General features: G+C 69.7%; 53 protein-coding genes, 1 tRNA gene and 1 pseudogene (2 of these 55 running past the window's edge). 18 read left to right on the top strand and 37 right to left on the bottom strand.

Features of this window, described 5'->3' with window-relative positions:
- The 5 genes from ACIPWY_RS10940 to ACIPWY_RS10920 form a co-directional block, all read right to left on the bottom strand.
- Positions 1 to 79 carry the beginning of an AMP-binding protein gene (locus ACIPWY_RS10940; RefSeq protein ID WP_401532819.1) on the bottom strand. Its footprint begins 1589 nt before the window's first position, so only the first 79 of its 1668 coding nucleotides appear in the window; it begins with the start codon at positions 77 to 79; its stop codon lies off the left edge, out of view.
- A 58-nt stretch (positions 80 to 137) separates the two neighbouring features.
- Complete coding sequence (locus ACIPWY_RS10935; protein ID WP_362902114.1) at positions 138 to 575, bottom strand: DUF3592 domain-containing protein; 438 nt, start codon at positions 573 to 575, stop codon at positions 138 to 140.
- 98 nt (positions 576 to 673) lie between these two features.
- A complete protein-coding gene (locus ACIPWY_RS10930) occupies positions 674 to 1270 on the bottom strand; it encodes a lytic polysaccharide monooxygenase (protein WP_362902112.1) in 597 nt (198 codons plus the stop codon).
- A gap of 166 nt (positions 1271 to 1436) precedes the next feature.
- Positions 1437 to 2723, bottom strand: a complete 1287-nt coding sequence (locus ACIPWY_RS10925) for an SPFH domain-containing protein (protein WP_393701663.1) — start codon at positions 2721 to 2723, stop codon at positions 1437 to 1439.
- A gap of 151 nt (positions 2724 to 2874) precedes the next feature.
- Positions 2875 to 4215, bottom strand: coding sequence for a peptidoglycan-binding protein (locus tag ACIPWY_RS10920; RefSeq protein WP_393701661.1), 1341 nt, complete (start codon positions 4213 to 4215; stop codon positions 2875 to 2877).
- 185 nt (positions 4216 to 4400) lie between these two features.
- Between ACIPWY_RS10920 and ACIPWY_RS10915 the strand changes: the two genes are divergently transcribed.
- The 4 genes from ACIPWY_RS10915 to ACIPWY_RS10900 all read left to right on the top strand — a co-directional run bounded on the left by ACIPWY_RS10915 (position 4401) and on the right by ACIPWY_RS10900 (position 9595).
- Positions 4401 to 4474: transfer RNA gene (locus ACIPWY_RS10915), tRNA-Lys, on the top strand.
- Between the two features lie 126 nt (positions 4475 to 4600).
- The gene (locus ACIPWY_RS10910) at positions 4601 to 5287 is read left to right on the top strand and encodes a FadR/GntR family transcriptional regulator (protein WP_362902107.1); all 687 of its coding nucleotides are present in this window, start codon (positions 4601 to 4603) and stop codon (positions 5285 to 5287) included.
- Positions 5288 to 5735: 448 nt separating this feature from the next.
- Complete coding sequence (locus tag ACIPWY_RS10905; protein ID WP_393701658.1) at positions 5736 to 7661, top strand: glycosyltransferase family 2 protein; 1926 nt, start codon at positions 5736 to 5738, stop codon at positions 7659 to 7661.
- Positions 7658 to 9595, top strand: a complete 1938-nt coding sequence (locus ACIPWY_RS10900; protein ID WP_362902103.1) for a kelch motif-containing protein — start codon at positions 7658 to 7660, stop codon at positions 9593 to 9595. The genes ACIPWY_RS10905 and ACIPWY_RS10900 overlap by 4 nt, the downstream gene beginning before the upstream one ends.
- A gap of 68 nt (positions 9596 to 9663) precedes the next feature.
- On the opposite strand, the gene ACIPWY_RS10895 is transcribed toward ACIPWY_RS10900, so the two are convergent.
- The 11 genes from ACIPWY_RS10895 to ACIPWY_RS10845 all read right to left on the bottom strand — a co-directional run bounded on the left by ACIPWY_RS10895 (position 9664) and on the right by ACIPWY_RS10845 (position 20943).
- Positions 9664 to 10701: a glycoside hydrolase family 6 protein gene (locus ACIPWY_RS10895; protein ID WP_362906113.1), complete on the bottom strand. Its 1038-nt coding sequence runs from the start codon at positions 10699 to 10701 to the stop codon at positions 9664 to 9666.
- A 383-nt stretch (positions 10702 to 11084) separates the two neighbouring features.
- Complete coding sequence (locus ACIPWY_RS10890; protein WP_362906115.1) at positions 11085 to 11765, bottom strand: class F sortase; 681 nt, start codon at positions 11763 to 11765, stop codon at positions 11085 to 11087.
- Between the two features lie 13 nt (positions 11766 to 11778).
- Entirely contained in the window at positions 11779 to 12351 is a 573-nt protein-coding gene (locus tag ACIPWY_RS10885; protein ID WP_393704506.1) for a hypothetical protein, read from the bottom strand.
- A gap of 99 nt (positions 12352 to 12450) precedes the next feature.
- Entirely contained in the window at positions 12451 to 13230 is a 780-nt protein-coding gene (locus ACIPWY_RS10880; RefSeq protein WP_362906119.1) for an HAD-IIA family hydrolase, read from the bottom strand.
- 141 nt (positions 13231 to 13371) lie between these two features.
- Entirely contained in the window at positions 13372 to 14433 is a 1062-nt protein-coding gene (locus ACIPWY_RS10875) for a 2-aminoethylphosphonate ABC transporter substrate-binding protein (RefSeq protein WP_362906120.1), read from the bottom strand.
- Between the two features lie 53 nt (positions 14434 to 14486).
- Positions 14487 to 15284, bottom strand: a complete 798-nt coding sequence (locus ACIPWY_RS10870) for an ABC transporter permease (protein WP_393704509.1) — start codon at positions 15282 to 15284, stop codon at positions 14487 to 14489.
- Positions 15271 to 16143: a 2-aminoethylphosphonate ABC transporter permease subunit gene (locus tag ACIPWY_RS10865; protein ID WP_393704511.1), complete on the bottom strand. Its 873-nt coding sequence runs from the start codon at positions 16141 to 16143 to the stop codon at positions 15271 to 15273. Before ACIPWY_RS10865 ends, ACIPWY_RS10870 begins: the two co-directional genes overlap by 14 nt.
- A complete protein-coding gene (locus ACIPWY_RS10860) occupies positions 16136 to 17191 on the bottom strand; it encodes an ABC transporter ATP-binding protein (protein ID WP_401532812.1) in 1056 nt (351 codons plus the stop codon). Before ACIPWY_RS10860 ends, ACIPWY_RS10865 begins: the two co-directional genes overlap by 8 nt.
- Positions 17192 to 17377: 186 nt before the next feature.
- On the bottom strand, positions 17378 to 18136 hold the full coding sequence (locus ACIPWY_RS10855) for a GntR family transcriptional regulator (protein WP_362906128.1): 759 nt from the start codon (positions 18134 to 18136) through the stop codon (positions 17378 to 17380).
- A gap of 160 nt (positions 18137 to 18296) precedes the next feature.
- The gene (locus tag ACIPWY_RS10850) at positions 18297 to 19400 is read right to left on the bottom strand and encodes a hypothetical protein (RefSeq protein ID WP_401532810.1); all 1104 of its coding nucleotides are present in this window, start codon (positions 19398 to 19400) and stop codon (positions 18297 to 18299) included.
- Between the two features lie 175 nt (positions 19401 to 19575).
- The gene (locus ACIPWY_RS10845; RefSeq protein ID WP_401532807.1) at positions 19576 to 20943 is read right to left on the bottom strand and encodes an ROK family transcriptional regulator; all 1368 of its coding nucleotides are present in this window, start codon (positions 20941 to 20943) and stop codon (positions 19576 to 19578) included.
- A gap of 67 nt (positions 20944 to 21010) precedes the next feature.
- Here ACIPWY_RS10845 and ACIPWY_RS10840 point away from each other — a divergent pair, with 67 nt between their 5' ends.
- Positions 21011 to 22126, top strand: coding sequence for a Gfo/Idh/MocA family oxidoreductase (locus ACIPWY_RS10840; protein WP_393704687.1), 1116 nt, complete (start codon positions 21011 to 21013; stop codon positions 22124 to 22126).
- Entirely contained in the window at positions 22123 to 22587 is a 465-nt protein-coding gene (locus ACIPWY_RS10835) for a heme-degrading domain-containing protein (RefSeq protein WP_362906134.1), read from the top strand. The genes ACIPWY_RS10840 and ACIPWY_RS10835 overlap by 4 nt, the downstream gene beginning before the upstream one ends.
- Positions 22588 to 22707: 120 nt before the next feature.
- On the opposite strand, the gene ACIPWY_RS10830 is transcribed toward ACIPWY_RS10835, so the two are convergent.
- From ACIPWY_RS10830 to ACIPWY_RS10815, 4 genes are all read right to left on the bottom strand, one after another.
- On the bottom strand, positions 22708 to 23565 hold the full coding sequence (locus ACIPWY_RS10830) for a fumarylacetoacetate hydrolase family protein (RefSeq protein ID WP_401532804.1): 858 nt from the start codon (positions 23563 to 23565) through the stop codon (positions 22708 to 22710).
- 115 nt (positions 23566 to 23680) lie between these two features.
- Positions 23681 to 24454 carry a YidC/Oxa1 family membrane protein insertase gene (locus ACIPWY_RS10825; RefSeq protein ID WP_393704520.1) on the bottom strand — a complete coding sequence of 258 codons (774 nt, stop codon included), beginning with the start codon at positions 24452 to 24454 and terminating at the stop codon, positions 23681 to 23683.
- Positions 24455 to 24588: 134 nt separating this feature from the next.
- Positions 24589 to 24900 (bottom strand): DUF6412 domain-containing protein, encoded by a 312-nt coding sequence (locus ACIPWY_RS10820; RefSeq protein WP_362906140.1) that lies wholly within the window; start codon positions 24898 to 24900, stop codon positions 24589 to 24591.
- Positions 24901 to 25005: 105 nt separating this feature from the next.
- Positions 25006 to 25830 carry a class E sortase gene (locus ACIPWY_RS10815; protein WP_401533072.1) on the bottom strand — a complete coding sequence of 275 codons (825 nt, stop codon included), beginning with the start codon at positions 25828 to 25830 and terminating at the stop codon, positions 25006 to 25008.
- Positions 25831 to 26038: 208 nt separating this feature from the next.
- Between ACIPWY_RS10815 and ACIPWY_RS10810 the strand changes: the two genes are divergently transcribed.
- The 5 genes from ACIPWY_RS10810 to ACIPWY_RS10790 all read left to right on the top strand — a co-directional run bounded on the left by ACIPWY_RS10810 (position 26039) and on the right by ACIPWY_RS10790 (position 32898).
- Complete coding sequence (locus ACIPWY_RS10810; RefSeq protein WP_390012415.1) at positions 26039 to 26488, top strand: DUF3592 domain-containing protein; 450 nt, start codon at positions 26039 to 26041, stop codon at positions 26486 to 26488.
- A 40-nt stretch (positions 26489 to 26528) separates the two neighbouring features.
- A complete protein-coding gene (locus tag ACIPWY_RS10805) occupies positions 26529 to 27575 on the top strand; it encodes an SEC-C domain-containing protein (protein WP_362906144.1) in 1047 nt (348 codons plus the stop codon).
- 231 nt (positions 27576 to 27806) lie between these two features.
- Positions 27807 to 29360, top strand: coding sequence for an ATP-binding protein (locus ACIPWY_RS10800; RefSeq protein ID WP_362906146.1), 1554 nt, complete (start codon positions 27807 to 27809; stop codon positions 29358 to 29360).
- A 61-nt stretch (positions 29361 to 29421) separates the two neighbouring features.
- Entirely contained in the window at positions 29422 to 32397 is a 2976-nt protein-coding gene (locus ACIPWY_RS10795) for a Z1 domain-containing protein (protein WP_362906148.1), read from the top strand.
- A gap of 30 nt (positions 32398 to 32427) precedes the next feature.
- Positions 32428 to 32898 carry a very short patch repair endonuclease gene (locus ACIPWY_RS10790; RefSeq protein WP_362906150.1) on the top strand — a complete coding sequence of 157 codons (471 nt, stop codon included), beginning with the start codon at positions 32428 to 32430 and terminating at the stop codon, positions 32896 to 32898.
- Here the strand turns inward: ACIPWY_RS10790 and ACIPWY_RS10785 are convergent.
- From ACIPWY_RS10785 to ACIPWY_RS10765, 5 genes are all read right to left on the bottom strand, one after another.
- Entirely contained in the window at positions 32860 to 34053 is a 1194-nt protein-coding gene (locus ACIPWY_RS10785; RefSeq protein WP_362906152.1) for a DNA (cytosine-5-)-methyltransferase, read from the bottom strand. The two genes, ACIPWY_RS10790 and ACIPWY_RS10785, sit on opposite strands and share 39 nt — an antisense overlap.
- Positions 34054 to 34208: 155 nt before the next feature.
- Complete coding sequence (locus ACIPWY_RS10780; protein WP_362906154.1) at positions 34209 to 34973, bottom strand: DUF3883 domain-containing protein; 765 nt, start codon at positions 34971 to 34973, stop codon at positions 34209 to 34211.
- Positions 34957 to 36786: a DEAD/DEAH box helicase gene (locus ACIPWY_RS10775; protein ID WP_401532798.1), complete on the bottom strand. Its 1830-nt coding sequence runs from the start codon at positions 36784 to 36786 to the stop codon at positions 34957 to 34959. The genes ACIPWY_RS10780 and ACIPWY_RS10775 overlap by 17 nt, the downstream gene beginning before the upstream one ends.
- A complete protein-coding gene (locus tag ACIPWY_RS10770; RefSeq protein ID WP_362906158.1) occupies positions 36783 to 38189 on the bottom strand; it encodes a transcriptional regulator in 1407 nt (468 codons plus the stop codon). The genes ACIPWY_RS10775 and ACIPWY_RS10770 overlap by 4 nt, the downstream gene beginning before the upstream one ends.
- Positions 38190 to 38259: 70 nt before the next feature.
- Positions 38260 to 38946 carry a hypothetical protein gene (locus ACIPWY_RS10765; protein ID WP_362906160.1) on the bottom strand — a complete coding sequence of 229 codons (687 nt, stop codon included), beginning with the start codon at positions 38944 to 38946 and terminating at the stop codon, positions 38260 to 38262.
- A gap of 233 nt (positions 38947 to 39179) precedes the next feature.
- On the opposite strand from ACIPWY_RS10765, the gene ACIPWY_RS10760 reads away from it, so the two are divergent.
- A complete protein-coding gene (locus ACIPWY_RS10760; RefSeq protein ID WP_351986551.1) occupies positions 39180 to 39926 on the top strand; it encodes a helix-turn-helix transcriptional regulator in 747 nt (248 codons plus the stop codon).
- Positions 39927 to 40051: 125 nt separating this feature from the next.
- Here the strand turns inward: ACIPWY_RS10760 and ACIPWY_RS10755 are convergent.
- From ACIPWY_RS10755 to ACIPWY_RS10745, 3 genes and pseudogenes are all read right to left on the bottom strand, one after another.
- Positions 40052 to 40487 (bottom strand): annotated as a pseudogene (locus ACIPWY_RS10755) (Scr1 family TA system antitoxin-like transcriptional regulator); the annotation flags it as partial.
- A gap of 32 nt (positions 40488 to 40519) precedes the next feature.
- Positions 40520 to 40741, bottom strand: a complete 222-nt coding sequence (locus ACIPWY_RS10750; protein ID WP_362906162.1) for a DUF397 domain-containing protein — start codon at positions 40739 to 40741, stop codon at positions 40520 to 40522.
- Positions 40734 to 41528 (bottom strand): helix-turn-helix domain-containing protein, encoded by a 795-nt coding sequence (locus ACIPWY_RS10745; protein WP_401532795.1) that lies wholly within the window; start codon positions 41526 to 41528, stop codon positions 40734 to 40736. Before ACIPWY_RS10745 ends, ACIPWY_RS10750 begins: the two co-directional genes overlap by 8 nt.
- A 195-nt stretch (positions 41529 to 41723) precedes the next feature.
- On the opposite strand from ACIPWY_RS10745, the gene ACIPWY_RS10740 reads away from it, so the two are divergent.
- Both ACIPWY_RS10740 and ACIPWY_RS10735 read left to right on the top strand, forming a co-directional pair.
- Entirely contained in the window at positions 41724 to 42035 is a 312-nt protein-coding gene (locus ACIPWY_RS10740; RefSeq protein ID WP_401532793.1) for a hypothetical protein, read from the top strand.
- 26 nt (positions 42036 to 42061) lie between these two features.
- Positions 42062 to 42400: a hypothetical protein gene (locus ACIPWY_RS10735; protein WP_401532791.1), complete on the top strand. Its 339-nt coding sequence runs from the start codon at positions 42062 to 42064 to the stop codon at positions 42398 to 42400.
- Between the two features lie 119 nt (positions 42401 to 42519).
- Here the strand turns inward: ACIPWY_RS10735 and ACIPWY_RS10730 are convergent, their stop codons facing one another.
- Positions 42520 to 42927, bottom strand: coding sequence for a DUF4440 domain-containing protein (locus ACIPWY_RS10730; protein WP_393704537.1), 408 nt, complete (start codon positions 42925 to 42927; stop codon positions 42520 to 42522).
- 153 nt (positions 42928 to 43080) lie between these two features.
- On the opposite strand from ACIPWY_RS10730, the gene ACIPWY_RS10725 reads away from it, so the two are divergent.
- Positions 43081 to 43386, top strand: coding sequence for a hypothetical protein (locus ACIPWY_RS10725; RefSeq protein ID WP_401532789.1), 306 nt, complete (start codon positions 43081 to 43083; stop codon positions 43384 to 43386).
- 26 nt (positions 43387 to 43412) lie between these two features.
- On the opposite strand, the gene ACIPWY_RS10720 is transcribed toward ACIPWY_RS10725, so the two are convergent.
- The 3 genes from ACIPWY_RS10720 to ACIPWY_RS10710 form a co-directional block, all read right to left on the bottom strand.
- The gene (locus ACIPWY_RS10720; protein WP_393704539.1) at positions 43413 to 43775 is read right to left on the bottom strand and encodes a VOC family protein; all 363 of its coding nucleotides are present in this window, start codon (positions 43773 to 43775) and stop codon (positions 43413 to 43415) included.
- Positions 43776 to 43830: 55 nt separating this feature from the next.
- Positions 43831 to 44277 carry a hypothetical protein gene (locus tag ACIPWY_RS10715; protein ID WP_401532786.1) on the bottom strand — a complete coding sequence of 149 codons (447 nt, stop codon included), beginning with the start codon at positions 44275 to 44277 and terminating at the stop codon, positions 43831 to 43833.
- 155 nt (positions 44278 to 44432) lie between these two features.
- Positions 44433 to 45482, bottom strand: coding sequence for a GlxA family transcriptional regulator (locus ACIPWY_RS10710; RefSeq protein WP_401532784.1), 1050 nt, complete (start codon positions 45480 to 45482; stop codon positions 44433 to 44435).
- 71 nt (positions 45483 to 45553) lie between these two features.
- Between ACIPWY_RS10710 and ACIPWY_RS10705 the strand changes: the two genes are divergently transcribed.
- Positions 45554 to 46927 carry an MFS transporter gene (locus ACIPWY_RS10705; protein WP_401532782.1) on the top strand — a complete coding sequence of 458 codons (1374 nt, stop codon included), beginning with the start codon at positions 45554 to 45556 and terminating at the stop codon, positions 46925 to 46927.
- On the opposite strand, the gene ACIPWY_RS10700 is transcribed toward ACIPWY_RS10705, so the two are convergent.
- The gene (locus ACIPWY_RS10700) at positions 46897 to 48225 is read right to left on the bottom strand and encodes a DUF445 domain-containing protein (RefSeq protein ID WP_362906427.1); all 1329 of its coding nucleotides are present in this window, start codon (positions 48223 to 48225) and stop codon (positions 46897 to 46899) included. The genes ACIPWY_RS10705 and ACIPWY_RS10700 overlap by 31 nt on opposite strands.
- 299 nt (positions 48226 to 48524) lie before the next feature.
- Between ACIPWY_RS10700 and ACIPWY_RS10695 the strand changes: the two genes are divergently transcribed.
- Complete coding sequence (locus ACIPWY_RS10695) at positions 48525 to 49847, top strand: SGNH/GDSL hydrolase family protein (RefSeq protein ID WP_362906178.1); 1323 nt, start codon at positions 48525 to 48527, stop codon at positions 49845 to 49847.
- 56 nt (positions 49848 to 49903) lie between these two features.
- On the opposite strand, the gene ACIPWY_RS10690 is transcribed toward ACIPWY_RS10695, so the two are convergent.
- Genes ACIPWY_RS10690 through ACIPWY_RS10675 form a run of 4 tightly spaced genes read right to left on the bottom strand, consistent with a single transcriptional unit; the run spans position 49904 to position 53360 of the window.
- A complete protein-coding gene (locus ACIPWY_RS10690; protein WP_362906180.1) occupies positions 49904 to 50737 on the bottom strand; it encodes a DUF1707 domain-containing protein in 834 nt (277 codons plus the stop codon).
- Between the two features lie 9 nt (positions 50738 to 50746).
- Positions 50747 to 51736 (bottom strand): ABC transporter ATP-binding protein, encoded by a 990-nt coding sequence (locus ACIPWY_RS10685; protein WP_362906182.1) that lies wholly within the window; start codon positions 51734 to 51736, stop codon positions 50747 to 50749.
- Between the two features lie 6 nt (positions 51737 to 51742).
- Positions 51743 to 52507: an ABC transporter permease gene (locus ACIPWY_RS10680; RefSeq protein ID WP_401533069.1), complete on the bottom strand. Its 765-nt coding sequence runs from the start codon at positions 52505 to 52507 to the stop codon at positions 51743 to 51745.
- Positions 52508 to 52547: 40 nt separating this feature from the next.
- Entirely contained in the window at positions 52548 to 53360 is an 813-nt protein-coding gene (locus tag ACIPWY_RS10675; RefSeq protein WP_401533067.1) for an ABC transporter permease, read from the bottom strand.
- A 207-nt stretch (positions 53361 to 53567) separates the two neighbouring features.
- Between ACIPWY_RS10675 and ACIPWY_RS10670 the strand changes: the two genes are divergently transcribed.
- On the top strand, positions 53568 to 54555 hold the beginning of the coding sequence (locus tag ACIPWY_RS10670) for a transglycosylase domain-containing protein (protein ID WP_362906184.1). The gene runs 1298 nt beyond the window's last position; 988 of the gene's 2286 nt are visible here — the first part of the coding sequence; it begins with the start codon at positions 53568 to 53570; its stop codon lies off the right edge, out of view.

Here is a 54555-nt window from a genome sequence, read left to right as displayed (position 1 = left end):
CCTCGCACCACAGTCCGGGGCGGTGGTCACCCCAGCGCTCCTGTACGAGTTCCGCGACCGAACGCCTCATGGGACCCATGACCGCGCACCATAATTGACGCACCGTCAGAAGTGGAGACCCCGGGAGGTGTGAGACCTCAGAACGTCAGGGCGATGACGGCCACGAAGGCGACGCACACGGCGACGACGAAGCCGAGGAAGGCGAGGAGGAAGATCAGGCACGTCGCGTTGCGCCCCGGGGCCGGGGGGTGCGCCGTGGCCCGGTCGGGGCGGTCGGCGGTGTAGTACACCAGCACGAGGTCGCCCTGCACGGTGGTCGCGGGCCCGTTGGCCTCCTCGAACCTGACGGGGCGTCCGTCGCCGGTCAGGAACTCGTAGACGTGGTGCTGCGTGGTGCTCCTGTGGCCGTCGCTGTCACGGCTGGTCGAGGCGAACGCGCGCAGGCAGCGGGCCTGTGCGGTCAGGCCGCTGGCCCAGGCCCTTCTGACCTGCATCGAGCGACGGGTCATCGCCACCGCCATGAAGATCGCCACGCTCGCGATGAACACGGGCGCGATCAAGAACAACACCTGCATGGCCATCCCCCGATACCACGTTCCGTGCACGCCGCCCCGGTCGGAACGGCGTGCACGGAACGTACCCGCGTGAAGGCCCCGGGAGCCTCAAGCCAGGCTCAGAACTGAACGTCCGAGCAGGCGTAGAACGCGTTCGCCGTGTCCGCGATCGTCCACACCGCGAGGATCACGTGGTGGCCGCTCTTACCGGACGGCAGGGTGCCGGTGTGCGAGAGGGTGGCCGGGGGCTGCCCGCTGAACGGCACCGTCAGGAACGGCGCGGTGTCCAGGTCGGCCCTGGTCAGCGGCTTGCTGTCGTCCCAGCCGTTCTTGGTGATGTAGTAGCGGAAGTCCGTGGTGGAGTGCCGCGCGGTGAACTGCCAGCGGAAGGTCTGGCTCGCACCCGCGGTGACCTTGGTCGTCGGCCAGGCGGTGCCGTTCGGGGCCTTCGCGCCGTTGAGCGCGCCGAACTCTCCGTGGTTGGCGGAACAGATCGTCCCGTCGGCGGGACCGGCGGCCGGGAAGCCCTTGGGGCCCTCGACGCTCTGCGGTTCCCACTGGATGTTGCCGCATCCGGTGACGGTGCCGTCGGCGCAGAGCTTCTGCCGGCTGATGGGGAGGTCGGTGTAGCCGTGGCTGCTCGCGCCGCCCGACGAGAGCACGAAGGCCCCGGCGGTGGTGAGGCCGAGCAGTGCCGCGTACATCTTCTTTCGCATGCTGCCGCTCCTGAACGTGGGGGAGTTCCGGTGAGCCGTGCGCACAGCGCTACATCAGGTCTAGACCAAGGCCCAGATTATTGCCGTTCGTTGAACATGTCCATACCAATAGTGGAGAGGATCCGGCGGGTCTCCACGATCGACGGGGAGGATCCGACGGGGGGCTCTACGACGCGTCGCTGCCGCGTCCGGTGCAGAAGGCCACCGTCAGATCCTTGACCAGCGCCTTGCGTTCGTAGTCGTCCAGCTCGACCAGGCCCCGCGTCGTCAGCCGCGTCACCGTGTCCTCGACCGAGTCGACCACCGACGTCAGCACGCTGTCACGGTGCTGCGCGTCGAGCGCCGCGATCCGGCGGCGCTGCATCGCGGCGGCGACCTCGGGCGCGTACTCGATCCTCGTCGGCTGCGCCGAGAACACCTCGATACCGACGGGTGCCACGTCGGCGGCGAGCTGCCGGGTGAGGGCGTCGCCGACGGCCTCGGCGTTGCGCAGGGTCGGGGCGTCCTGGTGGACGGGGCTCCCCCCGGCGGTGGCCAGGGGAGCGTCGGCCGGGAACTGCGAGAGCACCCGCGCCATCGCCGCCTCCACGCACTCGCGCAGATACTGCTGATGGTCCTCCACGGCGAGCATGGCGCGCGCGGTGTCCTTGATGCGCCACACGACGAGGACGACGACGCGCAGGGCGACCCCGTTCGCGTCGACGGCCGGCATCGGCTCACTGCGCCAGTGCCGCAGACGTACGTCGCAGCGGCGGCGCAGGACCAGCGGGTTCACCCACGTCAGGCCGGTGCGGCGGACGGTTCCGCGGTAGCGGCCGAAGAGGGTGAGCACCCGGGCCGCGCCGGTCCGGCCACGCGCGAGACCGCCGAACCCGAACAGGGCGAGCGCGCCGGAGCCCGCGACCGCCGCCCACTGGAGCGGCCCGAGCCCCGCGCCCGAGGGGACGGGCAGCGCCGCGATCCGCGGCAGCACCCCACCCCACCACAGCGACGCGGAGACGCCCGCCGCTCCCGCGAGGCCGCCGAGCACGCCGACCGCGCCGGGCACCGTGCGCCCGGGGCTTTCCACGAGGTCCGGGTCGACGACCGGCGCCGGGCGCGCGGCCGACCGGGGCGGCATCCAATGCGGCACGCGCGGCAGCTCGCCGCTGCCCTGCCTGCGCCCGACGACGGTCGGCCGCAGCGGCACCGAGACCGGGTCTGGCCCGTCCCGGAAGAGCAGATGGACCGGGATCTCGGTGGTGGCCTCGCCGTGGATCAGCCGGGCGGCCCGGACGGCCGTCGCCTCGGATGCCGGGGCGGCGAAGGCCACGTCCCGGCCACCACCCCCGGGCTCCCCGCGGCCGGTTCGCGCATCGTCACTGTCGCCGTCGCCGTCGCCGCCACAGCCTCCGTCGGCGTCGGCGTCCGGGGGCAGTTCGGGCCCCTCCGGCCACTCCGTCGTCGTACTCATCCTTGCCTCCGTGCTGGATCCGTACATCCGCGATGGCCTCCGGTTCGGCAAGGCCGGAGGGGGCGTGCGGCGGGGCGAGTCGCCGCGCACCCCCGGGGCCGCGCGCGGCCGACGGGACCTCACGCCCCGCCGGCGGCCGGCCGGTGGGCGCTCACGAGAAGAGCCTTCGCCAGGTCTCGGGCCCGGGGTAGCCGTCGGCCGCGCCGCCGCGCCAGCCCTGGGACCGCTGGAACGCCTCGACGCCCCGCCGGTCGCTCTCGCCCCAGCGGGTCCCCGGGCCCTTCGTGTAGTGCTTGCCGAACCCCTTCTTCACCAGCTGCCTGCCGAGCCGGGTGACGTACGCGTTGTCCGCGCCCGGCCGGAACATGCCGCGCCCGGGATAGGGCGGCACCTTGGACACGGCGGAGGCGGGGGCGGGCGCGCTGCCGGGACTGGGCGCGCCGCCCGGGGCGGGCGGGATGTCCTTGCCCTTGCCGCCCACGAGATAGGCCCAGGTCGCGGCCCCGGGGAGGCCGTCGGCGTCCGTGCCGGTCCAGCCCTGTGCGCGCTGGAACGCCTGCGTGGCGAGCCGGTCGGCCTCGCCCCAGCGCGGCCCGGGCCCGGTCGTGTAGAACCTGCCGCCTCCCCGGTCGACGAGCATCTTCCCGAGCCGGGTGACGTTCGCGTTGTCCACCCCGGAACCGAACGACTTGGCGCCCGGGAACCGCGTCGACGCCGGACCGCCGGCCGCCATCTCCTCCTGCTTCAGCCCCTTGTAGCGATAGGGCACATAGCGGGTCGAATTGCTCCAGTAGGCATAGGGCGTGGACTGCTTGCGGGCGCTGGGCGGCGCCTGCTCGTACGCGATGTAGTAGGTGTGCGTGTAGTCGGTCCAGCCGCCGAAGATGACGACGTGCGATCCCTTCTGAGGGTCCGCCGGATTGTGGAAGAGCAGCATGTCGCCGGGCTGGAGCTGATCGCGCGTGATGCGCGTCCCGAACTTGTCGAGACTCCCGGTCCATTCGTTGGTGCCGAGGTGCCAGGCCATGGAGACGAAGCCGGAGCAATCCTGCCGGTATCCGTCGCTCCAGAACTTGGCCATGCTGTACGGCACCTTGGCGGTGGTCCAGAGCTTGGCCCGGTTGATGATCGCCGCGCGGGTCGTGGCGGGCAGTGCGGCCACCTGGCCCAAAGGCGCGGCCGGGCTCCCCGCCGGTCCGTGCAGCGGGCCCGACCCGCCCTGCGGGGTCGGCGGCTCGTCCGTGGACGGCAGCCCGGGTCTGGCCGACGCGTGGGCGGACGCGACGGCGGGGGCCGTGGACGCGCCGCCGATGACCGTGCCGGCCGCGGCCGCGAGGACGAGCGCGCGCCGGGCGCCGTGGGCGGCGGGGTGGCCGCCGAGACTGATCGTCAGCGACGACAGGGAGCACTGGCCGGCCTGCCGCCAGCGAAGGCATCCCGGGCAGTCGCAATCGCTCGCAGGATCGAATTCTTCGAACACCGGAGCTTCCATGCGATTCCCCTCACACTCCAGAACGAAATGTCCAACATCTCCACAAACGGAAGCCTCTCAACTCTCTGGTGATATCGCATGTTGACGGTCCGAATGATGTATTTAATGGATAAATAGGGTGATACGGACAGGCGCGGTGGTCCTGAGCACCCCAGGGATTCGGGTAGAGTTCTCCAGGTCAGCAGGCGCCGCTAGCTCAGTTGGTTAGAGCAGCTGACTCTTAATCAGCGGGTCCGGGGTTCGAGTCCCTGGCGGCGCACAGACAAGCGAAAGCCCTCCACACACGTGGGGGGCTTTCGCCATTGGCGGGCCCACCGCGTGAGCGGGCGGGTCTTTCTGCTGCTCGGGGGCGTACGGCAGCCGCTCCTGCCGATAACGTGGGCCCATGGCGCGTGACCTCCAGGAGCGGATCAAAAAGCTCATCATCGACCGGCGGCTTCCCTCCGGTGCCTCCCTGCCCACCGAGCCCGAGTTGATGGAGCTCCTCGGCGTCAGCCGGAACTCCGTGCGTGAGGCGCTCAAGGCTCTCCAGGCGATGGGCATCGTGGAGATCCGGCACGGCTTCGGCACCTACGTCGGACCGATGTCCATGGCCCCCATGATCGAAGGGCTCACCTTCCGCACCGTCGCCGGGCACTACCGCGGCGAGGACAGCCTGCTCCAGCTCCTCGAACTGCGCGAGGCCGTCGAGACCGGCCTCATCGCGCGCCTCGCCGGCCGCGTCCCCGAGGCCGACCTCGCCGAACTGGACGCCCTCGTCGACCGCATGGACACCGAGGCGGCCACCGACGGCGCCGTGAGCCCGGGTACCGACCGCGCCTTCCACGCGACGCTCTACCGCGGCCTCGGAAACCCTCTGCTCGGCGAGGTCATGGAGGCGTTCTGGGATGCCTTCCACCGGGTCCGCACCGACCTCGTCGCCATCCCGCACGACCCGAAGGTCACCAGCCTCCAGCACCGCGAGATCGTCGACGCCGTGCGCTCCGGCGACCCGCTGCGGGCGGAGCGCGCCATAACGGAGCACTTCGGCGACATCCGCACCCGCCTGAGCACCCCGGCCAGCAAAGCCTGAGCGCCCCGCCCCCAGCGGGCAGCACCTGGACGCCCCGGCGCGCCCCCCGGCGCACACCCCGTAGGCGACTGCCGCGCGCCCCATCCGTCCCAACAGGCGCACTAAATCGTGCGTATGACCGGTAAACAGCTTGTTTCGCTTCGTATCGCCCTTGCGATCATGATGAAGCGCATAGAACCCTGTCCGGGAGCCATCGGCTCCGATGAGGCAGGCGGCACAAGGCAGTTGGGGCCGACGCCCGACCGGTACCGGTTGCGCTCGACTCAGGGGCGGGGGCCCCGTTCATGAAGCGATGCCGAGGGGGGCATCATGCAACCGGAAGGCCGCCTTCTCAGTCTTAGACGGGGGATGGTGGCCTGCCACTGACACGTCCGGCAAGGTCGAGGGGGACCGAACCGGACGGATGACCGACGACCACGCGGTGACTCGCGTGCGGGGGGAATGACTCATGACGTCGACGCCGACAGGCGCCCGGCAGAACTTCGATCCGTCCCAGACCACCCAGCTACGCGTGCCGCCGCATCGGACCGGCGGCTTCCGGCGCATCAAGAAGGCCCTGCCGCGCTACGACTACGAGCACTACAGCCGCCTCGCGGGCCCGCTGACCCAGCCGGAACCCGGCAAGCCGTACAAGGTGCAGTACCGCTCACTGCTCTCGCAGGAGCCGCACCGGCTGCGGGCCGCGCTGATGCTGGGCGCCGCGCCGCTGCTCTCCCTCGTGCTCCTCTTCTGGCTGCTCCAGCCCGAGCACTGGACGGAGCGGGACTACCCGGCGTACGACTTCCTGCCCGCGCTCGACGTCGTGATGCTGGTGTCGATCGGCCTGATCGAGTTCTTCCGCTGCATGAACGTCCTGTCGAACGCGCACGCCACGCTCGTCGCCCGTGACCCGATCCCGGTGGTGCCCGAGACCGGCACGAAAGTCGCGTTCCTGACCTCGTTCGTGCCCGGCAAGGAGCCGATCGAGATGGTGACGAAGACCCTGGAGGCGGCGGTCAAGCTGCGCCACCGGGGGCTGCTGCACATCTGGCTCCTCGACGAGGGCGACGACCCCGAGGTGAAGGCGGTCTGCGAGCGCCTCGGCGTGCACCACTTCTCCCGCAAGGGCGTCGCGAGGTGGAACCAGGCCAAGGGCCCGCACCGCGCCAAGACCAAGCACGGCAACTACAACGCCTGGCTGGACGCGCACGGCGACGACTACGACTACTTCGCCTCCGTCGACACCGACCACGTGCCGCTGCCCAACTACCTGGAGCGGATGCTCGGCTTCTTCCGCGACCCGGACGTCGGCTTCGTCATCGGCCCCCAGGTGTACGGCAACTACGACAACTTCGTCACCAAGGCCGCCGAGTCGCAGCAGTTCCTCTTCCACGCTCTGATCCAGCGCGCGGGCAACGCCTACGGCGCCCCGATGTTCGTCGGCACCTCCAACGCCGTACGCATCAAGACCCTCAAGCAGATCGGCGGTCTGTACGACTCGATCACCGAGGACATGGCGACCGGTTTCGAGATCCACCGCGCCAAGAACCCGGCCACCGGCAGGAAGTGGCGGTCCGTGTACACGCCGGACGTGCTCGCCGTCGGTGAGGGCCCGAGCGCCTGGACGGACTTCTTCACGCAGCAGATGCGCTGGTCGCGTGGCACGTACGAGACCATCCTCAAGCAGTACTGGAAGGGCTTCTTCTCGCTCCCGCCGAGCAAGCTCTTCAACTACACGATGATGATCATCTTCTACCCGATGTCCGCCATGAACTGGATTCTGGCGGCGCTGAGTTGCGCCCTGTTCCTGGGCCTCGGCGCCTCGGGTGTGAACATCGACCCGACGATCTGGCTGATGCTGTACGGCAATGCGTCGGCGCTGCAGATCGGCCTCTACATCTGGAACCGCCGGCACAACGTCTCGCCGCACGAGCCCGAGGGCTCCGGCGGTGTGGCCGGCATGGTGATGTCCGCGCTGTCCGCGCCGCTGTACGCGAAGGCCCTGTTCGACGCGGTGCTGCGCCGCAAGAGCAAGTTCGTCGTCACGCCCAAGGGCGACTCGGCCAGCCCCGACCGGTGGTTCGGCACCTTCCGGTACCACTGGTACTTCATCCTCGTCTTCGCCGGGTCGATCACCGCAGGCTTCGTGTACGGGCACTCGCACCCGGCGATGATCACTTGGGCCTGCTTCGCCCTGCTGATCACGGCGCTGCCGATGTTCGCCTGGCGGTACATGCTGCGCCAGGACAGGAAGAAGCCGAAGCCGCCCGCCGCCGAGACGTCCGAGCCGCCGCATCCGCAGCCGCACGGCGTTCCGCAGCAGAAGCCCGCATGGGCCGCAGGCGGGGGCAGCGACCAGACCATGCAGATCTCCCTGGGGGGACGTAACAAGTGAAAGACGGTGCCAGCCGCCGCCGTGCCCGACGCATAGCCATCGGCACGGTGGTGGTGCTAGCGCTTGCCGGGATGAACGGGCCGTGGGTCTATCGGTTCGGGTCCGCGAAGTACCACGAGTACAAGATCGACAGACCCGAGTACAAGGCCGAGAACGGCAAGTGGGACATCGTCGAGTTCCCCAAGGAGTACCGGCAGAACACGATCCACGCCGCACTGCTGCACACGGGCAAGATCCTGCTCGTGGCCGGCTCCGGGAACAACCAGGACAACTTCGACGCGAAGAAGTTCGACACCCGCCTGTGGGACCCGGTGAAGGGGACGATCAAGAAGATCCCCACGCCCACCGATCTGTTCTGCACGGGCCACACCCAGCTGGCCAACGGCAATCTGCTCATCGCCGGCGGCACCAAGAGCTACGAGAAGCTCAAGGGCGACGTCACCAAGGCCGGCGGCCTGATGATCGTCCACAACGAGGACCCGGACGAGCCGAAGACGATCCCCAAGGGGTCCAGGTTCACCGGCAAGGAGAACGGCAAGACCTTCGTCACCAGCGAGAACATCACCATCGAGCGGGCGAAGAAGGTCTTCGACCCCGCGACGGGCAAGTTCCTGCGCAACGACCCGGGCATCCGCCGGGTGTACGTCGAGGCGCAGAAGAGCGGCACGGAGTACGAGACGGGCACGCAGGACAACTACCGCGTGCAGGGCCTCAAGGGCGCCGACGCGCGCAACGTCTACGGCATCGCGCAGAAGCTCGCCCTCGACAAGAAGGACTTCCAGGGGATCAGGGACTCTTACGAGTTCGACCCGGTCGCCGAGAAGTACATCAAGGTCGACCCGATGAACGAGGCGCGCTGGTACCCGACGCTGACCACGCTCTCGGACGGCAAGGTCCTCTCGGTCTCCGGGCTCGACGACATCGGCCAGCTCGTCCCGGGCAAGAACGAGACGTACGACCCGAAGACCAAGAAGTGGACGTACACCAAGGGGATCCGCCAGTTCCCGACGTACCCGGCCCTCTTCCAGATGGAGGACGGGAAGATCTTCTACTCGGGCGCCAACGCGGGCTACGGGCCCGACAACGTCGGCCGCACGCCCGGCATCTGGGACCTCGGGACCAACAAGTTCCAGAAGATACCCGGGCTGAGCGACCCGAAGCTGATGGAGACCGCCGGCACGGTGGAGCTGCCTCCCGCGCAGGACCAGCGCTACATGGTGGTCGGCGGCGGCGGGGTCGGCGAGTCCAAGGAGTCGAGCCGCAGGACGCGGATCGTCGATCTGAAGGCGAGGGACCCGAAGTTCGTCGACGGCCCCGAGCTGGAGAAGGGCACGCGCTACCCGCAGTCCTCCACCCTCCCCGACGACACGGTCCTGGTGTCCGGCGGCTCCGAGGACTACCGCGGCCGCGGCGACTCGAACATCCACCAGGCGCGGCTGTACGACGTGAAGACCAACACGTTCAAGCGCGTCGCCGACCCGCTCGTCGGCCGCAACTACCACTCGGGCTCGATCCTGCTGCCCGACGGCCGCGTGATGTTCTTCGGCTCCGACTCGCTCTACGCGGACAAGGCGAACACCAAGCCCGGCGTCTTCGAGCAGCGCATCGAGATCTACACGCCGCCGTACCTGTACCAGGACTCGCGGCCCACGCTCAGCGGCGGCACGAAGACCGTCGCGCGCGGCGGCACGGCGACGTACACGTCGGACCACGCGACGGCGATCAGGACGGCCCGCCTGATCAGGCCGAGCGCGTCCACGCACGTCACGGACGTCGACCAGACGTCGATCGCCCTCGACCTGAAGAAGTCGAAGGACAGTGTCACGGTGACCATCCCGAACAACCGCAGCCTCGTCGAATCGGGCTGGTACATGCTGTTCGTGACGGACGATCAGGGAACACCCAGCAAGGCGCAGTGGGTGCACGTGCCGTAGGGGAACGTACGTAAGGGGGTGCGGGGCCGAAGCCCCGCACCCCCTTTCCGCTGTCCCTGCCGCCGGCCCTACTTACTGGCCTTGGCGAGACCGATCGCGTACTCCGGCCACCAGGCCCCCGCCTTCGGACCCCCCTTGCAGTCACCGTCCGACTCGCCGGGCCGCTTGACCCACAGGTACGCCTTGACCAGCGGGTCGCCGGTCCTGGTGCCGGGCTCCTCGCCCAGCGCCCGCCCGGGAGGGTTGCACCAGCGCTGGTCGGGGTCGCCGCCCGTGTAGGGACCGTTCCCGTTGCGGCTGGTGTCGATGACGAACGGCTTGTTGCCGACCTTCGCCGAGAGCTCCTTGCCGTACTTCACGGAGTCCGCGGTGGTGTAGAAGTTCGACACGTTGACCGAGAAGCCGTCGGCCTGGTCGATGCCGGACCACTGCAGCGGCTGGAAGATCTGGTCGGGCTTGCCCCAGCCGGCGTTCCCCGCGTCGAGGTAGACGGTCGTGTTCTTCAGGGACTTGAGCTTGCCGACGGCGCCCTTGAGGAGGTCGTAGCGCTCCTCGTGGAACTCCTCCGGCGTGCAGTTGTCCACCATGTGCTGCACGGCGTCCGGCTCCAGGATCACCGTCGCGTGCCGGTCGCCGATGCCCTTGGCGACGCTGTCGATGAACGCCCGGTACTGGTTCCCGTCGGCCGCGCCGCCCTTGGAGAACTGGCCGCAGTCGCGGTGCGGGATGTTGTAGAGCACGAGCAGGGCGTCCCGGTCGGCCTGGTCGGCCGCCTCGGTGTAGCCCCGGGCCTGGTCCTCCGCGTTCTCCGGGATGATCCACTCGCCGCTGGGCTGCTCGGCTATCTTCCGGATCTGCTCGGCGTCGTCCTTCTTGCCGGCCTTCTCGTAGGCGGCGACCTGCTTGGCGGCGCTGCCGTCCGGGTTGACCCAGTACGGGTCGGAGCCCTTCGGCTGCTGTTTCACGGGTGACGGTGAGCCGTTCTTGTCCTTGCCGTCCCCGGAGGAACATCCGGACACCAGCAACGCCGCCCCCACGGCCGCCGCTCCCGCCCTCACCCCCCAGGCGCCGACACCGCGTACGCGGCCTGCGTCCTTGCGGTACATCCACTCCCCCTTGGGTGCCCTGTACGACTCTCAATCCTGGCATACGGGCCGCCGCGGCCACGAGGGCGGACAGGGTTCGTCAAATACCCGTTACAGCCCCCGCGTTCGGCGTTCACCAGGTGGGAGAGCGCATGCGGACTCGGTGTCGAACAGCCTCTGGGCCACGTCGCCCATCCGCTCTGGAGTCGTCGTGAGCGGCCCGAGCCCCCGGCCGGCACCACCTCTCCGCGAGGGCAGGTCCCGCCTGGCCTCCCGCGCCGACGCCGGGTCACTCCCGCAGCCCGAGCGCGCGCGGTCGAGGATCAGCCCGGCCGGCGGCTCCCCGGGGGGAGCGGGTCGTCGGCCGGGCCAGGTTGTCAGCGCTGCCGGCGTTGTTGTCGTTGTCAGCTCGCGGACGCGGGTGCGTCGGTCACGCCGGTGAGGTACGCGGACACGACGACGTTCGCGGTGTAGGTGTGCGACGCGCGGTCGAAGGAGCCGCCGCACGTGATCAGCCGCAGCTCGGCCCGGCCGGACTGCCGCTGGCCGTACGCCTTCTGTGCGTCGAACCGCTCGCGGCTGAAGACCTGCACGTCGTCGACGGTGAACTCGGCGACGGACCCGTCGACCCGCGCGACCCGCACCTTGTCGCCCGGCTTGGCCGAGCTGAGGCGGTAGAAGACGGCGGGCCTGGTGTCCGTGTCGACGTGCCCGACGAGCAGGGCCGTGCCGCGCTCGCCCGGTTTCGTGCCGCCGCCGTACCAGCCGACGACGCCTGCCTGCGAGAACGGCGGCGGATCGATCGCGCCGCCCCCGTCGAGGCCGCGGGCCGTCACCGGTGCCTTGATCTTCAGTGCGGAGACGTCGATGCGCTGCGGCTGCGCCGCGGCCATCGGCTTGTGCGCGGGCGGCAGTTCGATGCCGAGGGGCCGTCCCACGGCGGCCGCGTCGCCGGTCGTGGGCGCGGACAGGCCGTGGAAGTCGGTGACTTCGCGGCCCCACACCGTAAGGCCCAGCAGCAGTACGGCCCAGGCCACTCCGGTCACGAGCCGCCCGTTGCCATGAGGTCGTTCGCGATCAGCCATGATCGTCCCCCGCTCAGCCGGAACGGCGCCGGCGGGCGCCGCGCAGGGCCACGGCGACGGACGCGACCGCGGCGAGCACCAGGCCGATCACCACGTGCCGGGTGCCGGGGCCCTCCTCGCGCGGAGCGGCGGCGATCTCGGTGGTGTGGGCCGCGGTGAGCTGCGCGGTGCCGCCGCCGCCCGCGTGCACGGGTGCGGTGGGGGCCTGCGCGGGCCGGCCCGGCTGGAGGACCTGGACGCTGCCCCTGACCTTGCCGCTGACGCCGTCGCAGGTCACCTTGATCTCGTAGATCCCTGGCGTCGCTGACGAGCGGATGTGGGCCTGGGTGGTCAGAGTGGGCTGGTCGGCGGACGGGGCGAGATCGCCGGGGTTCTCGAAGGCGTCCGAGTAGGCCTTGCCCTTGGATTCCTTGCAGCCGGAGACCCTGAGGTCGACCTGGGTCCCGGGGGCGGGGGCGTACGGGGTGACCGTCACGGAACCGGTGGATCCGTCGTTTCCGCCGCTTTGCGCGCCTTCCGCGTGGGCAGCGGCGACGGGCAGTGTCACCAGTACCGCTGCCGCCCCTATCGCACGGAGAGCGAACATCTCTCTACGCATTGTGAACCTCCTGTATTGGAAGGGTCACGCGCGCAGGCCGGATCCGCATCCCGGGGGCGCCGGGAAAGGCCGCCCCCGGAGCCGGGATCAGACGAGTTCGACCAGGTCAGCGATGGAATTGACGACCTCGGAAGGCCGGAAGGGATAACGGTCGATGTCGGCCCTGCCGGTCAGCCCGGTCAGGACGAGGAAGGTCTTCATCCCGGCCTCGAGGCCCGCGAGGACGTCGGTGTCCATGCGGTCGCCGATCATGGCGCTGCTCTCCGAGTGTGCCCCGATCGCGTTCAGGCCCGTCCGCATCATCAGCGGGTTCGGCTTGCCCGCGAAGTAGGGCTGCTTGCCGGTCGCCTTGGTGATCAGCGCGGCGACGGCGCCGGTGGCGGGCAGCGGGCCCTCGGTGGAGGGGCCGGTCTCGTCCGGGTTGGTGCAGATGAAGCGGGCGCCGGCGTTGATCAGGCGGACGGCCTTCGTCATGGCCTCGAACGAATAGGTGCGGGTCTCTCCGAGAACCACGTAGTCCGGGTCGTGGTCCGTGAGGACGTACCCGATGTCGTGCAGCGCCGTCGTCAGGCCGGCCTCGCCGATGACGTACGCCGTGCCGCCGGGGCGCTGGTCGTCGAGGAACTTGGCGGTGGCCAGGGCCGACGTCCAGATGTTCTCGACCGGCACCTCCAGGCCCATGCGGGTCAGCCGGGCCTGGAGATCGCGGGCGGTGTAGATCGAGTTGTTCGTCAGCACCAGGAAGGGCTTGCCCGACTCGCGGAGCTTCTTGACGAAGGCATCGGCGCCGGGGATCGGGACGCCCTCGTGGATGAGCACACCGTCCATGTCGGTGAGCCACGATTCGATGGGCTTGCGCTCTGCCATGTGCCGGTCTCCTGCCATACAAGAAAACACTGGGGTCAAGAAATAGCTGGGGGCGCCGGGACCGCTCTGTGCCGACACCCCCCAAGCCTAATCAGGACGGGCTGATCTTGACCCCGCCGAGCCCGCGTGAGCGGCGGCAGGTCAGCTGCCCGTCGCCGCCTTCCAGTCCTCCACGTACGTCTGGAGGTTCTTGTCGATGTCGTTCCAGTCGGGCTCGAAGATCTCGACGCCGTCCATCACCTTGGCGAGGGCGATGGCGTTCTCGTCGGTCGCTTTGACGTCCTTGCGCGCGGAGAAGCCGCCGCCGATGGAACTGACCTGCTGCTGCGCCTTGGTGGACAGCATGAAGTCGAGGAGCTTCTTGCCGTTCTCGCTGTGCGGGGCGTTCTTCACCAGGCCGCCGGCGTAGGGCAGGGCGAACGAGGTCGGCTTGCCGCCGGCCTTCTTCGGGAACCAGATGCCGAGGTTCGGCATGGTCTTGGCCTGCGCGAAGCTCATCTGCACATCGCCGTTGGCGACGAGGAGTTCACCCTTGTCGACCTTGGGGGCGAGCTTGCCGGTGGAGGCGGACGGGCCGACGTTGTTGGCCTGGAGCTTCTTCAGGTATTCCATGGCGGGCTTCTTGCCGCCGAAGTCGTGCATGGCCTTGACGACCACGGCGGTGCCGTCGCCGGCGACGCCGGGCGTGGAGTACTGGAGCTTGTTCTTGTACTTGCCGTCGAGCAGCTCGTCCCACGTGGTGGGCGCCGTCTTCAGGTCCTTCTTGTTGTAGACGAAGCCGAAGTAGTTGTTCACGACGGAGGTCCAGGCGCCGTCGGCGGCCTTGTCGGCCCCGTCGACCTGGTCGGCGCCCTGGGGCGTGTACTTCTCCAGGAGGCCCTTGCCGTCGGCCTGCTGGATGAACGGCGGGAGCGTCACGATGACGTCGGCCTGGGTGTTCGACTTCTCGCGGGCGGCGCGCTGCACCATCTCGCCGGAGCCGCCCTCGACGTACTTGACCTTGATGCCGGTCTTCTTCGTGAAGTCCTTGAAGACCTGGTCGTACCAGCCGTCGCCGTTCTCGCCCTTGAGGCCGTCCGCGCTGTACACGGTGACGGACTTCTCGTCGGAGGCGGCGGAGCTGCCGCCGCAGGCGGAGAGGGTGGCGGCGAGGGCGATGCTTCCGGTGACGGCGGCGATCGGCTTGAGCAGGTTTCTGCGCATGGCGAGGTGAACTCCTTGCAGCGATACGGGAATCGAGGGTCAGGAATCGAGGGTCAGCGGTAGGAGGCTTTGGTGCGGATCCGCGAGACGAGCAGCAGGACGAGCAGCGTCGCTGCCATGAGGATCACGGAGATCGCCGATCCGGTGAACAGGGAGCCGCGGTCGGTGATCGCGTAGATCTGCACGGGCAGCGGCATCCAGTCCGGCGGGTAGAGCATCATCGTGGCGCTCAGTTCGCCCATGGACAGGGCGAAGCAGAGTCCCGCGGCCGCGTTCAGCGACGGCAGCAGGAGGGGCAGCTTGACCTTCCACAGGACGTACGAGGGGCGGGCGCCGAGTGACGCGGCGGCCTGTTCGTACGCGGGGTCAAGTCGTACGATCGCGGCCGAAACCGACTGATAGGCGAACGCCGTGACAAGAATCGTGTGCGCCAGGATGACGATCCAGCGGGTCCCGTTGAGCACCAGCGGCGGCTTGGAGAACGCGACGAGCACGGCGAGGCCGACCACGACGGACGGTACGGCGACCGGCAGCATGAACAGGGCGTCGAGGACCCTGCGCCCGCCCTTCCTGAGGGCGGCGGCCGCGAGCGCGGCCCAGGTGCCGACGAGGAGGGCGAGGAGGCTCGCGCTGACGGCGGTGACCAGGCTGGTGGTCAGTGCCTGGAGGGACGCGCCGCTGGTGGCGGCCTGGTAGTGGGCGCCGGTGAATCCGGTCGGGAAGGCGCTCGACCAGTTCGTGGCGAACGACGCGGCGACGATGACGAGCAGCGGCAGCGCGAACAGCGGCAGGAAGAAGGCGCAGAAGAGAACCCAGGTGGCCCACTTGCCCTTACGGCTATGCACCAGCACGGCGGCTCACCACCCTGTAGAGGCCGTAGAGGCCGACGGAGATCAGGACGTTGACGACGGCGACCACGCACGCGCCCGGGTAGTCGGACTCGAGGATCGCCTTGCTGTACACGAGCATCGGGAGCGTGGTGACGCCCTTGGCGCCGGTGAAGAGCACGATGCCGAACTCGTTGAGGCACATGACCAGGACGAGGCTGCCGCCGGCGGCGAGCGCGGGCAGCGCCTCGGGCAGGATGACCCGCCGCACGATGCGGGCCGGCTTCGCGCCCAGTGAGGACGCCACCTCCAGCTGCGCGGTCTCGATCTGCGAGAACGCGGCGAGCAGGGGCCGCATCACGAACGGTGTGAAGTACGTGATCTCGGCGAGGAGCACGCCCCACGGGGTGGTCAGGAACTGGAAGGGCCCGGTGGCGGCGCCCGTGACGTCCGTCCACAGTCCGTTGGCCATGCCCACGGACCCGTAGACGAAGAGCAGCGCGAGGGTGATGAGGAAGGACGGGAAGGAGAGGAACACGTCGATGAACTTGGCGACGGCCTTTCCGCCGGGGAACGGGACGAACGCGATGACGAGCGCGAGCGCGAACCCGAGCACGAGGCAGCCGACGGTCGCTCCCAGCGCCAGCCACACCGTCGTCCCGAGCGCCTCCCGGAACGCGGACGACGCGAAGACGTCGGCGTACGGCCCGAGGGAGGAGCCGCCGCTGTCGGGCTGCACGGACTGCTGCACGACGAGGGCGAGCGGGTAGAGGAACACGAGGGCCAGGACGGCGACGGGCGGCAGCGCCCACACCCACTTCGGCATCCCCTTGCGGGGCCCCGTCGCCTTGCTCACCGGCGTGCTCAGCGTGGCACTAGCCATCCTTGCTCACCCCGGCCGAGAGCAGCACCGCGTCCTCGGGTGCGAAGTGCACGGTGACCTCTTCGCCGAGCGCGGGCGGGGTGCGCAGTTCGCGCAGGTCGGCCTTGAGCCGGTGGCCGTCCACGTCGACGTACAGGCGGTGGGTGGAGCCGCGCCACTGCACCTCGGACACGGACCCGGTGAGGGCGTTGGGCCCGTCACCGAGTCCGACGAGGTGCGGGCGCACGCACAGCGTGGCGGACACCCCGGAGGCGACGTCGCCGGTGGGCACCTTCAGCTGGGCGCCCGCGAAGGACACCGTGTCCGAGCCCACCTGGACCGGAAGCAGATTGGCGTTGCCCACGAACGAGGCGGTGAATTCGGTGCGGGGCCGGCGGTACAGCTCCTGCGGGGTCCCGCAGTCCTGGAGCCGCGCCTTGTCCATGACCGCGATCCGGTCGGCGAGGGTGAGTGCCTCGACCTGGTCGTGGGTGACGTAGAGGATCGACACGTCGGGCAGCTCGCGGTGGAGTCTGGCCAGCTCGGCCAGCATGCCGGAGCGCAGCTGCGCGTCGAGCGCGGACAGCGGCTCGTCGAGCAGGAGCACCCCGGGCCGGATCGCGAGGGCCCGCGCGATGGCCACCCGCTGCTGCTGTCCGCCGGACAGCTCGCGCGGGTAGCGCTTCGCGTAGGACGCCATGCCGGTCATCTCGAGGGCCTCGGTGACCCGGGCGGGGATCTCGGCCTTGGCGACCTTCTGGGCCTTCAGGCCGAAGGCGACGTTGTCCTCCACGCGCAGGTGCGGGAACAGGGCGTACTGCTGGACGACCATGCCGATGCCGCGCCGGTGGGGCGGCAGGTCCGTGACGTCGCGGTCGCCGATCAGGACGCGGCCCGTCGCGGGCCGCACGAATCCGGCGACGGCGCGCAGGGCCGTCGTCTTGCCGGAGCCGGACGGGCCGAGCAGCGCCATGACCTCGCCGGGCTCGACGGTCAGGTCGAGGGAGTGCAGGACGGTGTTCGCGCCGTAGGCGACGGACACCTTGTCGAAGCGGATGCCGCTGGCCATCAGCTCTCAGCTCCCAGGCGCACGACGGGTATGGGGTCGGTCTTGTCTCTCACGGCGGCCACGCTCCTCGGAGCGGATGACCCGTGTAGGTCCGCACGGCAACGGGACGGTGAACGGCCACCCAAAGTTGGCCTAGACCCGTTACGTTTCCGTAACCGAAGTGCGCCAACCGCCGCCCCTCTGCGGTCAGTTACCCAAACGCGTGGTGAACGAGAACCGGTCCCCCCGGTAAAGCGTCCGCACCCGTTCCGTGGGCCGGCCGCCCGTGTCGTACGAGACACGGTGAATGAGAAGCATCGGCAGGGCGGGCGGCGTGCCGATCAGAAGGGCCTCGCGCGGGGTGGCCAGCACCGTCTCGATGCGCTCGTCGGCGGACCCGAACTCGATCCCGAGCCGCTCGTGCACATACGTGTAGAAGGACGAGTCCGGATCGAAGTCGACGTCGAGGCGCGGCATCCGCGACACGGCCACATAGGTGCTCTCCAGGCCGACGCGCTCGTCGTCGGCGAGCAGCACACGCTCCATGTGCCACACGGGCTCGCCCCGCTCGACCTCGATCTCACCGGCGAGGGCGGGCGGGCAGGGGAAGCGGTCGAGGCCGATGAGCGTACGTCCCGGTCGGCGGCCCTGACGGCGCACGCCCTCGGTGTAGCTGGCCATCGACAGCGGCTGCTCCAGCTTGGGCCCGGCCACGACCGTCGCCCGGCCCTGGCGGCGCAGGCGCCCTTCGAGCAGCAGCTCACGCAGCGCCTGGCGCACGGTCTCGCGCGCCACCTCGAAGCGCAGGGCCAGATCCCGCTCGGTGGGCAGCGGCTCGCCCTCGCCCAGCTCGTCGAGGAGCGCGGAGACATGGGCCTTGACCGCGTAGTACTTCGGGATGCGGCCGTGCTCGGGAATGCCGGCGCGCACGGGTGCGCCAGGTGCCTGGTCGTTCGGGTAATCCACCCAGGGATGTTCGCAGACATTTGTTAACGGGGTGACGGGGTGGTTGTCAGCGGGCGTCGGGGGCGGTTGCTCACGGGCGCCGGGGGGACGGTTGTCAACGGGTACCGGGGTGGTCGGGAGCGCGGGGCGCAGGGCGGGCCGGCGTGGCCGGAATCGGCCCTCAGCGGCGGTCGGTGCGCAGCCGCCGGGAGCCCGCCACGAGGGCCGCGCCGAGGAAGAGCAGGGCGCCGGACGCGAGGCCGAGTCCGCGCAGGGAGCGCGACCCGGTCAGCGCGAGCTCGTCGGGCGAGAAGGGGCTTACGTCGGTGTCGGGGGCGGGTTCTTCGCCGGCGCCTGTGCCGGGGGCGGTGTCGGTGTCGGTGTCGGAGTCAGGGGCCGTGTCGGGTTCTTTCCCGGCGCCGGTGTCGGTGCGTGTGTCGGTGTCGGGGGTGGAGCCTGTGTCGCTGTCGGGCGTGGAGCCCGTGTCGGTGGTGGGGGTGGAGCCTGTGTCGGTGGTGGGGCCGGTCCCGTCGGGGGTTCGGCCGCTCGCGGTGCCGCTGTCGTGGCCTGGCTCGCGCAGGCCCGCGTCGGGTTCGTCGCGCTGCTCACCGGGGCGCCTCCCCGACTGCTCGCCGCCCTCATCCCTGCCCTTCCCCTTCCCCTTCTCCTTGCTCTTGCTCTTGCCCTTGTCCTTGCCGTTCGTGAGCGTGAACCGGTAGTCGCCCGACTCCCCCACCCAGTCGCCGTCGTCGTCCCGGCGCTGCACGACGGCCGCGTTGGCGACGACGCTGTTCGGCCGGGCGTCGGAGGTGAACGTGAGCCGCGCCTGGACGGTGAGGGTCCTGCCCGGGCCCACCCGGAAGCCGGGGAAGCCGTCGTCGAAGACGCCGATGTTCTCGCCCCGGTCGGTCCGCTCGAAGCGGACGGGGTGGCGGCGCTTGCCGTCCGAGAACTCCAGCTGGATCTGCCGCGTGGCCAGCGTCCGCTTCTCGTCGATGAGTACGAGGACGGGGTGGATGTCGGCGCACTCGGCGTCGGTCTCGTTGGTGAGGTCGAGGGACCAGGTCCGGGAGCCGCCCCCGGGGTGGTACGTCGCGGGGCCGCCGTGGATCCGGGTGCTGATCGGGAAGACGGCGGGATGCCTGGCGGCGCAGGTGGGCTCACGCGGGGCGGACCCGGCGCGGACCGGTTCGGCCGCGAAGGGGGAGCCGCCGGTCACCGCGGAGGTCAGAGCCACGGCGGTCAGGGCCACGGCGGTGACGGCGAGCGGGATACGCAATCGCATGGGGAGCCTTCGCTGATCGCGGGGCGGGAAGGGTACGGCCGTCGCGACCGTGCCACGCGCGCCACGCCCCGTACGGGACCAGCAGGGCCCCGTACGGCCCGATGCCCGAGCGATTCCCCTCGATCAGCTCAGATTTCTTTCATTCCGGTTGGCTCCGGCCGGCCGGGGATCTCCGTCATTCCGGTTGGCCGGGGAAGCGGCCGTGCGCCCGGCCGTACAGGGGCGCGAGGACCAGTTGGGCGGCGCCCTCGACCACCACGCTCTGCGAACCTGGCGCGCGCAGGACAGGGACCTCCACCGTGCCGCCGCGCCGCGCCCGCTCGCCGAGGACCGCCCGTACCCCTTCGACGAAGCGGTCCTCGGCGGCCGCGACCGTGCGCCCGCCGAGGAGGACGAGGTCGATGTCGAGGAGGCCGACCATGTTCGCCGCGCCTTCGCCGAGCACCCGCGCGGCCTCGTCGAAGGAACCGGCCGCGACCGCCGCGAGGCACAGCGCCTCGATGCAGCCGCGATTGCCGCAGCCGCAGAGCGGACCGTCCAACTGGATCACCTGATGGCCGAATTCGCCCGCTCCGGTGTGCGGCCCGCGGTAGGGCGCTCCGCCCAGGACGAGTCCGGCACCGAGCCCCGTACCGAGGTGGAGGTACGCGAACGAGTCGCCGCACCCGGCGAGCGCGAGGCCGAGCGCGGCAGCGTTGGTGTCCTTGTCCACGACCACGGGAAGCCCGAGCCGCCCCGCGAGCGCGTCCCGCAGCGGGAACCCGTCCCACTCGGGAAACCCGGTGACGCGGTGCAGCACGCCGGAGGAGTGATCAAGGGGCCCGGGCAGCGCGACACCTACGCCGAGGACGCGGGGCGTGAGGGGTGTGCGGGGGTCAGGGTGTACGCCGGGGTCTTGGGCATGGGGGGCCTGCGCATCGAGGGCCTGCGCGGCATCGGGGGCCTGCGCGTCCGGGTGGCCCGGGGCTTCAGAATCGCCCGGGGCTGCGGAGTCGCCCGGGGCTTCGGAATCGCCCGAGGCTTCGGAATCGCCCGAGGCTTCGGAATCGCCCGAGGCTGCGGCATTCGGGACCCCCGCGCCCGGCTCCACCCCCTCTCCCCCCTCTCCCTCTCCCGCCGCCACATCCCTCAGCAGCGCCTCCACCTCGCTCGCCGCCGCCTCCACCACCGCGTCGCCGCCCGCGCCGAAGGCCAGCGGTGCGCGGCGTTCGGCGACGACCGTGCCCGCGAGGTCGACCAGGACCGCCGTCAGTTCGTCGCGGTCCAGGTGCAACCCGACCGCGTATCCCGCGTCCGGCACGAGGCGCAGGACGGTGCGCGGCTTGCCGCCCGTCGAGGCGCGGCGGCCGGCCTCCGTCACCAGGCCCTGCTCCCGGAGGCGCGCCGTGATCTTGCTGACGCCCTGGGGGGTGAGCCCCGTGCGCTCGGCCAGTTCGAGCCTGCTGATGCCCTCGTCGCCCGCCGTGCGCAGCAGATCGAGTACGAGTGCGGCGTTATGGCCTCGCAGCACCGCCAGATTGACCCCGGAGTTAGCCCTGTTCACTCCCCCATTGTCCCTTCCGCTTGCACTTTGGCAACACCGTTGCTTAAGTGGATGCATGACTGAAGGCATGACATCAGGTACGGCAGATACGGCTGAGGCCACCGGCTCCCCTCGCCCCCCTCTCCGCGTCGGTCTCGTCGGCTACGGCCTGGCGGGCTCCGTCTTCCACGCCCCGCTGATCGCCGCGACCGACGGCCTCGTGCTCGACACGGTCGTCACCTCGAACCCGGAGCGTCAGGCGCAGGCCCGCGCCTCCTTCGGTGACGGCATCCGCTTCGTGGCCACCCCGGACGAGCTGTGGCCCCTGGCCGACGAGCTCGACCTGATCGTCATCGCCTCCCCGAACAAGACGCACGTACCGATCGCGACGGCCGCCCTCAAGGCGGGCCTCCCGGTCGTCGTCGACAAGCCGATCGCCGGCACCGCTGCCGAGGCGCGTGAGCTCGCGGCCCTGGCCGAGGAGCGCGGTTTGCTCCTCTCGGTCTTCCAGAACCGCCGCTGGGACAACGACTTCCTGACTCTGCAGGGCCTGATCGCGGACGGCGAGCTCGGCGACGTCTGGCGTTTCGAGTCGCGCTTCGAGCGCTGGCGGCCGCAGCCCAAGGGCGGCTGGCGCGAGTCCGGCGACCCGGAAGAGATCGGAGGTCTCCTCTACGATCTCGGCAGTCACGTCGTCGACCAGGCCCTGGTCCTGTTCGGCCCGGCCGTCTCGGTCTACGCGGAGTCCGACGTGCGGCGCGCGGGCGCGGCGGCCGACGACGACACGTTCATCGCGATCACGCACGCGAACGGCGTCCGCTCCCACTTGTACGTCTCCGCGACCGCGGCCCAGCTCGGCCCGCGCTTCCGCGTCCTCGGCTCGCAGGCCGGCTATGTGAAGTACGGCCTCGACCCGCAGGAGGCGGTGCTGCGCGAGGGCACGATCCCGGCGGCCGGCGAGCCCTGGGGCGTGGAGCCCGAGTCGATGTGGGGCCGGATCGGCTCCGGTGAGTCCCCGCTGACCGGCGGCGGACGCCCCGTCGAGACGCTCCCCGGCGCCTACCCCGCGTACTACGCGGCCGTCGCCGCCGCGCTGCGCGGCACCGGCGAGAACCCGGTCACCGCCGAGCAGGCAGCGTCCGCGCTCGACGTCCTGGAGGCGGCCCGCCGCTCGGCCCGCGACGGTGTGACGGTGACCCTGTGAGCGCGCCGACGACCGAGGAGATCGAGGAGCAGGAACGCCGCCTGATCCTGCCGAAGTTCGGTTACGAGGACGCCTGGGAGCTGGGCTCGCTGCTCGTCGAGCTGGCCAGGGAGCGCAAGGCTCCGGTGGCGATCGACATCACGCGCGGCGGCCAGCAGCTCTTCCACGCGGCGCTCCCGGGATCGACCCCGGACAACGACGCCTGGATCGCTCGCAAGCGCCGCGTCGTCGAGCGCTATGCCTGCTCGTCGCTGCTGGTCGGAACCCGTTTCCGGGCGAAGGGCACGACGTTCGAGGACTCGTCCAGGCTCGACCCGGACACGTACGCGGCACACGGCGGGGCGTTCCCGATCGCCGTCGAGGGCGCGGGAGTCATCGGAGCGGTGGTGGTCTCCGGCCTCCCCCAGCTGGAGGACCACGCACTGGTGGTCAAGGCCCTGGACCTCTTCATCACGGGCTAGTCAAGCGCCCCACACACAAGGGGCGCGGGGAACTGCGCGCTCAGCCACGACGGACCCGCGGCCGACGAACGACCGCGGGCCGGCGAGCCCCGCAGTTCCCCACCTGACCCGGCGGAGCGCTTACGCGTCCTTGAGTTCCTGGCGCTGCCGCCCCAGACCCTCGATCTCCAGCTCCACCACGTCCCCGGCCCGCAGGTACGGCTTCGGCTCGGGCTGCCCCATCGCTACGCCCGCCGGCGTCCCCGTGTTGATCACGTCGCCCGGGTACAGGGTCATGAACTGGCTGACGTACCGGACCACTTCGGCGACCGGGAAGATCTGGTCGGCCGTCGAGCCGTCCTGCTTCAGTTCGCCGTTCACCCACAGCTTCAGGCCGAGCGCCTGCGGGTCCGCGACCTCGTCCGCCGTCACGAGCCAGGGGCCCAGCGGGTTGAACGTCTCGCAGTTCTTGCCCTTGTCCCACGTGCCGCCGCGCTCGATCTGGAACTCGCGCTCGGACACGTCGTGCGACACCGCGTACCCGGCGACGTGCGCGAGGGCCTCCTCGTGCGACTCCAGGTAGCGCGCCGTACGCCCGATGACGATCGCCAGCTCGACCTCCCAGTCCGTCTTCACGGACTTGCGCGGTACGAGCACGGTGTCCTCGGGGCCGACGACCGTGTCCGCCGCCTTGAAGAAGACGACGGGCTCCGCCGGCGGCTCGGCGCCGGTCTCGGCGGCGTGGTCGTGGTAGTTCAGGCCGATGCACACGACCTTGCCGATCCGCGCGACGGGCGGGCCGACCCGCAGGCCGTCCGCGTCGAGCACGGGCAGGTCGCCGGACGCGGCGGCGGCCCGTACGCGCCCCAGCGCCGCGTCGTCGGCGAGCAGCGCCCCGTCGATGTCGGGGACGACTCCGCCCAGGTCACGCAGGACACCTTCGGCATCGAGCAGGGCCGGGCGCTCCGCCCCCGCGATACCGACTCGCAGCAGCTTCATAGTTGAGACTCCCTTGATCGAGGAGGGACCTCACGACGGGTGCAGCCGTCGGAGGACTGGTCGATCGTCCAAGGTCCTCGTCCAGTCCGCAATACCTCGTTCACGGACTGGACCTTTACGCGGCAGTAGCAAGCACCGCGGCGGAGGGCATGTCGCGGTAGAGGACGGCCCGTTCGACGGCGCTCCACGTCGTGCTCGTCACCACGTACAGGGCGGCCGCGAGCGGCACGAAGCCCACCGTGAACAGCGTCATGAACGACATCAGCGGCATGATCTTCGTCATCGAGGCCATGGCACCCGCGCCGGGCGCCTGCGGCCCGTCCGCGGCGGCCGGCAGCATCGGCTGGGCGGCCATCTGACGCTTCGTACGGACGTAGTTGAAGCTCGCCACCGCCGCGACGATCGCGAACAGAACCAGATAGACGGCGCCCTGCGCGCCGAAGAGGCCGCCGTCCGCGAGCGCGTCCTTGAAGCGCCCGCCGAGCGGCGCGGCGCCGAGGGTGTGGCCGAGCAGGGCGTTGGGCTCGCCGCCGATGCTGCCGTTCGAGAACAGGTGGTAGAGCAGGAAGAAGGCGGGGAGCTGGAAGAGGCTCGGCAGGCAGCCGGACAGCGGCGAGACCTTCTCCTCCTTGTGCAGCTCCATGATCGCCTTCTGGAGCTTCTCGGGGTTCTTCTTGTGCTTCTTGCGCAGCTCCGCGATGCGCGGCTGGAGCTTGGCGCGCTGGCGCTGCCCGCGAGCCGAGGCCCGGGACAGGGGGTGGACGAGGAGGCGTACGAACGCGGTGAACAGGACGATCGCCGCCGCGGTCGCCGAAGCGTGGAAGACCGGGTCGAGCAGGTCGGCGATGTGCTCGACCAGGCTGGCGAAGACAGACATGAACGTAGACATGGGTGAGCCCTCCGGGGGTCCCGTCGTGCCGGAATCGGAAGACCGCCGGGAAGGGCGGCCGATCGGCGTGACGGCCCGTAGGGGGACTGCGGTCCCCTTGGGGGACTGCGGGTGGAGCGGGTGGAGCGGGTCCCCTACGCGGCCGTCAGGAGGAGACGGCCGGGTGCTCGGGGGCGGCTGCGCCCGCGGGCGTCGGGATCGCGCTGCGGCAGGAACGCGGTGCGTTGCTCCCGGTCGCGCATCGCTGTGCGGACCCGGGTGGGGGGCACGGCGGGGGCGCTGCGGGCGGCGAGCAGGGAGCAGACGGCGAGCGCGGAGCCCGCGGCGGCGGTCGCGGCGAGCGCGACGGCGGCGGTGAGGCTGCCGGTGTCGACGAGAACGGTCTCGACGAGGAGGAACAGGAACAGGGCGGCGGGCCGCAGGGCTGCGGTCCAGGTGCGCGTCATGTCCGGTGTCCCTCCTTCCTGTCTCTCGTTCACGCGTTGTGGCGTTCTGCCCGTTATACAGGATGGGCCGCGATCGGCAGAAGGGGCGTCATCGGCACCCCCGGCTCACCTGGGCCGCATCGACCGCAGCCTCCCCCACACCGCGAGCCGGTACTTGGACGTGTACTCGGGGGTGCAGGTGGTGAGCGTGATGTAGTACCCCGCCTCGCCGTAACCGGCGCCCCGCACGACGCCGCTGCGCGGCACGCTCGCGATGACGCCGCCGTCGCGCGCGGAGGTCTGCGAGAGGCTCTTGTCGACGACGTACGTGTACACGGCGCCGCGCGTACGGACCTGGACCTCGTCACCCTTGCGCAGCCGGTTGATGTACCGGAAGGGCTCCCCGTGGGTGTTGCGGTGCCCGGCGAGAGCGAAGTTCCCGGCGCGGCCGGGCTGCGCCGTGCCCGGATAGTGGCCGACGTAGCCCTTGTTGAGGACGTTCTGCTTCCCGACGCCCTCGGCGACGGGAACGGTGAGCCCGAGGCGGGGGATGGTGAGGACGGCGTAGGCCTGGTCCCAGTGGGGCGTTTCCCGGGAGGTGGAGGTGGAGTCGGCGGATGTACGGCGTCCGGACCCGCTCCCCGACCCGTCGCCGCCCGACGAACCGGCCGGGGTGTCGTCACCGGCCGGATCCGTGGCGTCGCCCTGGTTCCCGTCGCCCTGCCCCTCCTCAGGGGTGGCCGCCCACTCACGCTCCAGCGCCTGCACCTTGCGCTCGGCGCCGGCGCGGGCCTCGCGGTTGGTCCACCACAGCTGATGGACGACGAGAAGGAGAAGGACGACCCCGAGGGTGACGGTGACCTCGGCGCCGGTCCACAGGGTGCGGCGCAGGGCCGAGGGGCGCCGCAGGGCCGAGGGGCGACGGCCGGGCGCACGGCGTCCCGCGCGCAGGGTTGAGGGACGGAGGCCGGGGACCCGACGCCCCGCGCGCGGCCCCTGCCGCACGACGACCGGCCGCCGCTCCCGGTCCCGGCCCCGCCGCCACTCCCGCACCCGCTTCGGCTCCCGCACGGCCGCAAGATAGGCCCTGCTCCCGTAACTCACCAGTGACCGGACTGAACGGACCGGCCCGCCCTACCCACCCTTAAGATCGCGCCTCATGGGTCCCCTCTGGCTACTTGCGCTGATCCCTTTCATATCGGGCCTGGTCCTGGCCACCTCCCAGGGGCTGCAGCTCGTCACCGAGACGCTGCGCCGCGCCACCGGGACGGTGGTCGAGGCGACCGTGACCGGTCATGTCGCGTCGAACGAGGCGTCGTACGCGGTGCTGCACCCGGTGGTCAGCTGGACGGCGGCCGACGGCACCGCGCACGAGCGGGCGCTGCCCGACGAGGTCGGCGCCCACGCTCTCCGGGAGGGCAGCCGCGTACGGGTGCGCTTCGACCCGGCCCACCCCGAACTGGCGGCCCTGGACTCCGACAGCCGCTACCGCTCGTACCTGGCCTGGATGTGGGCGGGGATGGTGCTGTGGGCGGGCACGCTGGCCGTGGTGGTCGGGCGCATGGCGTACGTCTTGAACGAAAGCAACGGCTACGCGAGCCTGTGGTGACCTGGCGCCGGTGACGGTGGTCGGCAGTACGGTGTCACCCATGCGCCCCGACACGCCTGCTACGCCCGCCGAGCCTGTAGACCCTGTCAACCACATCGCCGAAGCCGAGCGCCTGGAGCGCATCGCCGGCCTGTACCCGGAGGACGCCGAGCAACTGCTCCTCCAGGCCGCGGCGCACTACGAACTGGCCGATGCCCGCCCACGCGCGGCCTCCCTGTACGACCGCCTGCTCGCGGGCCCGCCGCCCGAGCTGGAGCAGCCGCACCTCGTGAAGGCCCTGATGGCCGCGAACCTGTGGGAGTACGGCCACGAGGCGGAGGCCCGCGCGATCATCACGGGCATCCGGACAGCGGCCCCGAGGGACCCGGCCGCGCATGTGATCGCGGCGGAGGCCCTGGAGTCGCACGACGAACTGGAAGCGGCCCACGAGACCTTCACGGAGGCCCTGACGCTGCTCCTGCCGGAGGCGGAGCGCGCGAACCCGCCGTACGAGACCCACCCGCTCCTCCTGGGCCGCCACCGCGTACGCCGCCTGATCGGCGCGGAGCACGACGACTGGGACGCGCTCGCGGACCTCGTCCACAAGGCTGCGGTGTCCCTGGACGAACTCCACGACCCGAACCGGACGTGGGCGCTCGGCTCGAACAACCCGGCGGAGCTGAAGGCCGAAATCATGCGCCTGCACGCCGAGTTGGGCACGTACCGGCAGGCCCTGTCCCGCCCGTTCCCGGTGGCGGTACTGCACTGGCCGTCGACGGAACTGGCCGAACTGCTGGCCGCGTACCCGACCCTTGCCTCCGAATACCCGACCCACGAAGAGCACTTGTCGACCATAGAGTCCTCCCTCCGCGAACTCGCGGCCTCGGGCACACCGAACCTCGGCATCGTCACGGGCACGGTCCCGTCGTACGAGGCATTCGCGGCGTCAGAATCCTCGTCCCCGGCAGACGCGTCCCTGCTACCGCAGTACGCCACGACACTGGCGGCCCGAGGCCGAGCGATCCCGTGGCCGCCGGAGCGGGGGGCGGAGTGCTGGTGCGGGTCGGGGTCGGCGTACGGGGAGTGTCATGGGGTGGCGGAAAACTGACCTGACCGTGGACTGAGGGGTGTTGGGTCGGGGCCGGGCGTTCGCGTCGGCGGGCGGAAAGACGGGTGGACGGAGGGCGGAATCCGGAATTCCGCGAGGGATTCCGCCAGTCTTCGGCCCCTCGCCACACTATGTCCGACCTTTGCAGTACCGTCACACTTACCGATTGATGAACCGTCGGGCCGCTCCGTCCCCCCACGCAGGCCCCGACCTGTGTGCGCGAGGATGGTCATGCCCTACGAATCCGGTGCCGCATGGCAGTACGACGTACCCACGACGGGCAGCACGCACCTGCCGCCGGACTCCGGTTACGGCAAGGCCCTGTCCAATCAGGGCTACGGCTTCGAGGTCGCCGTCGCCGACCTCATCGACAACTCGATCGACGCGAAGGCCGACACGATCGTCGTGCACTTCCTGCGCGACGCCGACCGCATCCTGACCCTGCTGATCATCGACAACGGCCGGGGCATGGACGACGACGCCCTGGACGGGGCGATGACCGTGGGCCGTCGGCGGGACTACGGCGACGGCGCACTCGGCATGTACGGCACGGGCCTGAAGGCGGCGTCGCTGTCCAATGCGTCGGCGCTGACCGTGATCAGCCGTACCAAGCGCAGCCGGGCCGCGGGCCGCCGGCTGACCACCGAGGGCGTCGAGGACTCGTTCCGCTGCGACACCGTCGACCAGCGGTACGCGCAGGACATGGTCGACCGCTACGACGGCGTCATCGAGTGGCAGGGCACGGTCGTCCGCTGGGACGGGGTGCACGCGTTTGAGACTGTCGCGCGCGGGCACAGCGAGGCGTTCCTGTCGAAGGCCATAGCGCGTCTGGAGACCCATCTCGGCCTGTATCTCCACCGCTTCCTTCAGCGTGGTCTGCAGCTGGACATCGCCGTCTGGGATGTGACCGGCGCCGGTGCGGGGTTCGGCGAGGAGGTCGACCACATCGCCGTCGAGCCGCTGGACCCGTTCGGCTACAAGGTCCCGGGCAGCAAGGGCTATCCGCGTACGTTCACGGCTCCGGTCGAAGGCGTCGGCGACCTCGCGCTCACCGCCCATGTGTGGCCGGCCAAGTCAAATCAGGCCGGATTCCGCCAGATTGGTCCCCTGGCCGAGCGGCAGGGTTTCTACTTCTACCGCAACGACCGACTCGTCCAGGCCGGCGGCTGGAACAACCTGCGCAGCGCCGAGACCCATCTCGTCCTGGCCCGCGTGGCGGTGGATCTGCCGCTGGTGGCGAACAACGTCTTCAGTCTCGACGTGAAGAAGGAACGCGTCACGGTCACCCCGGCCTTCACCTCGGCAGTGGACAAGGCGGTGGACGCACAGGGGGCCACCTTCCAGCATTTCCTCGCCGCGGCCGAGACCGCGTACCGCGACGGATCGAAGCGTTCCGAGATCGTCCGCAAGGCCGTGACTCCGCCCGGCAAGGGGCTCGACCCAATGATCAAGCGGGTCATCAGGGAGGAGCTCCCGGAAAAGCCGGGCGAGGACCCCATCGCGTTCACGTGGACGACGCTGGCCGACGACGTCTTCTTCGCCCTGGACCGGGAGTCCAACGCGGTCCTTCTCAACAAGACGTACCGCGAGGACTTCAACGACGGCCGCCGCGGCGGTTCGAACGACGCGCCCGTCACCAAGACCCTGCTCTACCTGCTCCTCGAAGACTGCTTCGGCCTCGGCCGCTGGGAGCGGGCCCGGCAGGACCGGATCGACTACTGGAACACCATCCTTCTGGCGTCGGTCCGCTCCCAGCGTGAACGGCGTATGCGGCCCGACAGCTGACCTGCCGCCGCCACCGCCAGACGCACTCACGTCTCCTCACTTCGCCAAGGAAGCCGCCAGCATGACGACGGACGACGCTCTGCTTGAGATCCACACGAATGCCCTCGCCGGGATGGGCAGCACGCCTCGGCACTTCGGCAAGATGGCAGCATTCATCGCTGATGCCGGGCACCCCGACGAGGACCTCTCTGAGGAAACGTTCCGTGCCCGGATACTCAAGGGCGACAACGAACTTGTCGCCCTCTGGAACCGCCATCTGAACAACTGGGACTTCGCCCTGGAGGCCGCATGGGCCGACGGCGCCAGCCCGCGCACCCGGGCACGGCGCGACGCCGCATACGGCAAGCTCGCCCTCGGAACTGATCTGAGGAAGGTTCTCGACACTGTGGTGCCGATGTCCGAGATACCGGCACCGACGATCGTCACCAAGGACTTCCATGACTGGTACACCCTGGAGCGTGCCGCTGCCCGCTCCTTCTACTGGCGCGCCTACGAAGAGAAGCTCCAGTCAAAGGGGTGGTCCGCCGCCTCGATCGCCAGCCTGGACGAAGCGAGCCGTGCCGTCGTTGAACGGCTGACCGACCCCGAACAGATCCCGGCGCGCCAGGCGAAGGGGCTGGTCGTCGGCTACGTACAGTCCGGCAAGACCGCCAACTTCACGGGCGTGACGGCTAAGGCGATCGATGCCGGCTACCGCCTGGTCATCGTCCTCGGCGGCACGCTCAACATGCTGCGGGCCCAGACCCAGCGCCGCATCGACATGGAGCTGATCGGCCAGGAGAACATCCTGCGCGGGGCCGACCCGGACGACCTGGACTCGCTCGTCGGCGTCGACTACGTGGGCGACGACGACCCGGACTGGCCGAAGTTCGTCTCGCACGGCGGCCGTCCGTCCCTGCGCGGCGCGTTCGACATCGAGCGCCTCACCACCCGCGACAACGACTACAAGACCCTAGCCACGGGCATCCGTGCCCTTGAGTACGAGAAGCGCGACCAGACCCGTCCACTGCACCACCCCGCCAACCTGCACCACGCGGCGGCCCGCGTCATGGTCGTGAAGAAGAACAAAGCCGTGCTCAGCAAGCTGGTGAAGGATCTCAAGCAGATCAAGTCGCTGCTCGGCGAGCTGCCGACTCTGATCATCGACGACGAGTCTGACCAGGCGTCCCTCAACACATCGAACCCGAAGAAGTGGGCGGCTGGCAGCAAGGAGCGCACGGCGATCAACGACCAGATCTCCCAGCTGCTCGGGCTGCTGCCGCGTGCACAGTACGTCGGCTATACGGCGACCCCGTTCGCGAACGTCTTCGTGGACCCGTCTGACGCCCACGACATCTTCCCGACCGACTTCCTGATCTCGCTTCCCCGGCCTGCCGGCTACATGGGCGTCCAGGACTTCCATGACCTTGACAGCCCGGTCCCCGAAGCCGAACGCGACATCACCAACTCTCAGGAGAAGGCGCACGTACGCGGTATCTACACGGATACTTACGACGACGACCGCCTGCAGGAAGCGCTGGACGCGTTCCTCCTGACCGGTGCTCTCAAGCTGTACCGCGCGGAGCACGGGGTGACGGACGCCGACTTCCGCCACCACACGATGCTCGTCCACGAGTCGCTGAAGACGGACGACCACGCGGAGCTGGCGCTGCGCATCAACACCATGTGGCACGAGTCCGGCTACTCCTCCTCCGCGGGCCACGAGCGCCTGGCCGCCCTGTACGAGAAGGACTTCGCCCCGGTGTCAGCGGCGCAGGCTCCTGACCTGCCGACGCCGGCCACTTACGGCGAGCTGCGCGGATACGTCAGCGACGCCCGGCAGCGGATCACCTCTGGCGGCCGTCCGGTCATCGTCGTCAACGGTGACTCCGACGCCTACTTCGCCGCGCTCGACCTCGACTTCCACGGTCCGGTGCCGGTCTGGAAGATTCTGGTCGGGGGCACCAAGCTCTCCCGGGGCTTCACGGTCGAGGGCCTGACCGTGACGTACTACCGCCGTACGACGCATCAGGCTGACACGCTGATGCAGATGGGCCGCTGGTTCGGCTTCCGGCACGGCTACCGGGATCTGGTCCGGCTGTACATCGGCCGCGAGGAGGCCTACGGCCGGAAGCAGACCGCCGACCTCTACGAGCGGTTCGAGGCGATCTGCCGGGACGAGGAACTGTTCCGCCAGCAGCTCGCCAAGTACACCGGTCTGGTCGACGGTCAGCCGCGCCTTACCCCGGCACGAGTGCCGCCCCTGGTGGCGCAGCATCTGCGGACGCTGCCGCCGTCGGCGAAGAACAAGATGTTCAATGCGGAGCTGGTCGCGGTGAGGTCCCCGGGTGACTGGATCGAACCGCTCGCCTACCCGACAGACCGGGAAAGGCTCCGGCACAGCAACGAGGCCTGGCGCCCCGTGCTCGGCGCGCTGGACAACGACCCCTCCGTGTTCGTGCACCTCGGCGGTGACCGGGGCAGCTTCACCCGCTATGCCGCTAAGACCGCTGTCATCAGTCACAGCCAGCTACTCAAGACGCTGGACAGCGTGACCTGGGGGCGCCCTGACCTGGTGGCCCCGCACCTTGAGTACCTGCGGGACCCGGGGGAGCTGGGCTGCGCCACGGATGACTGGGTCGTGATCGCGCCGCAGATGTCCGACGGAGACAGCGCCGCGGGAAGCATTCTCGGCTCTGTGCCGCTCACGCTCGTCAAGCGAGGGCGCAACGAGCACGGCGTCTTCAACCGTCTCTCCGGTGTGGCCCACCGCCAGTCCGCGGAGCGCATCGCTGGCGCCCGCGCCCTCAGCGACGATGACCCCTTCGCGACCCAGCTGCACCAGCCCCGGCGCGGCGCCGTGCTGCTCTACGCGGTCGGGAACCAAGCCGACGGCTCACTGGACGGCCTGGTGGCCGGCGGGGCCGTCGCTCCGGACAAGGTGATCATCGCGGCGGCCATCATCCCCGCCACCGATCCCGCGGCCAAGCCGGTCCCGTACCTCACGTTCCGTACGATCGACTCGAAGAAGGACTCTCCGGTCATCGACGTCAGCTGAGCAGCTCCGCTCGCGGGAGGCGCAGAGCCAGTGCAGCCAGACAAGCCTGGTTGGGAGGCCCCGGAAGGATCCTGGGCCTCCTCGGCCGCGCGCCGCAGGAACATGCAGGCGATCCGCAGCCGCGACACGAAACCAGAACGCCTGCTCCGGCGTCTCCTGCACGCCCAGGGGCTGCGGTACCGGGTGGCCGCACGCCCGCTTCCCGGCCTGCGCCGGACGGCCGACATCGTCTTCCGACCGGTCCGGGTGGCCGTGTTCGTGGACGGCTGTTACTGGCATGGCTGCCCGGAGCACTACGTAGCGCCGAAAACTAACCCCGGCTACTGGTCCGGCAAAGTCGCCACCAATGTGGCGCGGGACCGTGACACCACTCAGCGCCTGGAGGAAGCGGGCTGGCTGGTGCTGCGGTTCTGGGAGCACCAGTCGGCGGACGAGTGCGCGGCCGTTGTCTCGCAAGCCGTCCTAGCTCGCCGAAAAGCTCTCCTGGACCGCCGTGAATGAGGGGTCTTCCTCCGGCTCGAATTCGGGGTGCGGGTCTTCTCGCAGCTCTCCCGTGCGCTGGAGAGCTGCCGCGATAGCACGCCCGACGGCCTCGGCAACCAGAGGCGGGAATGCGTTCCCCACCTGCCTGTACTGGGCCGTCTTCTTGCCCTCGAAGCGCCAGTCCTTGGGGAATCCCTGGATGATCGCCGCCTGGTCGACCGTCAGCATGGGGCCGCGCTCGTTCGCCAGACTTCCCAGGTCGCGGTCCCGGTCAGTGATCTTGTCCTCATCATTGGCCACGCCCATGCCGTTCACCCCGAGGGCGTTCCACGCCTTCTTGGCCCGGGTCGGTCCGAGATCGGCACCGCCGTGCTTCTTCGAGCCGCCCACGAGAGTCGGCGCGACGGTGCCAAGGCTCGCTTTGTCCCACCACTGCTTGAACAGCGGTGAGTCCTTCCCGCCAAGACGCCGGGCCATGGATTCCTCGAGCGCCTGCGCCACTGTCGTGATCTTCTTCCGGGGAACCGGCCAGTCGAATCCCCTGTACTGGTCCTTCCGGATGGCCACCAGGATCGCCCTCGGACGGAGCTGCGGAACACCAAAGTCCTGAGCTTCCAGGACATTCCAGCCGCAGATCACGTAGCCGGATTTACGCAGCCGGTTCTTGATGTGGTTGCGGTAGTAGCGGAATTTCGGCTCCGGCTCGACCAGGCCACGTACGTTCTCAATCATCACCGCGCGCGGCCGGAGCTGATCAACGAGATCCAGCATCTTCGGGAAGAGGTCACGCTCATCATCACGCCCGAGCTGCTTTCCGGCGGCCGAGAATGGGGGGCAGGGCACTCCGCCAGCAAGGAGGTCGAGTTCTCCCGGCTTAAGGAAATCGCCTTCCTCGCCGTGCTTCCCAGAGTTTCCCTTCTTCCCCTTGCTGGAGGGGCTGGGAACCTCTTCGAGTGGCTTGAAGGTATTCACATCGCGGTTGATGATGAGGCAGTGTTCCCGCTCCCACTTCCACGCGGGGTTCTCTCGGACGTTCAGAGCGAGCGTCGCGGCAGCGTACTGATCAATCTCCACGAGCGCCAAGTGCCGGAACTTCGCCGCGTGGAGCCCGACCGCCTGGCCGCCGGCACCGGCGCAGATCTCAATTGAGGTCAGCCTGTCGGCGGTGCTCATTCTCGGCTTCTCCTGGTGTGCGGCGTTGGCAGACATGCAAGTGTCGCATCCCGGCCAGGCAGGAGTCGCGGGACCGGACAACTTCCCCTCCCAGCAGGTCCGTCACACCCACGAGAGCGCTAAGCCGCCCGTTCCGACGGCTCATGCAGGCCGCATCAGCTCAACAGAGCAAGATCCCTCGATCTTCCCCAGACACGGAGGCCAGCCGCTTCCTGCCCGTGGTGGGCGAGCATCCTCTCGGATCCAGCCATGATCCCCGGAGCCATCATCTGCGACGGCACGCGGAAGCACGCCGACTCCCACCGGACGTCTCCGGTGGTATCGGCCGGTGCCGCGGCCCTGAGCCACGCCCTGTCGACGGTCGCAACCTGCCGCACCTGTCCGTCCTCCCCCACCAGCACCGCGACGAGGATCCACAGAGGGTCCATCCGCATAGTCTCGAACTCATTGCGCGAGAGGTAAACGGCCAACTGCCGTGCGTCAGTCGTAGCCTTGCACTCGATATGCAGCCGACGGCCCGCCACGGTCGCGGCGATGTCGTACCCGTAGGAGTCGGATGCGGCCGCGGCGTGGAAGACATCCTGCGCGCCAGACTCCCTGAGCAATTCCAGTAGCGCCCGTTCACCGGATTCGCCCGTGGCCTTTCTGGCCTCAAGGTCTCTCTTGGCCAGCACCCGCGATATCGCTGCTTCCGCATCACTCAAGTCCCTCGCCCGCACGGCCACCGCAGCCGTTCCCTGGGGCGTCACAAGACCGAGGCTGCGGAGCCAGACAAGCCCCTGGTCATACTGGCTGGGCGTGAGGTCCGCGTAGAACGGGCTGTTGCTGAATACGACCCGCAATCGACGGATCTCAGACTCCTGCAGCCTGGTCAGCCAGCGGTACGCCGCCTTGCGGGTGCTCTCAGTTACGTACTGCATTGTCGAGGTAGGCCATCAGTGCCCGTACGTCGCCCATATCCATGCCTGCCGCGATCGAGGGCTCCTCCTGCAGATCAGCAAGCTGCTGGACCGAAGGGTCGTCGAGGATCTTCCCCATGAACTCCAGCTTCTGTTCGAGCCGCAGCGCCACTACCTCGTCGATGGTCTTTTCGGCTGCCAGAACGGTCACCCTGGTCTCCGTGTCCGGAGCGAGCCCCAGACGGTGGATCCGGTCCAAGCTCTGCAGGAAACGCCCCGCCATGAAGTCGCGGTCGACATACACCGCGTCGTGACATTCGTGGTGCAGGCTGATCCCCTCGCCGAGGGTGGCCGGGTTGGAGAGCAGCACCATGCAGTCGGGGTCAGAGCGGAAACGCCGGATCTGTTCCTCGCGGTCCGGAGTGCCCCCGTGGACCACTGCCGGCTCATAGGCCGCGAACAGACGCTCCATGGTTGTCAGGCTCCGCACGAACGTCGTCCAGACCAGGGTCTTTCGGCCGGCCGCGGCGTTCTCAGAGACGATCTTCAGCGCTTCTTTGTACTTCGGTGAGAGCTCGTACGCGGGCAGATCGCGCATCAACGTGAACAGCGAATCGCCAGCCGGCACCTCCAAGGGAGGAACCCGGTAGGCCAGCGGCTCGTAGCGGCTCTCCCCTTCCCCGAGCAAAGCAGGACTCGTCGCGGCCATGAGCAGGCGCAGCATCGCCTTCCCGAGAGCGTCGAAATCGTCCCGCTCCGCTGACGCCCGGGCGGAGTACCGTCCGACCAGGGCGTCATAGATCTCGCGGTGGAGCGACCCGTCCGGAAGCGGCACGTACCGGATCCGTGTCTCGAACGGGGGCAGGCCCAGCTCGTGCTTGGTGGTCCTGGTGAACATCGGCCGGAGCACCTGGCTCGCGTAGGCGAGGTCTCCTCCGTCGACCGCGCTGGTCACGATCCTGCGGCCCTGGCCGGGCCAGACGAAGGAGAGGAGGTTCTCGAGGTCCCTCGCCCCGTTCGGCGCCGGCGTTCCGGTGAGGATCAGGCGACGCCGGCTCAGCGGCCCCAGCGCCATGCAGGCACTCCCGTAAATCCCCCGCGCACCGAGCTTCATCCGGTGTGCCTCATCGAGGATGACCATGGAGGGGGCGGCGCGCAGCCACGACGCGAGCGCGTTGAGAGACTTGTCGAGACGCTCGTAGTTCACGATGAGGATTTCCGCGGACGGGTCCGGCGTACTCCCCATCACCCGGGTGACGGGCGCCTCCTTGAAGCACTCGTCTGCCTCGAACAGCCACGACTCGTAAGCCGACTTGGGACTCACGACGAGCAGGCGTCGGACGTCTCCCCGCTCCTTCATCGCGGCGTACACCGCGAGGCCGACGCGTGTCTTGCCCGCCCCGGGGACACTGAAATTCGCCCCGTGCTGCATAGACAGCAAGTGCGCGATGTCGCGCTGCTGAAAGCTGGTGAGATCGGCCTTCCAACTGACACCCAGCAGGCTCTCAACATCGTCGGCGTCAACGTGCCGCACGGACTCGCCCTGAAGCTGGCGCTCCGCGAAGTCCGAGTCGTCCATGACGCTCTCGACGAGTGCCAGGAGTTCCTGATCCCAGTCGACCCCGTCGTCGGGCCAGTCAGCCAGCGCCTCAATGCCGGCCAGGAAGTCGTCCAGCCCAACCTCGGCCGTAAGCAGGCTGCGCTGGCCCCCCACCGAGAAGCGGGTGGCCAGCGAGGCGAGATCACGCTGGAACTGCTGTGCGGCGCGGAGTACCACCTTGGTCCGGGTGGTGTCGAAGCCGATGGTGAGCGAACGTTCCTCCGCCACGGTCATGCCTGCTCCTCGGTGACCGCGTCGAGCAGCCATGCCACTCCGTCGCCGGGCTCCGCTACGCTGCGCTTCGCCTCACGCGCGAGCTTCTCCAGGGTCGCCTTGAGCTTCAGCACTGAGTCGTCGAGGGTCTCCTCGTCCAGGCTGTTCGACGCGCGGGCGAGGCCGATGTCGAGGATGCACTGCTCGATGTCCTGGCAGGCATCGTTCAGACGGTCAGACGCGGCCTGCTTGCGCTTTCGCACGCGGGCATCCTTGCCAGCCGGCTCCAGAGCGTCCTCGATCGCGGTACGAGCCTGTTCGACGATCCTGGAAGCGACCTCGGATGCTTCCCCGGCACCAGCGCGCTCAAGAGCCTTCGCCTGCAGGACCTGATTGGTAAAGGCCTGCGCCTCGGCATAGGGCTGGGCCGCGGGCCTGACCACACGCGTCATGCCCGGGATACGGCGCTCCTGCGGGGCGGAGACATCCGGCTGGAGAGCCGGCGTAAGGCGGGTTTCCAGGTAGCGCTTCCGGAAGTCCGACTCGATGAGACGGATGTCGGTCTTGGAGAACTTCAGCGAGATCGCGGCGAGGCGGTTCTCCTTCATCAGCTCCGCGAGATCGCGGTTCCTCTTCGACTCCTTCACCCACGCTCGGTAGAGCTCATGAAGCTTTTCCTTGGCGTCCTCGAAATCGAGCAGCTGGAGCTGCGCCGAGCCCGCGCGGGACCGCTGCCGCAGGTCCTCAAGCGTGGCCAGAATCCACAAGTCGGCCTCAACCGTGGCGGCACGCTTGTGGAAAGCCTTCGCGATGTCAGTGACCTGGCGCCCCGAATCGATCTGCTCCTGCATCGCGATGAGCTCGTTGATATACGAGTAGTCGCGCCGTTTGTCCTGCCGGAGCTGCAGCGAGAGCTCGACCGCGTTGATGTCCGCCCACGTGGACGAGGCCGGCAGCACGCCAACGCGGATGTTCGGTACGCCCAGCTCCTTGAGCGCGGCCGCGCGGGTGTTGCCGTTGACCAGAATGCCGTCCCTGGTGATGAGACCGGGCTCGTTCTGCCGGTACTCCTGGAGGCTTTCCTTGAGGTCAGCGAACGCGGGGTCCCTCTTGGACGGGTCGTCCGGCTTGGCCTGCAGGAGGTACTGCAAGTAATCCTGGCTCTCTGAGCTCCACGGATTCTCATCCAGCAGACGGTCCCTCTCGGGACTGAAGCTCCGCTGCGCCCGGATCCGGTGCGTCGCCGGGTTGAAGTAGAGGGCCTCCACCGGCATGTCGATAACCTCGACCACCTTCGGCTGAGTCCGCCATTCAATGGTCAGCGTCTCGCGCAGCCCCTGACCGGCGGCGGCCTCCTTAAGGCGCTGGTCCACGATTTCGCGGTTGTCCGCGGCAAGCGGCGGCGCACCGAAGTCCTTACTCATGATTTCCTCCTGAGAGTTCAGCTACGTACCAGGGGGTGGGGCCGGCCGGCCCCACCCCAAGCGATGGGAACTAGACGTCAGACGTCGTGAGAGCCTCGCGGAACCGCTCGCGAGACTCCGCGGGAAGCGTGCGGTACACCGCCCAGAGCCGCTCCACCTTGCTGAACTCCCTCTGGTCCTTCGCGATCCACCCTGCGAGCACGTTGCGCTCGAAGCTACCAAGCCCCAAAATGCCCACCTCGATCTGCCCCAAGTCCACCTTCTTCGAGCGGCCGCCGATACGACAGCGGTTGCACTCAGCCACCAGCTCGATCTGCTCGCTGCCGTCGGCCCGCACCACCGGCCGGCGCGCGATGTCGATCTGCGCGGTGTCGAAACCGTCTCCGTAGTCCCCGCCCGCCGCGATGCCGCAGGAGCGGCACATGTTGCCGTCCGCGAGCAGAACCTCGCGGCGGCGCGTCTCCGTGATCGTGGAGCCCGACCGGCCGCTGCCCTTACCGGGCTCCCACACCGGCTCGCCGGCCGACACAAAGCGCTGCTCGTGCTGGCCGAGGCTCGGGTCCTGGCGATGCGTGTCGATCTGCCAGCCATGCGAACGCAGGTCACGTACACGGCGGTCCGCCTGCGTCACACCAGGGAACGCCTTAGCTACGTCCGCCTTCGTGAAGGTGTTTCCCTCGCCGATCACTGCGATCAGCCAGAGCGCCGCGCGCTTCATCGTTCCGAGCTCCGGATCGTCCCACGCCGGAAGAGCCATACCGTGCCCCCTTGGATCGGTTGGTCAGAAGACGCACCGGAGGAAGGCGAGTTGAGGCCTCCTCCGGCGGTCCCCTCAACCATGGCGTGGCCACCCAGGGAAATTCCAGTCCCACAAGACTTTCACTGGCGCTCGTAAGTCACATTCGCCCCAGAGCACTTTCCTGAAAGCCCAAACATCGCTCACAATCGGGGACTTACGCTGCTCAGGCGTGCTTCCGAGGAGGGGATGCTGTGGCCAAGAGAACGCAGGGATGGAAGGAGTTCCCGCCCGAGCACTCCGATGAAAGGCGCGCGTTCGCCACCGCCCTGCGACGGGTTAAGGACTGCACCGACCTCACTCAGGAGCAGCTGGCCAAGGAGTGCCAAGTCGCCACGAGCACGCTGAACGGATACCTGAACGGCAGGAACCAGCCAAAGCCTGAGGTGCTTTGCGAGATCTACGCCGCCATACGCCAGGACACTGACCTCGCCGGTATCCGAATTCCGCACTCCCTGGATGAACTCCTGACTCTGCTTTCCGGCCAGCCGGACAGGCCAGGAACGACCCCGGCCAAGCCGGCCGTCCGGATCTCGCGGCGGCGCCACACTGCCGCGTTCGCCCGAAAGCGCCAGCTGCGGGCGCGCAAGCGCGTGCGGGTGCCGGTCCCCCTGCCGGAGGGGGACCGGCACCCGCACGCGAACGAAGACGCGGGCTGGACGGAGCTGGAGACCCTAGTGAATCGCCTGCTGCGACGTCAGACGCAGGACGCCTTCTTCATGATCTGGCAGTCCGCAATGACCCTTCCCGCGGGTGAGATTCCACGCGTCGTCGCATCGTGCCGCTCGGCCGGACTATCCGAAGCCGCCGATGCCGTGATCGCTAACGCCGCACGCCGGGACCTTGACGCCGTGCTCCGGATAGTCGCGAGCTTCCACGAGACCCGTCAGTACGAGGATGCGACGCTGCTGCTCAACTCCGCGATCTCAGCAACATCGTGAGGCCTGCGGCCCTCTGCCCTCAGCGCAGCAGCCCTTTCGAAACCCATGCCGGCAAGCGAATTCGCCCGGCGTGGAACATGCTCTGTCCGTCGGCGTGACCTCGCGCGCTGACACGGCCAGGGCGCTCACGTCCGGCCCTGGTCGAGCACGTCGATGGCACGCGTGATGAGCGCGCGCACGTCAACCCCGCACACGGCCATGCTCCGCGGTTGTTCAAACACCTGCAGGTACAAGGCGATCTCCGCCGGCTCTGTGATGTTGGCCTCTGCCGAGGTGAGTTCGACGGAGACGAGCCAGTCGTCGTGCACGTGGAACGTCTCAATGGGCCAGTGACAGCGGTTCGATGTGTCCGCCGGTATGACGCCGAGCGACACCTGTGACAGTGCTCCCGCCGTGAGCAGGTAGCCGAGCTGGGCGGCCATTGTCTGCTCGTCGCCGATCTGGGCTCGCAGGCCGGCCTCCTCGACGAGCAGGAGGAACCGGCTCCGGGATGATGCGCGACCGCTCGACACGCGCCGCGGCGGCGGCCAGCACGTCGTTCACCGGCACCTGCCGGAAATCGGTGATGGACAGACCCGAGCCGACGCGAGAGGTCAGGGGTGGAGGATTCCGGCCTTGACCGCTATGACGAACGAGGTCCAGCCGGCCGAAGGGAAGACCAGCGCGGGCCCGTTCGGGGTCTTGGAGTCTCGGACGGGGATGCCTGCGGGGTGGTTGTCCAGGACTTCCAGACAGCTGCCGCCCTCACTGCCGCTGTAGGACGACTTCCGCCAGCCGTTCAGTGCGGCGGCGTTCCAGATGATCGGTTCAGTCATGGTGTCCGTAGTCCTTTGCCGTCGCCCGCAGTAGGGCCAGTGACTCCTTGAGCGGCAGTGCGTCGCTCAGCGCAAGATCGTAACGACCTTGCAGCTCCTGGACCATGGCCGGGGAGTCATGCACCTTCCCCATCCGTACCCCCTCGCTGTACGCCACCGGCGGCTGATCGTCGAACCACATCAGTGTCAGCATGCTCTCCAGCAACGGGTGAAACCCCAAGGAGCGCGGTAGTACGTGCACACGGATGCGTCCCGACTCGGCCAGCCTGACGATGTGCATGATCTGCTCGGCCATGACGTCGGGGCCGCCAATAGGTCGGCCCAGCACAGCCTCGTCCAGGAGAGCCCACACTACGGGCGATACCGGATCCTCAAGGATCTTCGCTCGCTCAAGCCGTGTGACAACGAGCCTGTCACATTCCTTTCCCCTCACGGGAGGGTAGGACGGGCTCAAAACCGCACGGGCATACCTTTCCGTCTGGAGAATGCCGGGGACGAAGGAGAGCGCGAACTCCCTGAGCTCAACCGCCTGTTGTTCGAGCGCATGGGCTGACTCGAAGTGCTCAGCCACCGCCCCGTCACTGTCGGGGAGGAAGCTGCTCAACACATTCCCGGTGTTCAGGGCCTTGTCCAGCCTCCGCGCGTCCTCCTTCGACGGCAGCCTTCGCCCCGCCTCGATGTGTGAGATGTGCGAACGCGTCATGACCGCCGCCGTGGCCAGCTCCTGTTGCGTTACGCCCGCCGCCTCGCGCTGCGCCTTCAACCATTCCCCATAGGTGTTTCTCATCGTCAACTCCCGTGCGACAGATGCTTTGTCACGTCCGACCCCCTGGCGAGACTAACCCGGCCCATCTCACTCTGTAAGCGGATCGCTACGCAGCGATGTCCATGCAGGTCGACCTGCCCTCAGGCACGGACGACCCCCGCGGCCGTTCTCGAAACGGCCCGGGGCATGGCCACCGACTTCAGAGGAATTGATGACGTGTTGAACCCTGTCGCCCGCCTCATCGAGGCGCTGCTGCGGCTTGCGTGGCCCGCCTCCGGGCGGCACCGGCACCACGCGGGGGCGCCGCCGAGCCCTGCGCCCGCAGCCCTCACCCCACCTCGCCGTCCCTCCCCACACGCAACGCTCCTCCGCGGTGAAGACTCCCGGCTCGTCCGGCCCTACCTCCTCGCCCACGAGCAACGCGAGCAGGCGAAGCGGCAACGTGCCCGGCGCCGTGCCCTTTGGCTCGCCGTACACGGCGTAGACATCGGCCCGCACCGCATCCACGGCATCAAGGTGGTCGCGTGATCTACCAGGGCCACGACGCCGGAACCATGAGCCGACCCCGCCTCCTCCCCTGGTCCAACGTGGACGGCAACCCCTGCTACCTCCTCGGCGACGGCACAGGCAGCAGCTACCTCTCCCGCGTAGCCGACAACGTCGAGTCCGTTCAGCTCGACATGGCCGAAGAGCTCCTGAACCACGCCGCCGACCTGCTCTGCGACAGCGACAGCGACAGCAAGACCACCTCGCCCCAACTGCGCTTCTTGGCTGCCCGGTTGACTGAGGCGTTGCGTGACGTGCACCGCATCGCCTGTAGCAGGGGCGCCCGCCTCGCCCTGCCAGACGGCGACGACGACGATGACGATGACGACGAGCGCACCGACGACTAGCTATAGACGGACTTGCGTGGCTGATCGTGTCGTTGGGCTGAGCTGGTCGTCGATCGGGCCCTGCGTCCGCATGTCTCGATCGGCGACCAGCTGACGCCCCGTTCCGCGCACAGCGGCCGTCAAGGCTGGTCGTACCAAGTGAACGACGCGATGCGCCAGCCCTCCGGCGTGCGGACGAACTGGATGGACTTCGTGCCGCCGCCCTCGAACGGTTCGCCGTTCATGATGCCGGACTTGCGGTACTCGCCGAAGCGCGCTGCGATGTCCCCCGCGATCTCCGTCCGTTCGGACGTCTCCCACTCGGTGAACTCCACCAGCCGGCCGTCCGACAGCAGCTTCCGGCGCGGCTCGATGAACTCGTCCACCGTGTAGGCCGTGGTCGCCGGGCCGGTGCTCACGATCACGGCGCCCGGGATCGTGAGCCGGCGGATCCGGTCGACGTCCGCCTCCCGTCCGTCCCGGTTGTCGAAGGCGCCGAAGAACTCGGCCGTGATCTCGTCTATCTCGGCCTTGGTGGTGTTGGACATGGCGGGGACCGTAACACCCCATTCGTCGCCACGGCTCACCAATACCGGCCCCAGGAAGGACCCACCTGCCCGCAAGCGCCGCAATCCCGCGCGTTAGCCTCGAATCGGTCCGCGCCCAGACCGGGCCGCACCTGACCGAGAAGCGAGGCAGTGATGGCGAAGGTACCGGCGGCAGCAGTGGCCGCGAGCGGGATTGTCGGCGGGTACGCCGTGGCCCGGTTCACCAAGAAGCGGCAGCTCGGTGGCGTCGTCCTGGGCGCCGCCGGCGTCGCGGCCGGGGCCCAGTGGCGGCAGGCGGCCGGGGGCAGGGTCGCCGCCGTGCTCGGTGGTGCCTATGTCGCCGCCTTCGCCGGGTCGCACCCGCTCGCCAAGAAGCTCGGCGCCTGGCCCGCCGTGTTCACGGTCGCCGGGGGCGTCGCCGCCGCGTCCTGGGCGCTCGCCGACCGCCACGCCGCGTAGGTCAGACTCCTACGACCCCTACGGGGCTACGCGCCCCGGTGCTCCAGTACGTTCACCACTCGCCCCTCCGGGTCCCGTACGAAGAAGCGGCGTACGCCCCACTCCTCGTCGCGGAGGTCGTGGACGATCTCCGCGCCCGACGCACGTACCTGCGCGTAGACCGCGTCCACGTCCTCGACCTCCACGCTGAGGTCCGGGATCACGGGCGCGGTCGCGTCGTGGGTGAGGAAGCTGATCTGGGCCGTCGGGTTGGAAGGGGACGCCAGGGTTGTCACCCAGCCCATGTTCATGACCTCTTCGAAGCCGAGCAGGCCGTAGAAGCCGCTGTTCTCGGCCATCGACTCCTGTGACGGCGTCGTGAGGTTCGGGACGATCCTGCGGATGGTCATCGGGGCTCCCGGGCGGTGGGGTCGTGTCGGGGCGGTGCGTCGGGCGGTACGCGGACTACCGGTCGTCATCCTCGCGGAACGTGCGTCCCACCGCCGCGGCGATGAGCACCGCCGCCGCCATCACGATCGAGAAGAACCACCACACCAGCTGCCACGGGAAGATGCCTTCCGGGTCGGGGTGGGACGCGAAGGACGCGTAGAGGAGCGCGATCGGCGGGGCCGCCACCAGCAGGACCGCGAGGGGGAGGCGGTCGCGGCGGCCGGCGTACGCGCCGAGGGCCAGGAGGGACACGGCGAGGATGGTGACGCCGAGGCTCGTCACCGGGGTGGTCTCGGTGATCGAGCCGGGGGTCTGCGGGCGGTTGCGCAGGTCCCAGGGCATGCACAGGACGTACGCCGCCGTGGACAGGCCCGCGAGGAGCAGACGCGTCAGCCAGCGCTCCGGCCACGGGCTGCGGGGCAGAGGCTTCAGGAGACGTGCTGCTGCGGTTCCGGCTGTCATGAGTACGAGGTTCTGGGAGCTGTCATGAGTACGAGGTTCCGGGAGGGGCCGCGGTGGGCGGCGGAGTACGCATACTCATGTCCGTACCCGCTCGCCGGCCGGCTCCCTCACTCCCCCCTCTCGCTTCCCCCTCTCACCTCCCCTGAACGTCGACCTCACCTCCCCCTGAACGTCGACCTGTACGCCCCCGGCGACACCCCGAGCCCCGCCTGGAAGTGCGCTCTGAGCGACGCGCCCGTGCCGAAGCCCGCCTCCGTCGCGATGCGGTCGACGGTGTGGTCGGTCTGTTCCAGGAGTTCGCGCGCGCGGTCCACCCGGCGCTGGGTCAGCCACTGGATCGGGGTGAGGCCGGTCTCCTCACGGAAGCGGCGGCTGTAGGTGCGCACGGACATGGCGTCGTGCGCGGCCAGTCCGGCGAGGGTGAGGGGCTCGGCGAGGTGGGTCAGGGCCCACGCGCGCGACGCCGACGTGGACGTCAACCCCTCTGATTCCACGGGGCGTTGAATGTACTGCGCCTGCCCGCCCTCCCGGTGCGGCGGCACCACCGTGCGGCGTGCCACCTCCGCCGCGACCGCCGCGCCGTGGTCGCGGCGGATCATGTGGAGGCACAGGTCGATGCCGGCCGCCTCGCCGGCGGAGGTCAACACCCTTCCCTCGTCGACGTAGAGGACGTCCGCGTCCACCGTGACCGCCGGGAACGTCCGCGCGAAGAGGTCCGACGACATCCAGTGCGTCGTCGCGCGCAGGCCGTCCAGGAGTCCCGCCGCGGCGAGGACGAAGGAGCCGGTGCAGATGGAGGCGACGCGGGCCGGTGACGTGCGCAGGGCCGCCGCCAACTCGCCGTCCAGCGCGCCGGGTTGCAATGCCTCGTCCGTCTCGTGCGACGCCGGTACGAGGACGGTGTCCGCCGTCGCCACGGTCGCCAGGCCGTGTTCCGCGTAGATCGGGAAGTCCGCGTCCGTACGGATCCTGCCGGGGCGCGGCGCGCAGGTGACGACGTCGTAGAGCCGCTCGCCCGACACCGATCTCGCCGTGCCGAACAGTTGGTGGACCAGGCCGAGTTCCATCGGCAGGACACCGTCCCTGACGAGGACGGCGACGGTCCGGGGGCCTGACCGGCTGGTCGTACGGCCGGCCGTACAGCGGCTCGTACGGCTGCTTCCGCGCTCCGGGGGCGCGTGCCTTGCGGGCGTCGCGGGCGTCATGGCCAGATTCTTTCAGGTCATGGCCATCTGGCCAGTCGTGGCGGCGGACGCCTCCGTCACAGGGTGAAGTCATGAAGGACTTCCACCCCCGGCCGCATCCCCGGAATCCCGGGTCACCCTGGACCGTCGCCTCGGGCGCCGCGCTCGCCATCGTCACGGCCGGGGCGTTCAGTACGCTCGCCGGTCTGCTCGTGGGGCCGTTGCACGCGGATCTCGGCTGGTCACGGGCGTCCGTCGGGCTCGGCTCGCTCGTGAACATGGTCGTGTACGGGGCGACCGCGCCGTTCGCCGCGGCCCTCATGGACCGGTTCGGGATGCGCCGCGTCGCCGTCGGCGCGCTGTGTCTCGTGGGAGCCGGGGCCGCGCTGACGACGACCATGACCGCGCCCTGGCAGTTCGTCCTGTACTGGGGCGTGCTGGTGGGCCTGGGGACGGGGGCGACGGCCACGACCTTCGCGGCGACCGTCACCGAGCGGTGGTTCGTCGCGCGGCGCGGGCTCGTCACCGGGCTGCTCACGGCGGCGAGCGTGGTGGGGCAGTTCGTGTTCCTGCCCGTGCTGTCGTGGGTGATCGACGCGTACTCGTGGCGGGCCGCCGCCACCGCCCTCGCGTGCGCCGCCACCTGCGCACTGCCCGTGGTGTGGGCCGCCGTGCGCGATCCGCAGAAGGAACCGGGCCGAACGGAAGACGCCGCTCACCCCGCCGGCCGAACCGGAGACAACACGCGCCCCACCGACCGAACCGAAGCCACCGCCCATCCCTCCGACCGAACCGAAGACGCCGCCCGGCGCGCCCTGCGCACCCTCGCCCGCGCCGCCCGCACCGGGCCGTTCTGGCTGCTCGCCGGGACGTTCGCCGTCTGCGGCGCCTCGACGAACGGGGTGATGTGGACGCACTTCGCACCCGCCGCCCACGACCACGGGATGCCGGTCACCGTCGCCGCGTCGCTGCTCTCCCTCATCGGGATCTTCAACGTGGCGGGGACCGTGGGGTCCGGATGGCTGACGGACCGCGCCGATCCGCGCCGGCTTCTCGCCACGTACTACGCCCTGCGCGGCCTCACCCTCCTCGCCCTGCCGCTGCTCCTGACGTCGGCGGTGGACACGCCTCTCGTCGCGTTCACCGTCGTCTTCGGGCTGCTCGACGTCGCGACCGTGCCGCCGACGATCGCGCTGTGCCGCGCGCACTACGGCGCGGACGCCCCGGTCGTGTTCGGCTGGGTGAGCGCCGCGCACCAGGTCGGGGCGGGGGCCGTGGCGTTCGCGGGCGGGGTGGCGCGGGACACTTTCGGCTCGTACGACCCGGTGTGGGTGGGCGCGGGCGCGCTGTGCGCGGGGGCGGCGCTCCTGGCGCTGACGCTGCGGCGGCCGCCAGGCCCGGGCCTCACGCGCCCAGCGCCCGCGAGGCCCGCGCGTCACGCCCCCAGCGCCCGCGACACCGCGTAGATCGCGAGTCCGGCCAGCGAGCCCACCACCGTGCCGTTGATCCGGATGAACTGCAGGTCACGGCCGATGTGTGCCTCGATCTTCTTCGAGGTGTGCTCGGCGTCCCAGCTCGCCACGGTGTCCGTGATGAGGGAGGTGATCTCCTTGCGGTACGTCGTCACGACGTACGTGGCCGCGCCCTCGACCCAGCCGTCGACCTTGTCCTGGAGGCGCGCGTCGCTCGCCATGCGGGAGCCGAGGGAGAGCAGCGAGGCCCGTACGCGCAGCCGCAGTTCGCTGCGCTCGTCCTCCGCCGCCGCGACGATCATGGAGCGCACCGCGGACCAGGCGGAGGCGATCAGGTCCTGGACCTCGGGGCGGGCGATGACCTCGGCCTTCAGGCGCTCGACGCGCGCCCGCGTGTCCGTGTCGGACTGGAGGTCGGAGGCGAAGTCGCCGAGGAAGCGGTCGAGGGCGCCGCGGGCCGGGTGCTCCGGCATGTCGCGCATCTCGGTGGCGAAGCGCACCAGCTCCTTGTAGACGCGGTCGCCGACCTTCCTGTCGACGAAGCGCGGGGTCCAGCCGGGGGCGCCGCCCTGCACCGCGTCCATCACGGAGTCCCCGTGCTGCTCCAGCCAGTCGTGGGCGCGTACGCAGATCAGGTCGACGACGCGCTTGTGGCCGCCGTCGGCGACGACCTTCTCCAGCATCTTGCCGATGCCGGGCGCGACCTCCTGGGCGTTCGCGCGGCGCGTGATGGCCTCGCCGACGACGGCCTGGACGTCCGAGTCGCGCAGCACGGTGAGGGCTCCGCGCAGGGCGGTGGCGAGTTCGGCGGTCACCCGGTCGGCGTGCTCCGGTTCGGCCAGCCAGGTGCCGAGCCGGCCGCCGATGCCGACGGCGCGCAGCCGCTGCCGTACGACGTCGGAGGAGAGGAAGTTCTCCCCGACGAACTCGCCGAGGGAGACGCCCAGCTGGTCCTTTTTGGTGGGGATGATCGCGGTGTGCGGGATGGGCAGGCCGAGGGGGCGTCGGAAGAGGGCGGTGACGGCGAACCAGTCGGCGAGGGCGCCGACCATGCCCGCTTCGGCGGCCGCGGCGACATAGCCCGCCCAGGCGCCTGCGCCGGAGTTCTGACCCCATTTGGCGAGTACGTAGATGACGGCGACGAGGAGGAGCAGGCCGGTGGCGGTGGTCTTCATCCGCCGTACGCCGCGCTGCTTCTCCATGTCGGCGGGGCTGAAGGAGCCGGGCGCTCCGCTGAACGGGGCCGGCCGCGTACCGAATGAGGAGCCGCCCGCGCGGGCATGCTCACTCATGCCCGCTTCGCCCGTTTCCTCCAAGTCCTGCTCGCTGCGCGCGGCAGCCGCGCGCTTCGCGTCCTCCGCTTCGTCCACTCAGCTCACTCCGCCCGTCACAAGTCCGCTCACCCGGCAGTCCCCCGTGTCATCCCTCTCACACATTGTCCCTACCTGACCGACTCCCGGAACGGACGACAAGTTCCCGGCGTCTCAAAAGGCGGAGGGGGGCAGTGTCGGCTTCCTCCAGGCCCATGACGCATCATGGGATCATCACACCGGAGCCTCGGGGCTCCCGCTGCCCGAGGAGACACCCCCGCATGACCAAGCGTCACGGTTATGCCCTGCTGGCCGCGGTCGCGGCCCTGGTCGTCATGATTTCGGCCGCCATATACCTGGGTGTCTCCGGCGCCTACGACGGCTCGAACAGCACCGTCAGCGCCGGCCCCCGGCACCCGCAGAACTCGGCGGCCCCCGCCTCCACCGGCACCTGGTCGGGCAGTTGGTCGGCCTCCCCCGCGGGCGGCGAGCCCGGCACGGAGACCGACGGCCTCGCCGGCCGAACCGTGCGCAACGTCGTGCACACCAGCATCGGCGGCACCAGCGCCCGCATCACGTTCTCCAACCTCTACGGGCAGCAGCCGCTCAGCATCACGCACGCCTCGGTCGCCGTCGCGTCCGCACCCAACAACCCGGCCGCCGCGCCGGGCACTCTGCGCCGCCTCACCTTCGGCGGCAACACCTCGGTCGTCATCCCGGCCGGCTCCCAGGCCATGAGCGACGCCGTGCGGCTGCATGTCCCGCACGACACGGACATGCTCGTCACGAGCTACTCGCCCACCCCGTCGGGCCCGGTCACCTACCACCCGCAGGCCCGCCAGACGTCGTACGTCGCGCAGGGCGACCGCGCGGAGGACGCGACCGGCGCCCCGTTCACACAGCAGACCCCCTACTGGCGTTACGTCACCGCGCTCGATGTGCTGAGCAACGAGTCGGACGGCACCGTCGTCGTGATCGGCGACTCCCTGACCGACGGCGTCACCTCGACCGTGGGCGCCAACCGCCGCTGGACGGACGCCCTCGCCGACCGGCTGCGCGACGAGAACGGCACGGCCCGCTACGGCGTGGTCAACCAGGGAATCAGCGGCAACCGCATCCTGTCCGACGGCCTCGGCCGCCCCGCGAACAACCCGAGCGGCCTCTCCCGCTTCGACCGGGACGTCCTCGACCGCTCCGGCGTCAAAGCCGTCGTGATCGCGCTCGGCATCAACGACATCCTCCGTAACCCGCACCAGAACGACCCCGACAAGATCGTCGAAGGTCTGCGGGAGCTGACCCGGCAGGCGCACACGCGCGGCCTGCGCGTGGTCGGCGCGACGCTCATGCCGTTCCAGGGCCACCGCGGCTACGAGCCCCGCCTCGAAGGCGTGCGCCAGTCCGTGAACGCGCAGATCCGCTCCGGCAAGGTCTTCGACGAGTTCGTCGACTTCGACAAGGCGCTGCGCGACCCGTACAACCCGCGCAAGCTCCAGCCCGGGTACGACTCCGGCGACCACCTGCACCCGAGCGACTCCGGCTTCCGCAGGATGGCGGACACGTTCAACCTGACGACGCTGAAGGGCTCGACCCCGGCCGAGCTGTAGCGCCCGGCCCCGGGGGGCTACGACTGGGGGCTACAGCGGGGGTCTACGGCCAAGGGCTACCGCTCACGCCTCTCGCGGCGCTCCTCCGCCCGCTCCCACTGGCGCTCGCGCCGCTCCTCGTGCCGCGCGTGCCGCAGCTCATGGCGGTCGGCGTGCCGGTCGCGGTGCCCCTCCAGCGCCTCACGGTGCGCGGTCCTGCGCTCCAGCTTGTCCTGCCGGCGCTCCTCCTTGAGGCGAAGGCGCTCCTCACGCGTCACCTTGCGGTCCACGCCGACGCCGCCCATCAGGGCGAACCCCCGGATGATCACCCGCGGGGAACCCGGCGTGCCCCCGCCCGACGCCCGGTCGTCGACGCCGCCCATGAAACCGAAGCCCTTGACCGTGACATCCAGCTCCGGCGGCACCTTGATCTGGATCCCGCCCATGATCGTGAAGCAGTTGATGACCACGTCGCGGGACGCGAACCGCGCCTCCCGCAGATCGATGTCGCCGCCGCCGAACATCGCGAACGCGGTGAACTTCTCGCCCACCGTCCAGCGCCCCTTGCGGCCGAACCCGCCGAAGAGCGCGGCCGCCCACGTGGACGAGGCCTCCCCGCCGATCCGGGCCGGCCAGTCGACGGCGCCCTCGGGCCGCGGCTCCTTCACGAAGCTCACCGGGGTCGCCGGCGCCGCGCCCGCCCCCGGCAGATCGCGCGTGATGGGCGCCAACTCGCCGTACGTACGCGCCTTGTACACGGCCTCAAGACGCTCGTCGAACTCCTCCATGTCCAGGCGGCCCTCGGCGAGGGCGTCCCGCAGGACCTCCGCGACCCGGTCCCGGTCGGCGTCGGAGGCCCGCAGCTCGGGCTGGGCGTTCGGCTCGGGGCGCTCAGGGCGTTCGTCCGTCATGGGGCCAGCCTACGAGGATGCGGGCGTTCCTCCCAGGGATGGTTCCTCCTGGGCGTACATCCGCGCGATCACGGACTCGATGTCCGGCTCCCGCACCGACAGATCGGCCAGCGGATACTGAGCCGCGATCTGCGCGACGAGCGGCGCCGCCGACTGCGCGGCCGGGAACGCCAGCCACTGGCGCGGCCCGTCCACCTTCACCACGCGGGCGAACTGCACGTCCAGCGGCGGCAGTTCACGCTCCAGGTCGACGACGAGGGTCCGCTCGCTCTCCCCCACCTGGTGCAGGCCGTCGAGCTGTCCGTCGTACATCAGGCGCCCGTGGTCGATGACCATGACGCGCTTGCAGAGCTGCTCGATGTCGGTCAGGTCGTGCGTGGTCAGCAGCACCGTCGTGCCGCGCTCCTCGTTCAACTCCCGCAGGAATCCGCGCACTTTGACCTTGGAGACGATGTCGAGCCCGATGGTCGGCTCGTCGAGGTAGAGCACCTCGGGGTCGTGCAGCAGGGCCGCCGCGATGTCGCCGCGCATGCGCTGCCCGAGGGAGAGCTGCCGCACCGGAGTGTCCAACAGGCCGCCGATTTCGAGGAGTTCGACGCAACGGTCGAGGTTCTCCCGGTAGCGGGCGTCCGGGATGCGGTACATGCGGTGCATCAGCCGGTACGAGTCGATCAGCGGCAGGTCCCACCACAGCGTCGTGCGCTGCCCGAACACGACGCCGATCCGCCGCGCGAGCCGCGTCCGCTCGCGGGACGGCTCGATGCCCGCGACGCGCAGCCGGCCGGCGCTGGGCGTGAGGATGCCGGTGAGCATCTTGATCGTGGTGGACTTGCCCGCGCCGTTCGGCCCGATGTAGCCGACCATCTCGCCGCGCGGCACGCTGAAGGTGAGCGAGTCGACGGCCCGCACCTGATGGCGCTCGCGCCGCAGCAGCCCCGTCTTCCTGCGCACGTCGAAGACCTTCTCCACGCCCTCGACCTCGATGAAGTCCTCAGTCATACGTCTTCAGCTCCCGGTGCTGCGGTACGAACGGACACCCGCGCGCCAGGCCAGACCCGCGAGCGCGCAGCTCGCGACGGCCACCAGCGGCGGCGTGAAGGCGAGCCACCAGGGCAGGCCGAGGGGGTAGGCGCGGCCGAGCACGTACAGCCCGGGCAGCCAGTTGACGAAGGCCAGCGGCACGACGAACGTCACGCCGATCACGAAGTCCCTGGCGAACACCGTCGGCGGGTACTGGAGCAGCGTCAGCCCGCCGAACGTGAACGCGCTCTGCGCCTCGGCCGCGTCCTGCGCCCAGAACTGGAACGCCGCCCCGGCCACGTACACCGCGCCGAAGATCGCCGCGCCGCTCAGCAGCATCACCGGCAGCAGGAGCAGTCTCGTGGCCGTCCAGTCGATGTCGAGGCGCGCCAGGGACCAGCCGAGGACCAGGGCGCCCTGGAGGAACCGGCCGAGGCGGCGCAGGCCGAAGCGGTCCGCGGCGACCTGGACGAGCACCGGGGCGGGGCGCACCAGGAACGCGTCGAGCGAGCCGTCGCGCACCCGCAGCCCGAGATCGTCGACGCTGCCGAACAGGAGGGCGGTGATCCCGAAGGAGACGGACGCGGTCCCGTACAGGAAGGCGGTCTCCGCGAAGCTGTAGCCGCCGAGCGAGGTGGCCTGCGAGAACATCATCCAGATCACGACGAAATCGAGCGCCGTGACCAGGAAGTTGGTGAGGATCGCGGCCGCGAACGACGTGCGGTAGACCAGGGTGGAGCGGATCCACATCGCGGCGATCAGCCCGTAGACGCGTACGCCGCCGCCGGCGTCAGCCACCTTGAAGCACCACCTTGCGTGTCGCGGAGGACTGGAGGAGACGGCCCGCCGCGAGCAGGACGACCGCCCACCCGGCCTGGAAGGCGTACGCGGAAAGGACCTCGGCCGCGCCGGAGCGGGCGCCGAGGAGGATGTCGGCCGGCATCTGGAGGAGCGACGCCCACGGCAGCACCCGCGCGATGTCACCGAGCGCGCCCGGCATCGCGTTCAGCGGCAGCAGCAGACCCGTGAAGAACATCCCCACCAGACCGCCGAACTGCAGCACGCCCGACCCGTCGAGCAGCCAGAACGCGCTCAGCGCCAGCACATAGCGGATCGCGAAGCTCACCACCACGGCCAGCGCCACCGCCACCAGGAACTCCAGCCACACCACCGGATCACCCGGCAGCGCGAGCGGAAAGGCGAGCGCTCCCACCGTCAGCGGCACCACGCCCCGGCTGGCCAGCTGGAACATGGCCCGCCCCAAGTCCCCCGCCAGCCACCACAGTTGGAGGTCTACGGGCCGGTACAGGTCCACGGCGATGTCGCCGCTGCGGATCCGCGCCACCATGTCGACGGCGAAGCCCGTGTTGAACATCGACAGGGCCTGCGCGAGCGCCTGCCCGATCCACACGTACGTCAGCGCCTGCGCCTGGTCGTACCCGCCGAGCCCCGGCCGCTCGTCCCACAGCGCCATGTACGTGTACGCCACGATGAACCCGAAGACGGTGTTCGTGAACACGCCCGCCGCGGTGGCCGACCGGTACGTCGCGAAGCGCCGGAACCCGCCGGCGGCCACGGCCGCGTACAGCCGGAAAGATCCCACGGACAAGCGCCCGCTCCCGTCTTCCGTTCCGGACCAAAGCGCAGGAGCCTAGCGGGAGCGGGGTGTACCGTGCCACGCATTTTCGGCCCCCTCGACGCGTGCCACACCCCGGCCGCACCACCCATCGATGCCAGAGTGTCCGGCAGGGCGAAAAGTGCCGTACGAGGCGTACGTGACGTACGGAGCGAAACAGGAGTTCCACAGGGCATGAGCGACGAGCCGCAGCAGCCGAAGGCCGCACAGTCCGGGAACACCGGGAAGGCCGGAGAGGCCGGGAAGCCCGCGAAACGCAAACGCCCCCCGCGCACGGGCCTGCGCCGCCTGATCCCCACCTGGCGCACGGTCCTCGGCACGATCCTCGGCTTGCTGCTCCTGTGCATCGGCCTGTTCGCCCTCGGCTACGTCCTCGTCAAGATCCCGCCCGCCAACGCGACCGCCACCGCGCAGAGCAACGTCTACCTGTACGCCGACGGCAGCCAGCTCGCCCGCGACGGCGAGATCAACCGCGAGAACGTCTCCCTCTCCCAGATCCCGAGGACCGTCCAGCACGGCGTACTCGCCGCCGAGGACCGCGACTTCTACAGCGAGTCCGCCATCGACCCCAAGGCGATGGTCCGCGCCGCCTGGAACACCGTCACCGGCAAGGGCAAACAGTCCGGCTCGACGATCACCCAGCAGTACGTGAAGAACTACTACCTGGGCCAGGAACAGACCATCAGCCGCAAGGTGAAGGAGTTCTTCATCTCGATCAAGCTGGACCGCGAGGAGAGCAAGGACGCCATCCTCGAGGGCTACCTCAACACCAGCTACTTCGGGCGCAACGCCTACGGCATCCAGGCCGCCGCCCAGGCCTACTACGGCGTCGACGTCGAGGACCTGACCACCGCTCAGGGCGCCTACCTCGCCGCCCTCCTCAACGCCCCCAGCTCGTACGACGTCATCGCCCACCCGGAGAACAAGCCGCAGGCCGTCGCCCGCTGGAACTACGTCCTCGACGGCATGGTCAAGGAGCAGTGGCTCAGCCCGGCCGACCGCCGGAAGATGACGTTCCCCATGCCCGACGACGCCAAGGGCCCCGCCGGGATGTCCGGCCAGCGCGGCTACCTCGTCCAGGCCGTCAAGGACTACCTCACGGACAACGACATCATCGACGAGGACACCCTGGCCGTCGGCGGCTACCGCATCACCACCACAC

The sequence above is a fragment of the Streptomyces sp. NPDC090032 genome, assembly GCF_044748025.1.
Taxonomy (GTDB): domain Bacteria; phylum Actinomycetota; class Actinomycetes; order Streptomycetales; family Streptomycetaceae; genus Streptomyces.
Note: the sequence above shows the minus strand (reverse complement) of the source record. Positions and strands in the feature narration are given on the sequence as shown.

What these genes read in the sequence shown, in the direction of transcription:
- ACIPWY_RS10750 (WP_362906162.1), bottom strand. Translation starts at nt 40,741, where the DNA reads ATGACTGAACCGATCATCTGGAACGCCGCCGCACTGAACGGCTGGCGG.
- ACIPWY_RS10935 (WP_362902114.1), bottom strand. Translation starts at nt 575, where the DNA reads ATGCAGGTGTTGTTCTTGATCGCGCCCGTGTTCATCGCGAGCGTGGCG.
- ACIPWY_RS10705 (WP_401532782.1), top strand. Translation starts at nt 45,554, where the DNA reads ATGAAGGACTTCCACCCCCGGCCGCATCCCCGGAATCCCGGGTCACCC.
- ACIPWY_RS10765 (WP_362906160.1), bottom strand. Translation starts at nt 38,946, where the DNA reads ATGGCTCTTCCGGCGTGGGACGATCCGGAGCTCGGAACGATGAAGCGC.
- ACIPWY_RS10715 (WP_401532786.1), bottom strand. Translation starts at nt 44,277, where the DNA reads ATGACAGCCGGAACCGCAGCAGCACGTCTCCTGAAGCCTCTGCCCCGC.
- ACIPWY_RS10725 (WP_401532789.1), top strand. Translation starts at nt 43,081, where the DNA reads ATGGCGAAGGTACCGGCGGCAGCAGTGGCCGCGAGCGGGATTGTCGGC.
- ACIPWY_RS10840 (WP_393704687.1), top strand. Translation starts at nt 21,011, where the DNA reads ATGACATCAGGTACGGCAGATACGGCTGAGGCCACCGGCTCCCCTCGC.
- ACIPWY_RS10745 (WP_401532795.1), bottom strand. Translation starts at nt 41,528, where the DNA reads ATGAGAAACACCTATGGGGAATGGTTGAAGGCGCAGCGCGAGGCGGCG.
- ACIPWY_RS10830 (WP_401532804.1), bottom strand. Translation starts at nt 23,565, where the DNA reads ATGAAGCTGCTGCGAGTCGGTATCGCGGGGGCGGAGCGCCCGGCCCTG.
- ACIPWY_RS10930 (WP_362902112.1), bottom strand. Translation starts at nt 1,270, where the DNA reads ATGCGAAAGAAGATGTACGCGGCACTGCTCGGCCTCACCACCGCCGGG.
- ACIPWY_RS10825 (WP_393704520.1), bottom strand. Translation starts at nt 24,454, where the DNA reads ATGTCTACGTTCATGTCTGTCTTCGCCAGCCTGGTCGAGCACATCGCC.
- ACIPWY_RS10925 (WP_393701663.1), bottom strand. Translation starts at nt 2,723, where the DNA reads ATGAGTACGACGACGGAGTGGCCGGAGGGGCCCGAACTGCCCCCGGAC.
- ACIPWY_RS10875 (WP_362906120.1), bottom strand. Translation starts at nt 14,433, where the DNA reads ATGCGCAGAAACCTGCTCAAGCCGATCGCCGCCGTCACCGGAAGCATC.
- ACIPWY_RS10820 (WP_362906140.1), bottom strand. Translation starts at nt 24,900, where the DNA reads ATGACGCGCACCTGGACCGCAGCCCTGCGGCCCGCCGCCCTGTTCCTG.
- ACIPWY_RS10800 (WP_362906146.1), top strand. Translation starts at nt 27,807, where the DNA reads ATGCCCTACGAATCCGGTGCCGCATGGCAGTACGACGTACCCACGACG.
- ACIPWY_RS10905 (WP_393701658.1), top strand. Translation starts at nt 5,736, where the DNA reads ATGACGTCGACGCCGACAGGCGCCCGGCAGAACTTCGATCCGTCCCAG.
- ACIPWY_RS10860 (WP_401532812.1), bottom strand. Translation starts at nt 17,191, where the DNA reads ATGGCCAGCGGCATCCGCTTCGACAAGGTGTCCGTCGCCTACGGCGCG.
- ACIPWY_RS10920 (WP_393701661.1), bottom strand. Translation starts at nt 4,215, where the DNA reads ATGGAAGCTCCGGTGTTCGAAGAATTCGATCCTGCGAGCGATTGCGAC.
- ACIPWY_RS10700 (WP_362906427.1), bottom strand. Translation starts at nt 48,225, where the DNA reads ATGAGTGAGCATGCCCGCGCGGGCGGCTCCTCATTCGGTACGCGGCCG.
- ACIPWY_RS10785 (WP_362906152.1), bottom strand. Translation starts at nt 34,053, where the DNA reads ATGAGCACCGCCGACAGGCTGACCTCAATTGAGATCTGCGCCGGTGCC.
- ACIPWY_RS10770 (WP_362906158.1), bottom strand. Translation starts at nt 38,189, where the DNA reads ATGAGTAAGGACTTCGGTGCGCCGCCGCTTGCCGCGGACAACCGCGAA.
- ACIPWY_RS10735 (WP_401532791.1), top strand. Translation starts at nt 42,062, where the DNA reads ATGAGCCGACCCCGCCTCCTCCCCTGGTCCAACGTGGACGGCAACCCC.
- ACIPWY_RS10720 (WP_393704539.1), bottom strand. Translation starts at nt 43,775, where the DNA reads ATGACCATCCGCAGGATCGTCCCGAACCTCACGACGCCGTCACAGGAG.
- ACIPWY_RS10890 (WP_362906115.1), bottom strand. Translation starts at nt 11,765, where the DNA reads ATGGCTGATCGCGAACGACCTCATGGCAACGGGCGGCTCGTGACCGGA.
- ACIPWY_RS10730 (WP_393704537.1), bottom strand. Translation starts at nt 42,927, where the DNA reads ATGTCCAACACCACCAAGGCCGAGATAGACGAGATCACGGCCGAGTTC.
- ACIPWY_RS10685 (WP_362906182.1), bottom strand. Translation starts at nt 51,736, where the DNA reads ATGACTGAGGACTTCATCGAGGTCGAGGGCGTGGAGAAGGTCTTCGAC.
- ACIPWY_RS10880 (WP_362906119.1), bottom strand. Translation starts at nt 13,230, where the DNA reads ATGGCAGAGCGCAAGCCCATCGAATCGTGGCTCACCGACATGGACGGT.
- ACIPWY_RS10795 (WP_362906148.1), top strand. Translation starts at nt 29,422, where the DNA reads ATGACGACGGACGACGCTCTGCTTGAGATCCACACGAATGCCCTCGCC.
- ACIPWY_RS10895 (WP_362906113.1), bottom strand. Translation starts at nt 10,701, where the DNA reads ATGTACCGCAAGGACGCAGGCCGCGTACGCGGTGTCGGCGCCTGGGGG.
- ACIPWY_RS10805 (WP_362906144.1), top strand. Translation starts at nt 26,529, where the DNA reads ATGCGCCCCGACACGCCTGCTACGCCCGCCGAGCCTGTAGACCCTGTC.
- ACIPWY_RS10810 (WP_390012415.1), top strand. Translation starts at nt 26,039, where the DNA reads ATGGGTCCCCTCTGGCTACTTGCGCTGATCCCTTTCATATCGGGCCTG.
- ACIPWY_RS10850 (WP_401532810.1), bottom strand. Translation starts at nt 19,400, where the DNA reads ATGCGATTGCGTATCCCGCTCGCCGTCACCGCCGTGGCCCTGACCGCC.
- ACIPWY_RS10910 (WP_362902107.1), top strand. Translation starts at nt 4,601, where the DNA reads ATGGCGCGTGACCTCCAGGAGCGGATCAAAAAGCTCATCATCGACCGG.
- ACIPWY_RS10780 (WP_362906154.1), bottom strand. Translation starts at nt 34,973, where the DNA reads ATGCAGTACGTAACTGAGAGCACCCGCAAGGCGGCGTACCGCTGGCTG.
- ACIPWY_RS10710 (WP_401532784.1), bottom strand. Translation starts at nt 45,482, where the DNA reads ATGACGCCCGCGACGCCCGCAAGGCACGCGCCCCCGGAGCGCGGAAGC.
- ACIPWY_RS10775 (WP_401532798.1), bottom strand. Translation starts at nt 36,786, where the DNA reads ATGACCGTGGCGGAGGAACGTTCGCTCACCATCGGCTTCGACACCACC.
- ACIPWY_RS10680 (WP_401533069.1), bottom strand. Translation starts at nt 52,507, where the DNA reads ATGTGGATCCGCTCCACCCTGGTCTACCGCACGTCGTTCGCGGCCGCG.
- ACIPWY_RS10885 (WP_393704506.1), bottom strand. Translation starts at nt 12,351, where the DNA reads ATGTTCGCTCTCCGTGCGATAGGGGCGGCAGCGGTACTGGTGACACTG.
- ACIPWY_RS10865 (WP_393704511.1), bottom strand. Translation starts at nt 16,143, where the DNA reads ATGGCTAGTGCCACGCTGAGCACGCCGGTGAGCAAGGCGACGGGGCCC.
- ACIPWY_RS10690 (WP_362906180.1), bottom strand. Translation starts at nt 50,737, where the DNA reads ATGACGGACGAACGCCCTGAGCGCCCCGAGCCGAACGCCCAGCCCGAG.
- ACIPWY_RS10695 (WP_362906178.1), top strand. Translation starts at nt 48,525, where the DNA reads ATGACCAAGCGTCACGGTTATGCCCTGCTGGCCGCGGTCGCGGCCCTG.